Origin of the sequence: Microbacterium sp. UCD-TDU, assembly GCF_000340625.1 — a bacterium.
Lineage (GTDB): Bacteria > Actinomycetota > Actinomycetes > Actinomycetales > Microbacteriaceae > Microbacterium > Microbacterium maritypicum.
In genome coordinates, this window is the sequence record NZ_KB454446.1 from 525,152 (window position 1) to 581,711 (window position 56,560).

A 56,560-nucleotide genomic window follows, 5' to 3' on the forward strand; every position below is an offset into this window, starting at 1 on the left:
AGTACGGGATGAAAATGTGTTCGAAAAGGCGGGAGCGAGCCGATCCACTGGAAGAAAATTGTCGCGTTCACGGATTCCCCTTCATCACGCGGAGCGGATCGACGACCGCACATCGACGTGCGGCGTCATGAGAGAAGAAGGGCCGCCCCCCAGAGGGCGGCCCTCCTCATCTCTCAGCTGGCGGGCCAGCCCGTCTGGATCTGCGTGAGGACGTCGTCCGTGGGGGTGCCGTTGACCCACGCCACCATGCCCTTCCAGAACGTGCCGGCGCCGACGGCACCCGGCATCAGGTCGGACGCGTCGAAGCGGAACGTCGTGTTCGGGTCCTGGAGGATCTTGATGGTCTCCTGCAGGATCGGGTCCTTCGCGTTCGCGGGGTCGAGCCCGTTGTTCGCGGAGGTGACACCGCCCAGGCTGACGCGGCTGTTCGCCCACTCGGGGCTCGACAGGTACGCGAGCACCTTCTGGGTGGCCTCGGAGTCGCTGAACGCTCCGACGATCTCGCCGGCACCGGTGACGGCGGAGTCATCCGCCGACTCACCCGGGAGCATGAACGCCCAGACGTCGCCGTCCTCGGCGACCTTCGTGCCGTCGGGGAAGAAGCCCGAGAGGAACGACGCCTGGTGGGTCAGCGCGCACTCGCCGCCGGCGAGCTTCGGAGCGACATCACCGAACGCGGTGGAGTTGATCGAGCGCACGTCACCGAAGCCGGCGTTGACGTTGGCCGGGTTCAGCAGGACCTCGCCGACCGAGTCGAACGCCTGCTTGATCTGCGGGTCGGTGAACTTGACCTCGTTGGTGACCCACTGGTCGTAGACGTCCGGACCGGACTGACGCAGCACGTAGTCCTCGACCCAGTCCGTTCCCGGCCATCCGGTCGCGGTGCCCGACTCGAAACCGGCGCACCAGGCGGGAGTGCCGGTCGTCGCCTGGATCTTCTCGGTGAGGGCGCCCATCTCGTCGAGCGTCGTGGGAACCTCGACGCCCCATTCGGCGAACTTGGCCGGCGAGTACCAGATCCAGCCCTTGACGTTGGCCATCAGCGGCGCACCGTAGAACGTGCCGTCGACCGTGCCGTAGTTGACCCAGTCCTTGGTCCAGTACTCGTTGGCGTTCTTCTCGACCTCTTCGGGCGCGGGCTTCAGGTAGTCGCGGTTGGCGAAGTCGGCGAACAGACCCGGCTGCGGGAAGATCGCGATGTCCGGCGGGTTGCCGCCCTGCGCACGCGTGCCGAGCTGGGTCTCGAAGTCCTGGCTGCCCTCGTACTTGATCGTGATGCCGTTCTCGTCGGCCCAGTCCTTCCAGGACTCCTGGAGGAGCTTCGCCTCATCATCCACGATCGTGCCGTAGATCGTGACGGTGGCGTCGCCTCCGTCACCCCCGTCGGTGCCGGGTGCCCCACCCGGAGCCCCACAACCGGCGAGCGCGATGCCCGCGACCCCCAGCAGGGCGATCGGCGCGTATCGCCGGGAACGCTGTGACAGAGCCATGTGAATTCTCCTCTTCGAGTACAGGTTCCCGGCTGCGCGATGCCACCCCGGGGCATCGTTAGGGAACCGATTCCAGGCCAACCTACTGGCCATCCGCATCCCTGCACAACACGCTAGGGTCACAAGCTCGCAACCATTCGATGCACCGACTCCCGACGATATGGGAGCGCTCCCTCGCCGCACGCCTGGAACCGGTTCCCTTTTTCGGCGCTGACGACTACGCTGTGACGCGGCGCGCACCCCGCGTCGGGCCACGCAGGCCGCGTGATCAGGTCGAGGAGGACCGATGAGCACGATCGCGGATGTCGCGTCACGTGCAGGCGTATCGAAGGCCACCGCCAGTCGTGCCCTGAGCGGCCGTGGATACGTGTCGGAGGCGACCCGGCAGCGCGTCGAGAGCGCAGCTCGCGATCTCTCCTATGTCGCGCACTCCTCCGCCACGAGCCTGGCGACAGGACGCACCCAGACCGTGGGCATCGTCATGCCGCCCGTGGACCGGTGGTTCTTCGCCGAGCTGCTCGCCGGAGTGCAGGAGTCGCTGTTCGCTCTCGACTACGACCTTTCGCTGTACGGCGTCCCCGAGGGGTCGAAGACCCGGGAGCGGCTGTTCGAGAGCGTGCTTCCCGGGAGGCGCTTCGACGGGATCATCGCCGTCGGCATCCAGCCGAGCGCTCACGAGCTCGAGCGGCTGCAGCGAACCGGAAGACCGCTCGTCAGCGTCGGTCCGTACAGCGACGGCTCGAGTGCCGTATCGATCGATGACACGGCTGCCGCGCGCATCGCCACCGAGCACCTCATCGAACTCGGACACACCGATATCGCCTTCGTCGGCGGCTCGACGGACACCGCGGAGCTGAGCTTCGGCGACGCCCAGCGTCTCGAGGGGTACCGCGGCGCACTGCAGGCCGCGGGACTCGCGGCGCATGCGCGCGTGGCCGGCGCCGCGCCCACCATGCCGGGCGGCTACACGGCTGCGGCGGGGCTCCTCGGCGACCGGCGACGGCGTCCGACGGCCATCGTCGGGGTGTGCGACGAAGCCGCGATCGGCGCGATCATCGCCGCCCGGCGACTGGGAATCGCTGTGCCGACCGAGCTGAGCGTCGTCGGCATCGATGACCACGAGCACGCGGACATGTTCGCCCTGACCACGATCGGGCAGTCGCCACGCGACCAGGGGCACGAGGCGGTGCGCCTGCTGACGCGGCGGATGGAGCACCCCGATGCTCCGCTCGAACTCGTCGACGCGGCCTCCGCCCTCGTGGTGCGCAGCTCCACGGCTCCCCCGCGCTGACCTCGCGGCATGCCGGCATGCGGGGCGGCCGCGAGACCGGCGGGAAACGCACGAAGGCCCCGGGGCGAACCCGGGGCCTTCGTTGAGAAACGCGTGAGCGTCGCGATTACTTGAGGGTAACCGTTGCGCCTGCCTCTTCGAGAGCAGCCTTGGCCTTCTCGGCGGTCTCCTTGTTGGCGCCCTCAAGGACAGCCTTCGGGGCACCGTCGACGACAGCCTTGGCCTCGCCGAGACCCAGCGAGGTGAGCTCGCGGACGGTCTTGATGACCTGGATCTTCTTGTCGCCAGCAGCCTCGAGGATGACGTCGAAGGAGTCCTTCTCTTCCTCAGCCTCAGCAGCGCCTGCGCCACCCGCAGCACCGGCGACGGCGACGGGAGCAGCAGCGGTGACCTCGAACTTCTCCTCGAACGCCTTCACGAACTCGTTGAGCTCGATGAGGGTCAGGCCGGCGAACTGCTCGAGCAGTTCCTCGGTGGAAAGCTTCGCCATGATGTATCTCCTAGATAGATGGGGTTTGTAGACGAGATCGCAGGTCGCTTACGCGGCCTCTGCGGTCTCCAGCTTTTCGCGAAGAGCATCGATGGTGGCGGCAGCCTTGCCCATCGTCGCCTTCATCATGCCCGCAGCCTTCGCCAGCAGAACCTCACGGCTCTCGAGCGCGGCGTACTTGTTGACCTCGTCCGCGGTGAGGGCGTTGCCCTCGAAGATGCCGGACTTGATCACGAGAAGCGGGTTGGCCTTGGCGAAGTCACGCAGAGCCTTGGCGGTGGCGACGAAGTCACCGTGCACGAACGCGACAGCCGACGGACCCTTGAGGTCGTCGTCCAGCGCGGAGATGCCAGCCTTGTTGGCGGCGATCTTGGTCAGCGTGTTCTTCACCACGGCGTACTCAGCGTCCTGACGGATGCTGTTGCGCAGCTCCTTGAGCTGGGCAACCGTCAGACCGCGGTACTCGGTCAGCAGAACGGCAGTCGAGTTCTCGAATGACTTCGTGAGCTCGGCGACCGATGCATCCTTCTGCGCCATGGTCACTCCTTGGTGTGTACGAGGCGCCGCACGGTGGTGAGGCGCCGACCTGGACCACCTGCAAAGAGAAAAGCTCCGGCGCAAGCGCACGGAGCTTTGGAAAGTTCGTGTCCTGCGCGGGCCCCTGCTGTGCAGAGCTTCGATCGCTGCATGCTTTCGCACACGACGATGACCAGCGGTCTTCGGTTCGTGATAACTGTACCCCACCCGTCCCGCTCCCCCCAAATCCAATCGCCCCCGTCCCTCTCCCTCTCCCCCTCCCCTGACGAGACCCACGCGCCCTGATGAGACCCACGTTCCCCGCCGAGGCCCACACTTGGATACGCATCCGAGCGTGGGCCTCGACGGCACACATGGGTCTCGGGGACGTGGCGCACAGGAGCGCGCGGCGCGGGCCAGCGCACGAGAGGTCTCGAAGCCCGGGATCAGGGGCGGAGGCCGAACGCACCGAGCCGCGCGCCGAGAGCATCTGACGTGACGAGGTGCTCGGATCCCCAGCGGACGATCCGCCACCCGGTGACACCGCGAATCGCATCCTCCCGATGCTTCTCCGCGAGCACCACGGCCTCCGCCGACATCCCTGTACGCAACGTCGGATCGAGGTACTTTCCTCGCCCGTCGAACTCGCCGAACGTCTGCGCTCCCCGAAAGGCGAAGTCGAGCCGATAGTCCTCGCCATGCGGTCCGGTGACGCGCGACTGCAGATCGACCTCGGTGAACCCGAGTCGGTGAAGGTGCAGACGACTCACGCTCTCTCCAGGAAGCTGGGCGCGGCCATCCGAGAACGCGATCACTTCTCGGGCCTGACGGATGCCCCGGTTCGAGAGGGCTTGCGCCCGCCTCCCGAGTTCGTCCCTCCACTCTGCGGCGGCGATATGGTCCTGCTCGTGTCTGCGCACGGCGATGCGCCGCAGCGCCGCGTCGGCGACGGCGATCGCCGCTTCAGGCGTGAGCCGGGACGCCAGATCGAGCACGGTCCTCTCGAGCGAGGTGCATCCGATGCCCTCGACTTCCACGAGGTCGCTCTCACGAAGTGTGAGGTCGTGCCTCGCGACGCCCCACTTCACCCTGCTTCGACTCGTCGGGCCGAGAACCGCGTGAACGTACGTCGTCGAAGTCCGGTAGAGCGGGAGTCCGTGGATCACGGCCGCCGAGGCGAAGCAGAATGCGGCACCACCGCCGGCGGATTCCCGATGCACGGCGAGCACCTTCATCAGATGGCGACCTTCGGTCCAGAGCTGCTCCCACTCCGCAGAATCCACATACCAGCCGCGACGCACTCGCACGATCGAGCCGTTGTCGACCATGGCGCGGAGTTCGCGCTCAGATACCCCTCGAGCGAGCACATCGCTTCTGGCGAGAAGGAGCCGGCGCGCTTCTTCGATGGTGACGGACTTGCGCATGAACTCGATCCTCACTCGTCGCGCGCGCCACCCGCATCGCGAAGACTCGAACTTCCGAGAGGTGCGGACAAGTCGCTTCACATCGCCGCCGTGCAGAACGACAGGCAGAGGAGCTCCTGACCGCCTGGCGGCACCCGGACCCATGCTTATCGCCGAGACCCATGCCCCCACGCGACTGCGGGCGTGGGTTTCGGCGACCACCGTGGGTTTCGGCGACCACCTTGGGATGCGGGAGGGGTACGCGGATGCGGCGGGGACGGTCGCGCGAGGGCGGCGTGTACGGGAGGGAGGGTCGGCGGGCGGGGTTAGGGTCGAAGGGTGACACCGGAACTCTCTGCACGCATCGTCGCGGACTCCCGCGACCGCGTGGCATGGTTGAGGGCGCGCTCGCGGGGCATCACGGCCACCGATGTGGCAGGACTGACCTCGGAGAAGTCGATCGCCAGGGCGGCCGACTCCAAACTGGGCGGAGGGCCCCGCTTCGGCGGCAACGCCTACACCGATCACGGTCGTCGGCGCGAGCCGGAGATCGCCGCATGGGTCGCGGCGACCCACGGCATCCTCCCCTCCTCGGCGCTGTTCCGCGCCGAGGTCGAGCACCGCCACCTCGCCACCCCCGATGGCATCGCGGTCGACGCCGACGGGCGCGTGAAGCTCGCCGAGATCAAGACCACGAACAAGGCTTTCCGCGGCATCCCCCGCACCTACCTGCGCCAGGTCTGGTGGCAGCAGCACGTGCTCGGAGCCGAACGGACCCTGTTCGTGTGGGAGGAGCACGTCGATTTCGCTCCCATCCACGATGAGCCGCGCTGCGTCTGGATCGACCGCGACGACCGCGAGATCGCGAAGCTCGTCGGCCTCGCCACCGACCTCATCGATGAGCTCTACCGACGCACCACCGGCCAGCAGGTGCCGAGCCGGATGACGGATGCCGCCGCCAGCCGTCGCGAACAGCTCCGCGAACGCGACGCCTTCCGCGCGCTGGCACTCGCCGACTGACGAGGCATCCGGCCGGAGCGGCGCACCGCTCAGGTGCAGGTGTTGTTGCCGCCGAACCCCAGGAGACCGCCGACCGAGAGCGAACGCGTCGCCGGCGTCGAGGCCCACGACGTTCCGGTGTAGGTCGCCTCGACCTTGACCGCATTGGTCGATCCGAGCAGACTCCCCAGCAACGTGTTCAGCAGGCCCGAGCTGATCGTGGACGAGAACGTGTAGGGCCCTGATCCGGTTTGCGTGACGTTGGCGTTGTTGTCCACGACGACGTTGTTGATGGAGAAGCGCTGCTGCGCCTTCGGATAGGGCGACGTCCACGTGATCGTGAAGCCCGTGAAGGTGCCCAAGAAGCTCGTCACCGTGCACGAAGTCACCACGGGCGTCGCCAGCGTCGCGGCCGTGAACGACCCGGTGGCATACTCGCTGTCGGTGAAGGCGGCGTCGGTCATCTGCACGGCGGGTGATGACCCGACCCCGACCAGCAGGGCGAGGCCGACGACGCCGGCGAGGATGCGCGCACGCGCGTTGCGCCTCATATCCTCCTCCCCACCTCGGGCGCCGCGCCTCTGCGACGGCGAACCGCGAGCACCGTCCCCGACACCGCGAGTGCCGCTCCGACCACGACGGCACTCGCGGCTCCGGGTGGCAGTCCCGTCGTCGCGAGCCCGCCACCGGACCCCGCGACCACGGTCTCGCCTGCCCCCTGCGCGTGCACGCGGACAGCGGTGCTGCCGGCACCGGAGCCCCCTGCGGGATCGAGGAGGATCGAGAGACGGAGGTGAGCCGTCTCGGTGTCGGCGATCTGCGTGAGCGGAATCTCGACCCCGTCGCGCGGGATGCTCCAGCCCGCGCGCAGTGCGGTCGCACCACCGGGGCATCCTGTCTCGGTCCAGGCCTCGGGGCACGTCCAGACGTCGAGGAGCAGCCGCGCCTCACCCGTCGCACTGACGGCGATCCGCACGACTCCCGGATCCGGGGCATCGGCGCTCACGGCGATGTCCCATTCCACCGGCTGTCCCGGCAGCAGTCTGCCGGCCGCCGCCCAGTCGGCAACCGAGACCAGGCGGAGGATCGAGCCCTGGATGACCTGCGTCGTCGGCGCCGCCCATGCGGCGGTCGGCATCGCGATCGCGAGGGCCGCGAGCAGCACGACGGCGACCGCGCGCCTCATGGTCCGCTCCCGTGCGGATCGTGAGCGGACCGACGCTGCCCACGCGGCCAGAACGCCCACACCACCAGGGAGGTCGCGGCGACCGTCAGCGCGCCCAACACGATCGGGTCGCCCATCCCCGCGACCACCAGCGCGATCCCGGGAACGGAGAACAGCACCTTCCGCACCGACGACACCGTGTAGGGGAACGGATCATCTGCGGCATTCGCGTCGCCGCGCATCGTGATCACCCGCTCCTGAGCGCTCGGTCCCGGCGTGATCGTGGTGATGCGATGCGTCACCGGCAGCTCGCCAGGACGATCGACCGTCACCACGTCCCCGACTCCGATCTCGGCCGCGGGGATGCGCTGCACCACGGCCACGGACCCTGCCGGGATGGTCGGCGACATCGAACCGGTGCGGAACATGATGAGCGTGATCTGTGCGGTGAATGCGAGCACGACGAGCAGGATGCACACCGTACCGGCCGCTGCGGCGATCCAGAGCAGCGCATCGCCGATCAGCCGCCCGGGGCGGAGCCGAGTGCGGCCGTGTTCGACCGTCTGGTGCGCATCCGCCGGGGCGGGGAACGGGGCCGCCTCCCGCAGGCTCCGCCGTGTCGTCGGGGTCGTCATCTCGTCCTCCTCTCCGTGCGCCTGCTCTCGCTGCTGCTCCTAAGACGACGTCCCGAGGAACTGCCAGGTCTGCGTCATCGTCAGCCCCTGCGCCGCGTTGGGAGCGGCGAGCGGAAGCGTCACCGCGAAGCAGTAGTTGACCGGGGTGGCCCCGTTCGCCGTCACGGCCTGGGCCGTAGCGCCTCCTGCGGTGAGGGCCGAACCATCCGCCACGACCGCGGTCCCGGCCGCATACGTGGTCGAGTTGCAGGTGGTTCCGGCGATCGTGCGCACGCCGTAGGTGAGATGCGCCGCGAGCCCTGTACCTGTCGGGGTTCCCGCGATCAGTTGCACGGTTCCCGCCACCGACGGATTCGCCGTCTTCACGCTGAACAGCGCATAGGTGGAGTTCCCCGGTGCCATCGCGGTCGGAGCGAGCTGGAAGTTCAGCGTCGCGGCCGTTCCCGCGGTCGCGTGGTTCGAGAATGTGGTTCCGTCGACCGCGCCGACGATGTCGAACTTCCCGGCCGTGAAGCTGGCCGAGCCGTATTCGGAGTCGTTCCAGGCAGCGAGCGTGGCGGCGACGCCGATGCCGAGCACGAGCCCTCCCGCCAGGACCGCTCGCAGTCGACGGGAGCGCAGTCGCCGCCTCTCCCGCACTTCTCTGCGGGTGATCATCACATGCTCAGTTCGTCGACGTGGCCGTGAACTTCCAGGTGGCATTGGTCACCAGGCTCGGTTCGAGCACGGCGTCCGCCGTCACTTTGAAGCACAGCTGCACGGCCGTCCCCGGATCCGTGGAGGTCGCCCCCGCGGTGAGCGGCACGGTGGTGACGCCGGTCTGGAGGTCGAGTGTCGTCCCGGTCGCCACCGGTGTGCCTGTCGCGGATGCCGCATCACAGGTCGCGCCCGGCGCCAGCTGATAGATCGAGTACGACAGGTGGTCGGAGTTCGACGTGGCCGCGGCATCGGCCGTGGTGCCATCGGCGACGAGATTGGCGCCGCTGGTGGTGCCGGCTGCGAGGCGCACCCAGAACCCGGCATAGACCGAGCTGGTCGGCGACATGTTGCCCACGAGTCCGGCCGGCAGGGTGAACACGAGCGTGGCCGCGCTACCGGCCGAGTTGTGGTCGGCATACGCGGTGCCGTCGGTCGAGCCCTGCAGATTGAACGCGCCGGCGGTGAACGTGCCGTTCGCGAACTCGGAATCGTTCCAGGCTGCGAGCGTCACGGCGGTGCCGACGCCGAGAACGAGCCCGCCCGCCAGTACCGCCAGCACCTTGCGCTGGGTTGCCTTGGTTGCCATGTCGCTTCCCCCTCAGGAATTCGTGAGCCGCGCGAATGCCTGTGTTCCGGTCGCCCCTCAACGACCCCGCATCTGCGCGTTTGCGCCATCCTCTCGTTGCCTCATCCGCAGAACAAGGCGATTTCGCGCACGAGATTCGCTCATCCCGCGCAGAATCGACTCCTTGCCCGCCGTGCCCTATCGCGATCGGCGGGCCGGAACGCCGCCGAGAACCCGTCGCGCCTCGGCGGCGATCTCCGCGGCGATGGTGTCGAGCAGGTCCGAGCGCAGGTTCCACTGCTGCCAGAACAGTTGCACGCGAAGGGTCGGTCCGCCCAGAGGAACGAGCCCGCTCGATTCCTGCAGCAGAGGGACCATCCCCCAGCCGAGGCCGAGCGTGACGGCGAGGGCGTAGTCGTGGGATGCGGGGACGTAGTGCCGGGGCACCCCCTCCTGTGCGACCGACATCTCCCTGAGCCATTCGTGTTGCAGGGTGTCCCTGCGATCGAAGTCGACGAACGGCGCCGCGGACAGGGCGCTCTCGGTCGCTCCCTCGGGGAACCAGCGCGCGGCGAATGCCGGCTCGGCCATCGCCCGGTACTCGAGCACGCCGAGAGGCGACACCGAGCACCCGGAGACGGCGCTCTCCTCACTCGTGACGGCCGCCATCACGGTGCCCGATTCCAGCAGGCGGGCTGTGAAGTTCTGATCGTCGCGATGCAGGTCGAAGTCGATGTCGTGTCGGGCGGAGAGTCGTGCCAGCGGGGCGAGGAACCACGTGGCCATCGAGTCGGCGTTCACCGCGAGAGGTATCGTGATCCGCCGATTGCCACCGGCTTCGTCGATACCGACGCCGACGAGCGCGTCGTGCTCCAGGAGCGCGACCTGTCGGGCGAGACGCACGATGGCCTCCCCCGCCTCGGTGAGCCGTGCGGGTTTGGTGCGCACCACCAGGATGCGACCGAGCTGCTGCTCGAGAGACTTCAACCGCTGGCTCACTGCCGAAGGGGTGATCTGCAGCCGCTTCGACGCGGCATCCAGCGTCCCCTCGTCGACGATCGCGGCGAGGGTGGTCGCGAGTTCCGGATCGATGCGCACATTAGAGATGCTAATGGGGCGATAGGAATCTTCGCTTCACTTCATGTACTCCGATTCCTAGGCTGAACCCATGCTCACCGCTCTCGCCGGCCTCGGACTCGGCCTCTCCCTCATCGTCGCGATCGGCGCGCAGAACGTCTTCGTGCTTCGTCAGGGGATCCGGCGCGAGCACGTCCTCGCCGTCGTGATCATCTGCGCCCTCTCCGATGCGGCACTGATCGCCGCGGGAGTCGCCGGACTCGGCTTCGTCCTCTCGGCCGCGCCCTGGCTGGTCGTGGTCGCGCGTTGGGCGGGAGCCCTGTTCCTGCTGACATACGGAGTGCTGGCCGCCCGTCGCGCCTGGCGAGGGGGCGAGGAACTCGACGTCGACGCGACGGATGCCGTGTCCGCCGGTTCCCGCGCGACCGGCGGCGCGACCGCGACCCTCACCCGCAGCCGGCTGGCCCCCGTGATCCTGACCACCCTCGCCCTCACCTGGCTCAACCCGCACGTGTACCTCGACACCGTGCTGATGCTCGGGTCCATCGCGGCCACGCACGGCGACGAGCGCTGGCTGTTCGCGGCCGGAGCGATGGCCGCCAGCCTCCTGTGGTTCACCGCGCTGGGATTCGGGGCACGCTACCTCGGGCGCTGGCTGCGCACGCCGCGGTCGTGGCGCATCCTCGACGCCGTGATCGCAGTGGTCATGATCACGATCGCGATCAGCCTCGTGCTGCCCGTCCTGGGGGGCTGAGCCGCATCAGGCGCGGTCGATCTGGGCGAGCCTGGCACGGACGAGGCTTTCGAGGACCTCGCTCGGAATCGGGTGCTCGGGCTGGAACCGGATGGTCCCCTTGTTGACGCTGACCCCCGGAAACCCGTCGAGAGCGTCTGCGACAGCGGCGACGGCATCAGGGCTGAACGGGTAGATCCCGATGTGCTTCTTGGCGCGCATCACCGAGAGCAGCGGCTTGCCGTCGTGCACGAGCGCGGGCATGCCGTACCCCTTGCCCTGCTCCGCATCCGGCGCCTCCCGACGCGCGACGGCATAGACCCGATCGATCGCGTCACGATCGGCGGCGGCGAGGTCTGCGAGGTAGTCGTCGATGGTTCCCACGAGGGCATCCTGCCACCGATCCGACCGCGGGGCGAGGGTCAGCGGGGTTCACGCACCATCGAGCGGACGCATGATGCGGGTGAGGAACCGCTGCGTGCGCTCATGCTGCGGGGCGCTGAAGAGCGCGGCCGGCGGCCCCTGCTCGACCACCACGCCGCCGTCCATGAACAGCACGTGGTCGGCGGCTTCTCGGGCGAAGCTCAGCTCGTGGGTGACGACGGCCATGGTCCAGTTCTCGTCGGCGAGCTCCTTGATGACGAGCAGCACCTCCCCCACCAGCTCGGGGTCGAGGGCACTGGTCGGCTCGTCGAACAGCAGCAGATCGGGCTTGAGGGCGAGCGCGCGCACGATGCCGACACGCTGCTGCTGCCCGCCGGAGAGCTGGTGCGGGCGAGCATCCGCCTTGTCGGCCAGCCCGACGCGATCGAGCAGCGTGAGTGCCTCGGCCACGACCTCGGCCTTCGGTCGACCCTGAACCCGCCACGGGCCTTCGATGACGTTCTCGAGGACGGTGAGGTGCGGGAAGAGGTTGTGGTGCTGGAACACCATCGCCGAGCGGTCGCGCAGCGCGAGCCGCTTCTGCTTCTGCACGCGGGGCGAGGGCTTCGCCTCCGGGGAGAAGTCGATCTCGGGACCGCCGTCGACGACGATGGTGCCGGCATCCGGTGTCTCGAGGCCGTTGAGAGCACGCAGCACCGTGGTCTTGCCCGAACCGCTGGGCCCGATGAGCACGACGACCTCGCCGCGGTGCAGCGTCAGGTCGATGCCGCGGAGCACCTCGTTGTCGCCGAAGCTCTTGCGCAGGCCACGGGCGGTGAGCAGAGCCTCTGGAGTGTTGTCAGTGCGCGACACGGCTGTCGAGCCTCCTCTCGAGGGCGCTCTGGCCGAACGACAGCACCAGGCAGAACACCCAGTAGACCAGCGCGGCGGCGAGGTAGAGCACCATGAACTCGTAGGTGGTCGAGGCGATCTGCTGCGCCACCTTGAACAGCTCGGTCACGAGGATCAGCGACGTGAGCGAGGTGTCCTTCACCAGCGAGATGAACGTGTTCGACAACGGGGGAACCGATACGCGCGCCGCCTGCGGCAGGATGATGCGGGTGAGCGTGCGAGTGCGGTTCATGCCCACCGTGTACGCGGCTTCCCACTGCCCCTGCGGGACCGAGAGGATGGCGGCGCGGACGACCTCGGCACCGTAACCGCCGACGTTGAGCGACAGCGCGATGATGGCACTCGGCCACGGGTCGATCGTGATCCCGATCGACGGCATGCCGTAGAAGATCACGAACAGCTGCACCAGCAGCGGCGTCCCGCGGATCACGGAGATGTAGAACCGAGCGACGCCCGAGAGGATCGAGTTCACCGAGATCCGCATCAGAGCGATGCCGATGGCGATGAGCAGCCCCAGGGCGAACGACGCCAGCGCGAGCGGCACCGTCGCCGTCAGACCTGCCCAGGCGATCGGCCCGAGCGCGTCCAGGAACAGCTGCCAGGGATTCTCCATCGGCTACTGGGAGACGTCTTCGCCGAAGTACTTCTTGCTGATCTCGGCCAGCGTGCCATCCGCACGCAACTCGTCGAGCGCGGCGTCGACGGCCGTGACGAGGGCTTCCTTGTCCTTCGCGAAGGCGAATGCCTGCTCGCCCGCCTCATCGGTCTCCGCCGCGATCTTGAGACCGGTCGGACTGTTGGTCGTCTCGTAGTCGAGGAACGTGAGCTTGTCGTTGATGGTGGCATCGACCCGTCCCTGGCGCAGGAGCTCGACGGCCTGCGCCCAGCCCTCGACACCCTCGACCGTGGCGCCCGACTCGGCGGCGAGGTCGTTCCAGTTGCTCGTGAGCGACTGCGCGGTGGTCTTGCCGTCGAGGTCGGCGAACGACGAGATCGTGTCGTCATCCTCGGCCACGACGATCACGCCGGGAGAGACGGTGTACGGCGTGCTGAAGAGGTACTTCGCCTCGCGCTCGTCGTTGATCGTGACCTGATTGGCGATCACGTCGAACCGACCGGCGTCGAGGCCCGCGAAGATCGCGTCCCACTGGGTCTCTTCGAACTTCACCTCGAGGCCGAGCTTGTCGGCGACGGCTTCGATGATCTCCACGTCGTATCCGGTCAGCTCGCCGGCGCCGTTGTCGTCGTGGAAGCTGAAGGGACGGTAGGTGCCCTCGGTCCCGACCGTGAGGGTGCCGTCCTTCGCGAGCCCGAACTCCGAGCTCGCGGAGCTCTCGCCGCTGCCCGCAGTGCTCTCAGGTGTGCTCGACCCGCTGCAGGCGGTCAGGGCCGCGGCGGCGACGACGAGTGCGGTGACGGCGATGAGACGACGGGACATGAACCCTCCTGGGGTGTGAAGCGCGGTGCGAGTTTACGCGACCGTCGCGGGAACTCCCCCACAGTACGTGGCACGGGGCGGTTCGCCGCATCCGATGACGTTTCGTTTCGCCGGAGCTCGGAAGACGCAGAAACGCCCCCGGGAGAACCCGGGGGCGTTTCTGCGAGTCAGACTCAGATGGAGTTGACGTCCAGCGGGATGCCGGGGCCGAACGTGGTCGACACCGCACCCTTCTGGATGTAACGGCCCTTCGAGCTCGACGGCTTGAGGCGGACGATCTCCTCGAGCGCTGCGCCGATGTTCTCGTTCAGCTGCTCGGCGGTGAAGGAGGCCTTGCCGACGACGAAGTGCACGTTGGCGTGCTTGTCGACGCGGAACTCGATCTTTCCGCCCTTGATCTCCTCGACGGCCTTGGCCGGGTTCGGGGTCACGGTGCCGGTCTTCGGGTTCGGCATCAGACCACGCGGTCCGAGCACCTTTCCGAGACGACCGACCTGGCCCATGAGCTCCGGGGTGGAGACGGCGGCGTCGAAGTTGGTCCAGCCATCGGCGACCTTCTGGATGAGCTCGGCGCCGCCGACCTCATCTGCACCTGCGGCGATCGCGGCCTCGGCCGCGGGGCCGGTGGCGAAGACGATGACGCGGGCGGTCTTACCGGTGCCGTGGGGCAGGATGACGGTGCCGCGCACCATCTGGTCTGCCTTGCGGGGGTCGACGGCGAGCTTCAGCGCGACCTCGACGGTCGAGTCGAACTTCGACGATCCGGTCTCCTTCGCGAGGGCGACGGCCTCGGTCGGGGTGTAGAAACGGTCTGCCTCGATCTTCTCGGCGGCAGCCTTGTAAGCCTTGGACTTGGTAGCCATGATTATTCTCCTCAGCCCTCGACCGTGATGCCCATGGAACGGGCGGTGCCGGCGATGATCGAGATCGCAGCCTCGATGTCGTTGGCGTTCAGGTCAGCCTGCTTGGTCTCGGCGATCTGGCGGACCTGGTCCTTGGTGATCTTCGCGACCTTGACGGTGTGCGGGGTCGCGGAGCCCTTGGGGACGCCGGCGGCCTTCTTGATGAGCTCCGCGGCAGGCGGGGTCTTCAGGACGAACGTGAAGCTGCGGTCCTCGTAGACGGTGATCTCCACGGGGATGACGTTGCCGCGCTGCGACTCGGTCGCGGCGTTGTACGCCTTGCAGAACTCCATGATGTTGACGCCATGCTGACCGAGCGCGGGGCCGATCGGCGGCGCCGGGTTGGCTGCACCGGCGTTGATCTGAAGCTTGATCAGGCCGGTCACCTTCTTCTTCGGTGCCATTCTCTTTCCTTTCATCGAATCGGATGCCGGAGCACCCGCTTCTCCCACAGATCCGGCGTTTCCGGACCGTGGTCGTCTGTGCGCACGCCGAAGCGCCGCACAAACCACACAAGTCTACCCGATCAGGAGACCTCTCGTCACCGGAGGCCCCGACCATGGAGCGATGATGCCGGTGGGGATGCGAGAACGGCCGCCCCGAAAGGGACGGCCGTCCTCGTGAAGAGGGGTGTCAGATCATCTTGGTGACCTGGTCGAACGACAGCTCGACCGGGGTCTCGCGCTCGAAGAGGGAGACGAGCACCGTGAGCTTGCCGCTCTCGGGCTTGATCTCGCTGATCGAACCGGGAAGACCCGCGAACGAGCCCTCCTTGATCGTGATGGTCTCGCCGACCTCGAAGTCGACCTCGGCCGGAAGCGGACGAGCGACGGCGACGCCGCCCTTCGACGCGATGTTCTTGGCGGTGGGGACGTCCTTGACCTCGACGAGCGACTTCAGCATGTTGAAGGCCTCTTCGAAGCGCAGCGGCGTCGGGTTGTGGGCGTTGCCCACGAAGCCGGTGACGCCCGGGGTGTGGCGGACGACCGACCAGGTGTCTTCCGTGAGCTCCATGCGCACCAGCACGTAGCCGGGGATGCGCACGCGGGTGACCATCTTGCGCTGGCCGTTCTTGATCTCGACCACGTCTTCCATCGGGACCTCGATCTGGTAGATCTCGTCCTCGACCTCGAGCGTCGACTTGCGCTGCTCGATGTTGGCCTTCACCTTGCGCTCGAAACCGGCGTAGGAGTGGATGACGTACCACTTGCCCGGGAGCATGCGGAGGTCCATGCGGAAGGCCTCGTAGGGGTCTTCCTCGGCGTCCTCGTCGTCTTCGTCCGTCGAGGAGTCCTCGTCGCCCTGCACGTCATCGGCACCGAGCTCGGGGCCGTCGTACGGGGTGACCTCATCGGCCGCCGCAGCATCCAGCTCGGCGACTTCTTCGGCCACAGATTCGTTGAGGACCTCAGCGGCTGCCTCAGACTCAGCCGCTTCGTCCAGGTTGAGAGCGTCGTTCACGATCGCGTCCGCCTCCGGGTCGTCGATGTCGATGTCGGTGTCAACCGTGTCATCCTCTTCGCCGTCCTCGTCTTCGACGTGGACCGCGACGTGCTCAGCCGGGGTGACCGAGAGCTCTTCCTCAGCGAGCACGTTGCCCTCCTGGGCTTCGTCTTCCTCGCTGGACTGCTCTGCGGCGGTCGCCCAGTCGGCGTCGTCGGAATATCGTTCAGACACGTTGTTTCTTCTCCATAGCTGCGGGGTGAGCCGCGGGGGTCATCAGCCAGGGATTCCGAACACCCAGTGCGTCACGAACGCGAACAGCGTGTCCAAGCCGTAGACGATGCCCATGACGATCAGAACGAAGACGAGCACCACCCCGGTGAACTTGAACAGCTCCTTGCGAGTCGGGGTGACGACCTTGCGGAGCTCGGCGATGACCTGGCGGATGAACAGGGCGATGCTCCCGAAGAACCGGGAGAAGGGGTTGCCCGTCTTCTCGCGGGTGGCGCCGGCCGCGACGACCTCGCCGCGCGGTTCGTCCTGATCCATCCTGAATGTACCTTTCGTGTGTCAGCGTTGCGCTGACGCGCAGGGCGGACAGGAATCGAACCTGCAACCTGCGGTTTTGGAGACCGCTGCTCTGCCAATTGAGCTACCGCCCTAGAGACCGGGAGGTCTCGGGGTGTTCCCTCCACTCTGCCACCGTGACCGTGATCGGAAGACCCCAGGCATGGCGAAAGAATGCAGACAACAACTGCCCCACAAGCATACGGCATCGATCCGGTGGTGCCGAACCGGGATCGCGTTGGCGTGTTCTTGTTAGGCTCAGCGAGCGTATGCAGGAGGAGGGAGCGCCGGTGAGCGCTGAAGTGCAGCAGTTCCAGGTGGATCTGCGCGGAGTCGTCGATCTGCTCAGCCGGCACATCTACTCCAGCCCTCGGGTGTACCTGCGGGAGCTGCTGCAGAACGCCCGCGATGCGATCACCGCCCGCCGCGAGGTCGACGGCGGCGGGGGACGCATCCGCATCACCCCGTTGACCGCGGAGAGCGGCGAGTTCGTGCTGCGCGACGACGGCGTGGGGTTGACCCTCACGGAGGTCGCCGATCTGCTGGCGACCGTCGGCCGCAGCTCCAAGCGCGATATCTTCGATCTCCCGCGCAGCGACTACCTCGGCCAGTTCGGCATCGGCCTGCTGAGCTGCTTCATGGTCGCCGACACGATCGTCATCCGCTCCCGCAGTGCCCGCGGCGGCGCCTCGGTGGAGTGGACGGGCAGCGCGGACGGCACGTTCCAGGTGGCCGAGATCGACGAGGAGCTGCCGATCGGCACCAGCGTGCACCTCGTCCCGCGTTTCGACGCCGACGAGCTGCTGCGCCCCGCGGCGGTGCACGAGCTGGCGACGACGTTCGGGGAGTTCCTCCCGGTGCGCGTGACGATCGACACCGCAGCCGGAGACATCGACATCACCAGGGATGCGCCGTTCCTCGAGGCGGCAGAGGATCCCGAAGCGGCCGTGGGCTACGGGCGGGACCTCCTCGGTGCGAGTCCGCTCGACGTGATCGAGCTGAGCGAGCCGGCCACGGGCACCCGCGGCCTGGCGTACGTGCTGCCCTTCGCGCCGCCTCCCGGCGCGCGCCAGGCCACGCGCATGTACCTGGGGCGGATGCTGCTCTCCGAGCGCGTGGACGATGTGCTCCCCGACTGGGCGTTCTTCGTGCGCGCCGTGATCGACTCCACCGGCCTCGCCCCGACCGCGAGCCGGGAATCGCTCGTCGAGGACGCGGCGCTCGAACGCGTGCGGGAGCAGCTGGGCGCCGGCATCCGCCGCTGGGTGCTCGAGCTGGGACTGCGCGAACCGCACCGCCTCGCACAGTTCGTCGCCGTGCACGAGGTGGGGCTCAAGTCGTTGGTGCGCCACGACGAGGAGCTCGCCCGCTTCATCTCCCGCTGGCTGACCGTCGAGACCACGCACGGCACCCTGCGCATCGGCGACCTCGTCGAGCGGTACCCGCACATCCGGTACGCGCAGACGGTGGACGAGTTCCGTCAGGTGGCCGGCATCTCCCCCTCCGACGAGGTGCTCGTCAACGGCGGCTACCTCTACGACGCCGACCTGATCCGGATGCTGCCCGACCTGTACCCGCAGGTCACGGTCGAGCAGGTCGACGTCACGGGCGAACTCGACCGGCTCGACCCGCCTCCCCTCGATGACCGCGACGCCGCCGTCGCCCTCGAGGCGCGTGCCGGTGCCGTGCTCGCCGCATCCGACTGCTCCGTCGTCGTGCGCTCCATCGACCGCCCCGACCTGGCCGGGCTCTACGTGGCCGACCCCGAGGTGCTGCGGGCGATCGATCGCGGACGCACCAAGGGCATCACCGGCGCCCTGTGGGGCGGTGTGCTGGATCGCATCGACCAGACCCTGTCCTCCGCGCGCGAGGACGACCTGCGGGCACGGCTGTGCCTGAACTGGTCGAACCGCGTCGTGCGCGCCCTGGTGCGCGTGCAGGACGACGCGGTGTTCGCCCGCACGGTGCAGCTGCTCTACATCCAGGCGCTGCTCGCCGGACACCACCCGCTCGCCGATGCCGACAGGGCGCTGATGACCAGCGCCCTCGCCGACCTCGTCTCCCTCTCGGCCGGCCTGGAGGGGGACACCATCCCCTTCGGCGACGCCCGCTGAATCCTCCCCGAAAGGTTCCGTCCATGGCACGTCCGAAGAAGCGCTTCCAGCAGCTGATCGAGGAGATCGACCGCACCCCCTGGGGGCCCGCTGAGCAGGCCCTGGTCGCCGAAGCCGTCGCCCTCGCCGTGGAGATCGGCGACGAGCGTCTCGAGTACGAGGCACGGATGCGTCAGACGGCGTCGGCGAACATGAACGGCGCGACCGACGTCATGCTCAATTCGTTCGCATGGTGCCTCGCCCACCACGACGCCGACCCGCAGCGCTTCCCCGCCGACCTCGACAACGGCGGCGCCGACCTGATGTGGCAGTTCAAGTGGATGGCATCGTCGCTGCGGTCCTCCCCCGCGTTCTCGCAGGAGCAGATCGCCGCCGTGCTCGACGACATGGAGTCGCACTACCGTGCGGCGGGCCTCGGCGTCAGCGGCGTGCTCACCGCCCGCTTCGAAGATGCCTGGGATGCGGGCCGGATGGAGGAGGCCGAGGCGCTGCGGGTGCAGCTGGAGGCCACGCCGCGCGACGAGCACAGCCACTGCGACGCGTGCGGGCGCAGCCAGATCGCCGGCTTCTTCGCCGACACCGATCGCGACGCGGAGGCGATCGTGCTCGTCGAGGAGATGATCGAGGGCGGCTTCTCCTGCGGTGAGGAGCCGGAGCACGCCCTCTCGCGCGTGCTGCTGCCCTACCTTCGCGCCGGGCGCTTGGATGAGGCGAAGACCGCGCACCTGCGCAGTTACCGGCTGGCCAAGGACAACCCCGACAACCTGCGCATCGTCGCCAACAACATCGTGTTCGCAGCCGTCACCGGCAACGAGGCCCGCGCTCTGGCTCTGGTCGAGAAGCACATCGCGTGGCTCGCGCACGACGGGCTGAACGTCGACGCGCACTTCGCCGCCCTCGCCGCCCTCGCCGTGGCGCTGGACCGGGTCACCGCCGTCGGGCACGGCGACACCCCGGTGCGCGGTGCGGAGTCAGCCGCCCTCGTCCCCTTCTTCGGAGAACGCGATGGCGCCTGGAGCGCCGCCGACCTCGCGGCCGCGGCGTGGGCCGCCGCCGAGAGGATCGGAGCGGGCTTCGACGGACGGGACGGGACGGACGGCCACGCGCGCAGCCTCGAGCGGATGCGCGCGCTCGCGAACGAGCAGTACGACGTGCCGATCCGTTCGGATGCCTTCGTGGCCCCGGCCCCCACCACCACCCCGGTCGACGCGGACGGCTGGTTCGAGCGGGCGATGCAGCTCGCGCAGTTCGGTGCGGAGCACGAGACCCTCGAGGCCCTGCCCCACGCCCTCGCGGTCGAAGACCCCGCCAAGCGCGCGCAGCTGCTCTCGATGCGCCTGGGGATCCTGATCGCCCTCGATCGCGCAGAAGAGGCCCTGCAGCTGCTGCCGGAGCGTATCGCCGCGCTGCGGGCGGCCGGCCGTGACGCGCAGGCCGATCTGGAGGAGCGCATCGGCCTTGCCACCTTCGGCCTGAACACCCCCGAGACGACCGCCGCGTTGGAGGAGGAGATCGGCGCATCAGACGACCTCCCCGCCTGGACGCGTGGCGACCTCGCCATCAGCCGTGCCGCCCTGCACCTGCAGTCCGGCGAACCCGACGCCGCGCTGGATCACGCCGAGGTGGCCGCACGGTCCTTCGCCGAGGCCGAAGACACCCGGCTGACGAACACCACGACGCTGCTGGCGATCTCCGCCGTGCTGAGCAAGGGCGACCTCGAAGCGGGAAGCGCACTGCTGGACCGTCTCCTCGCGCAGGACGACCTCAGCACCGGCCATCGGGCCCAGGCGCTGCAGACCCGCGCACGTGTGCGCGGCGGCGGCAGCGCCTACGTCGAGGGCGCGGTCGACGCCGATGAGGCCTGTCGGCTGCTCGCCGAGCTGGGGGCGACCCGCGCTCTCGGCGACGCGCACCTGCTCGCCGGCGCTCTCTGGGAGGACGCGGACGAGCCGGAGAAGGCCGTCTCGCGCTACCGCCTCGCCGCCCGCCTCGGAGGCGAATCGGGAGGCGACACGACCGGCCTCGACTTCCGTCTGGCGCGCGCCATGCTGCGTGTCGGCGATGCCGAGGAGGCCGCTGAGCTCTTCGGAGACGTGCTGCAGCGCGAGGAAGAGGCAGAGGTGCCAGCGGGCTCCCGCGCCATGACCGCATCGATGCTCGCACGGGCTCTGAGCGCTGCCGGTGAATTCGGACAGTCCGTCGGCGCGCACGGCTACGCCTCCGAGCTGTTCGGACAGGCCGAGGAGCACGCGGATCAGGCGATGTCGATGACGGAGCAGGCCAAGATCCTCGCGCGCTTCGACGAGCACGACGACGCGATCGCCCTGCTCGAGTCCGCGACCGAGATCGTGCGGCGCGCGCCCGATGCCGTCGGTGCCCTCACCGAGGTCTTGCACAGCCTCGGTCAGGCCTACGGCGGGCGCGGCGACGAGCGGGCGTTCGGCCTCTTCGACGAGGTCGCCGCCCTCGCGCAGCAGCACGAGGCCGGGTGGCTGCTCGCCGATGTGACCGATTCGCGGGCGCGTGCCCTGGCCGAGCTCGGCCGTGTCGACGAGGCGGTCTCGGCCGCCCTCACCGCGGCCGACGGCTTCGCGGCACTCGGCGACGTCGGATCCGCCGGAGGGTCAGAGCTGTTCGCGGCTCGTGTGCTCGCCGGCAACGACCGCGCAGCCGATGCCGTGCCGGTCTACCGCAGCACCATCGAGCATGCGGCCGACCACCCGCCGCTGATGCAGGTGGCCGCCCTCGAGCTCGGCAACGTGTTCGAGGCGCTCGGTCGGCACGGCGAGGCCGCCGAGATCCGCGCGCAGCTGGAGAGCTGAGCGCCGGCTCAGAACAGCTGGCGCCAGTTCGCCTTCGCGAGGTCGAGGAGCTCGTCGCCGCGCCCGGACATGACCGTGCGGATCGCGTAGAGCGCGAAGCCCTTGACCTGGGCGGCCTCGATCGCGGGCGGCATGGAGAGCTCCTGGCGCTCGGTCACCACATCCAGCAGCGCGGGGCCGTCGTGGGCGAGCACCTCCCGCACGGCGTCGGGGAGGTCCTCGCTGCGCTCGACGCGGCGCGCGAAGATCCCCATCGCCTCGGCGATCGCGGCGAAGCTGGGGTTCTCCAGCCCCGTCCCGTAGGTGACGAATCCGGCCGCCTTCATCTCGAGTTCGACGAAGTTCAGCGACGAGTTGTTGACCACGATCGTCTTCACGGGCAGCCGGTTCTGCGTCAGGGTGAGCAGTTCACCCAGCATCATCGAGAGACCTCCGTCTCCGGCCAGTGCGACCACCTGACGGTCGGGATGCGCGGCCTGCGCCCCGATGCCGTGCATGAGCGCGTTGGCCATGGAGCCGTGGGTGAAGGAGCCGATCAGGCGACGGTTCTCGGTCATCGACAGGTAGCGGGCGGCCCACACGGTGGGCGAGCCCACGTCAGCGGTGAAGATCGCGTCATCGGCCGCGTGCTCGTCCAGCAGACGCGCGAGGTACTGCGGGTGGATGGGGCGATCGCCCTTGGTGGGCACCGCCAGTTCGTCGAGCTTCTTGCGGGTCTTGCGGTAGTGGGCCGTGGCGTCGTCGAGGTGCGTGCGGTCTTCCTTCCGCGCCACCCTCGGCAGCAGCGCCTCGGAGGTGGCGCGCACGTCGCCGACCAGCCCCAGATCGAGCGGATGCCGCTTGCCGAGCTGAGCGCCGCGGATGTCGACCTGGATGGTCGTGGCGTTGTCCGGGTAGAACTGCTCGTACGGGAAGTCGCTGCCCAGCACCAGGAGCGCATCGGCCGCTTCCATCGCCCGGAAACCCGAGGCGAAACCGAGCAACCCCGTCATCCCGACGTCGAAGGGGTTGTCGTACTCGATGAACTCCTTGCCGCGCAGCGCGTGCACGATCGGCGCGCCCAGCTTGTCGGCGAGCGCGATCACCTCGTCATGCGCGCCTTCGACGCCCGCCCCGGCGAGGATCGTGACGTTCTTCGCGGCATTCAGCAGCGTCGCCGCCTTCTCGAGCTCGGGCGCGCTCGGCACGACCACCGGGCGAGCGCGCTCGATCACGACGGCCCGGTCGTCGGCGATGTCGGCGAGGGCGACATCACCGGGGATCACCAGCACGGCGACGCCGCGCTCCTCGATCGCGGCGCGCATCGCGATCTCCATCAGTCGCGGCATCTGCTTCGGGTCGGCGACGTACTCGACGTAGACGCTGCACTCGCGGAAGAGCTCCTGCGGATGCGTCTCCTGGAAATACCCGGTGCCGATCTCGGTGGTGGGGATGTGCGCGGCGATCGCGAGCACGGGAACGCGCGAGCGGTTGGCGTCGTACAGGCCGTTGATCAGGTGCAGGTTGCCGGGTCCGCAGGATCCGGCGACGACGGCGAGCTCCCCGGTCGTGGCGGCATCGGCTGCGGCGGCGAAGGCCGCGGACTCCTCATGCCGCACATGCACCCATCGGATCGTGCCGTCCTTGCGCAACGCGTCCGTGAAGCCGTTCAGCGAATCCCCCGGGATGCCGTAGACACGGTCGATCCCGTTGGCGTGCAGAGTCTTGACGATGTTCTCAGCGACGTTTGCCATGCTTCGACCCTACGCCCGGGTCCGGGGGGCGAGGCTCGTCCGGACCCGCCGTGGAGGGTCGGTCAGTATTCCTGGGGACCGTCGAGCTCCGGCTCGGCGCTGCGACGGAATGCCCGTCCCGAGACCGACGTGGGAGCGATGCGCACATACACCCGCTTGACGGTGGGGATCCAGGGTCGAAGACCCGCGGCCTCCGCCCGCTGCACGTCGGCATCCGCCTCCAGCGCCGTGGCGTACCCGCGGATGATCACGCTCCAGGCATCGGTGTCGGTGTGGTCGTCGACCTCGAACAGCACATCGGTGTTGACGGTCAGCTCGAACAGCTTGCTGCCGGGCGCTGTGCGGAACAGGATGCCTTCGCCGTCGACCACGTAGTTCACGGGGAAGATGTCGATCGTCTCGCCCACATGCGTGACGAGTCTTCCCAATTCCTGCGTGCCGAGCAGCTCCCAGCTCCGGTCGGAGGTCAGCATCTCGATGGGGTCGGTGTGCGCGCTCATGTCGCCATTGTCTCCCACTCGGTGTCCTCACCGACAGGGCATCCGTCACGCGAAACGAGGCGGGCACGCGAACGGCCCCTCGCGCTCGGCGAGGGGCCGTTCGTCGTACGCTCAGCCGATGCGGATGAGCTTCTTGTTCACGAACTCGTCGGCGGCCAGGTGGCCCAGCTCACGGGCGGTTCCACTGCGCTTCACGCCGCCGAACGGCAGCTCCGGGCTGTCGGCCAGCACGAGGTTGACGTAGACCATGCCCGCCTCGATCTTGTCGGCGACGCGCGCGGCCTGCTCGGCATCCGTGGTGAAGACGTAGGAGCCGAGACCGAAGGTGGTGTCGTTCGCGAGTTCGACCGCCGCATCCTCGTCCGCCACACGGTAGACGACAGCCGCGGGGCCGAACAGCTCCTCGCTGTACACGTTCATCTCGGGCGTCACATCGGCCAGCACGGTCGGCGCGAAGAACGCGCCGTCGCGGGTGCCGCCGGTGAGCAGCGTGGCTCCCTGCTCGACAGCCTGATCGATCTGCTTCTGCAGGTTGACCGCGGCCGTCTCGGAAGCGACCGGCCCGAGGACAGTGTCATCGAGCATGGGGTCGGTCGCCGTGACCGCCGCCATCGCGGCCGTGAACTTCTCGACGAAGGCGTCGTAGAGCTCGTCGACGACGATGAAGCGCTTGGCCCCGTTGCACGCCTGCCCGTTGTTGTCGAGACGGGCGTCGACGCCGGCCTGCACGGTCGCGTCGAGGTCGTCGGTGGACAGCACGATGAACGGATCGGACCCGCCCAGCTCCAGCGCGACCTTCTTGAGATTGCGGCCGGCGATCTCGGCGACCGCCGCCCCGGCGCGCTCGGAACCGGTCAGCGAGACGCCCTGCACGCGCGGGTCCGCGATCATCGTCGCGATCTGCTCGTTCGTGGCGAGCACGTTCTGGTACGCGCCCTTCGGGAAGCCGGCGTCGTGATAGATCTTCTCGATCGCGCTCGACGACTCCGGGCACTGCGGCGCGGGCTTGAGCAGGATCGTGTTGCCCACGATCAGGTTGGGCGCGGCGAAGCGCACGATCTGGTACGCGGGGAAGTTCCAGGGCATGATGCCCACGAGCGGTCCGAGCGAGGAGCGGCGGATGATGGCCGACCCCTCCCCCAGGATCGCGATCGGCTGGTCGGCCATGATCGACTCCGCCTGGTCGGCGTAGTACTCGGCGATGTCGGCCGCGAAGTCGACCTCGCCGAGGGCGGCCTCGCGGGGCTTGCCCATCTCGCGCACGAAGATGTCGGCGAGCTCCTCACGGCGCTCGCGGTGCAGTTCTGCGGCACGACGGACGAGAGCCGCGCGTTCGGCGACCGTCGACGAGCGCGACCATTCGCGGTGGGCCTCGTCGGCCGCAGCGAGCGCCTCATCGATCTGGGCGTCCGTGAAGGTGTCGAAGGACGCCAGCGTCTCTCCGGTGGCGGGGTTGATGACGGCGTAGTCGGTCATGACTTGTCCTCTCTTTGGTGGTGCGGGGCCCGACGACGCGGGCCCCGCATCGGAATTCAGGAGACCGGGATCAGCGTGTACTTGGTGGACAGGTACTCGTGGATGCCCTCGAAGCCGCCCTCGCGGCCGACGCCGGACTGCTTGACGCCACCGAAGGGTGCGGCCGCGTTGGAGACCACGCCCACGTTCAGACCCATCATGCCCGTCTCGAGCCCGTCGATCATCCGCTGACCGCGCTGCAGGTTCTCGGTGAAGACGTAGGACACCAGTCCGTACTCGGTGTCGTTCGCGAGACGCACGGCTTCTTCCTCGGTCTCGAAGGTCGCGATCGCGAGCACCGGTCCGAAGATCTCCTCGCGGAGGATCGCGCTTCCGGCCACGACGTCGGTGAGCACGGTGGGCTCGTAGAACGTGCCCGTGCCCTCGAGGGCCTTGCCACCGGCGAGCAGCGTCGCACCGCGACCGACCGCATCGTCGACGAGCTCGCCGGCCTTGGCGACGGCGTCCGCATCGATGAGCGGTCCGATCGCCACGCCGTCCTCGGTGCCACGGCCGATCTTCATGCCGTTGACGCGCTCGGTCACGCGCTTGGCGAACTCACCCGCGACGTCCTTGTGCACGATGAAGCGGTTGGCCGCCGTGCAGGCCTGGCCGATGTTGCGGAACTTCGCGGCGAGCGCGCCCTCCACGGCCTTGTCGAGGTCGGCGTCGTCGAACACCACGAACGGGGCGTTGCCGCCGAGCTCCATCGACACGCGCAGCACGCCCTGCGCCGCCTGGGCGATGAGCTTGCGGCCGACCTCGGTCGAGCCCGTGAAGGAGAGCTTGCGCAGACGCGGGTCGGCGATGATCGGCGCCGAAAGGGCGCTCGACTTCGAGGTCTGCACGACGTTGACGACGCCGGCGGGGAGGCCGGCCTCTTCGAGCAGCTTCGTGAAGTACATCGTGGTCAACGGCGTGAGTGCCGGGGGCTTGATCACGACGGTGCATCCTGCCGCGAGCGCGGGGGCGATCTTGCGCGTCGCCATCGCGAACGGGAAGTTCCACGGCGTCACGAAGAACGACGGTCCCACCGGGCGCTGCGAGACGACCATGTGGCCGGTGCCTTCCGGGTTGATCCCGTAGCGCCCGCTGATGCGCACGGCCTCCTCGCTGAACCAGCGCAGGAACTCGCCGCCGTAGCCGACCTCGCCACGCGCCTCGGCGAGCGGCTTGCCCATCTCGAGCGTCATGAGCAGTGCCAGGTCTTCCTTGTGCTCCTGCACGAGGTCGAACGCACGACGGAGGATCTCGCTGCGCACGCGCGGAGCCGTGGCCGCCCAGCCGTCCTGAGCGGCGACCGCGGCGTCGAGGGCACGGATGCCGTCGGCGGGCGTCGCATCGGCGATGGTGCGGATGACGGCACCGGTCGCGGGATCCTGGACGTCGAAGGTGCCGCCGGTCTCGCCGTCGATCCACTGACCGCCGATGAAGAGGCCGGTGGGGATGCTGTCCAGGAGCGCCTGTTCGGTCTGAGTGCTCATGATTCTCTTTCTATGGGGAGGGCTAGGAGCGCTTGCGTCGGCTGGGCGGTGCGTCGATGCCCAGTGTCTGTCCGCGGAAGAACGCGGGCCGTCTGACCGCGTTCCAGATCATGACGACGATGCCGACGACGATGATCAGCATGCCGAGGATGAAGACGATGCCGACCCCGCCGATCTGCGAGCCCGAGCCGTAGGCCGGGTCCATCGAGTCGATCAGCGTGGTGAAGAACAGCACCGCGAGGATAGAGCCGCCGATGAGCGGGAACAGGAACGTGAAGAAGACGTTCCGCGCCGAGTCGAACCACTGCTTGCGGAAGTACCAGACGCACGCGAAGGCGGTGATCCCGTAGTAGAAGCAGATCATCATGCCGAGCGTGAGGATGGTGTCCCACAGCGTGTCCTCGCTCACGATGCGCATCACGGCGTAGAACGCCGAGGCCACCACGGCCGAGACGATGGTCGCGTACCCCGGGGTGAAGAAGCGGGGGCTGACCTTCGCGAACGACTTGGGCAGTGCACCGTAGTGCCCCATCGCCAGCAGGGTGCGCGCCGGTCCCACGAAGGTGGACTGCAGCGACGACGCCGAGCTGGTGAGCACCGCGAGCGACACGAGGAACGCGAGCGGGCCGAGGATCGGGCCGGAGAGGTGGAAGAACACGTTCTCCTGGATGTCCTCGTTGCCGAGCCCCAGCGCGCCGGTGCCGACGCCGGCGAACATGATCATCGCGACGGCGAGCAGCAGGTAGAGCGAGACGATCATCAGCACCGTGACGGTGGCCGCGCGACCCGGGGTCTTCTCCGGATCCTTGGTCTCCTCGTTCATGGTGAGGGTGACATCCCAGCCCCAGAAGATGAAGATCGACAGCGACAGACCCGCAGCGACCGCGCTGAAGGAGGAGATCGCGAACGGGTTGAACCAGTTCAGATCGAACGGCTGGTAGTCGAAGCCGTTGCCGCTCACGGCCTGCACGATCGCTGCGCCTGCGAAGAAGAGCAGCACGAGGATCTGGAAGCTGACGAGCCAGTACTGCAGCTTCTGGGTCGTCTGCATGTCGCGGTACGAGATCCACGTCGCGCCGAGCATGAACAGCAGGCACACCCCGATGTTGATCCAGGTGACGCTCGCGAGGCCGGCGATGTCCGGATTGCCGGTGATCTGGGAGATCAGCAGGAACAGGAAGTCGACCGCGATGCCGGCAAGGTTGGACAGGACCAGGATCGTGGCGACCACCAGGCCCCAGCCGGCCATCCAGCCGACCCACGGACCGAAGGCACGTGCTGCCCAGGTGAACGAGGTGCCGGAGTCGGGCATCCGGTTGTTGAGCTCACGGTATCCGAAGGCGACCAGGAGCATGGGGATGAAGCCCACCAGGATGATCGCGGGAATCTGCGACCCGACCGTGGAGGCCACGGGCCCCACGGCGGCGGTGAACGTGTAGGCGGGCGCGATGCACGAGATGCCGATCACGACCGCGCCGATGAGGCCGACCGTTCCGGCGCTCAGGCCCTTGGTGGAGATCCCGGTCGTGACACCGGATTCGGGCTCCGTCGCCCGGTTGGTGCTGCTCATCAGCGTTCTCCTGCTTCGTTGCGGGTGCGCGGGACGACGATCATGGGGACGGGCAGCTCGTGCAGCATCTTCGCCGCCGTGGAGCCCAGGAACAGACGACGAGGCTGTGCCAGCCGGCTGGAGCCGACCAGGACGACCTCACCGGGAAGCCACGAGAGGTTCGCGACCGCGTCTTCGACGCTGTCCCCCGGAGCCTTCTCGACGGCGGCGGTGCGTCCATCCGGAAGCTTCTCGGTCGCCATCGCGAGGACTTCCTGCCCGTGCGTGTCACCGACCGTGCGGATCGCGCCGGTGTCGAGACCGGGCGGCACATCGAACGGCACGAGCGAGACGAGTCGGAGATCGACTCCGCTGTCACCTGCGAGGGCGACCGCCTCGTCGAGCAGCGCGTCGGCTCCCGGCCGGGAGCCGACGGCGACCGTGACGCGCGGGAGGACGTGATCGTCCTGCAGAGCGGTGCCGGCGGGAGCCAGCGCCACCGGGATGGTGGACGAGTGCAGCAGCTCCGACGCGACGCTTCCGAGTCGGTGCCGACCGAAGATGCCGCCGCCCGCGGCGCCGATCACGATCACGCGGGCTCCGAACTCCTCACCGGCGGCGATGAGGCCCTCGGCGAACGATTCGGAGAAGCGGACGTGACCGCTGCGCGTCAGCTCCTGCGGCAGCCGGACGACGGCGTCGGCGAGCCACTTCTTCGCCTGCGACCTGATGTGCTCCTCGTAGGCGCGCTCCGGTGGGACCGCGGCGTTGCGCGTGCCCTCGTTCGGCAGCACGATCACCAGGTGCACGGTGGCCCCGAGGCTTCGGGCGATACGCGCGCCCAGCGCTGCGGCATCCGCTCCCGCATCCGTCGCCGTGTAGCCCACGACGACCGAGCCGGTCATCAGCTGCCGCTCTCGACAGCGCCGGCGTCGCGACTGGCGTCGACGATGTTGGAGGCGACGAGGTGTCCCATGCGGATCGCGCCGTCGACGTGCTGGTATCCGGCACCGGCCATGTCGCTGCAGGCGAAGTGGATCGGACCGACCGCTGTGCGAAGGTCGGCGCCGTAGCGGTGCAGGCCACCCATGTCGAAGCTCGCGGCGTAGGCGCCGCGCGTCCACTCCTCGCTGCCCCAGTCGCTCTCGTAGTAGACGACGGGGTTCTTGGCCTCGGGGCCGTAGTAGTGCGACAGCGACTCGAGGATGCGCTCCTTGCGCTCCTCGGCCGACAGCTCGAACACGCCGTCGGCGTTGGCGTCGGAGACGAAGCCCACCAGGGTGCCGCGCTCGTCGCCGTGGTTGGTGTTGTCGTAGGCCTCGTGCGAGAGCTCGTACGGGCTGAACGCCGTGCCGCTGAGGCCCTGCTCGCGCCAGAACGGACGGTCGTAGACGGCGTGCACCTTGATGACGAAACCCATCGAGAGGTGCTGGTGCAGCTGATGCTGGCGACGCGGCAGCGGCGGGTCGAACGAGATACGGCTGTACAGCACGGGAGCGTGCGCGAGGATCGCGTGACGAGCGCGCACGGTGAGCTCGTCGGTGGTGGCCACGACGCCCGCGTCCGACCACTCGAGGCTGCGCACCGGCTGGTTCAGCAGCACGTCCTGTCCCAGGCGCTCGGCCAGGCGCAGCGGAACCTGCTGCAGACCCCCGACCACGCGCTTGTCGAGGATGAAGTCGGCGTCGACGAGGTTCGAGTAGGAGCCGGCGGATGCGGCCATCAGCAGCGACTGCAGCAGCGAGAACGAGTGCGTGGGCTTGGTGAGCATCGCGGAGCCCGTGGCGAAGGCCAGGTTTCGCACGGCCTCGTCGTCGTCGGTCTGCGAGCGCAGCCAGGCATCCCAGGTGATGGAGTCCCACTCCGCGGCGTTCGGGTGCTCCCACGGCCGGTCGGGGTCGATCTCGGCGACCAGCGCGTCGAGGATCCCGGTGATCCGTGCGATCACGGCCTCGGTCTCGGCGGAGACAGGGAACATCTCGCCGGTGAAGCGGTGCGTCTTCCCGTCGGGGCCGACGTAGACGCTGTCGCCCTCGCGGTAGCGGCTGTAGGTCTCGAGCCCGAGCTCTTCGATCGTCTCCTTGAGAGCGTCCTGATCGGGCGAGACCCACTGGCCGCCGATCTCGAGCATGGCGCCGTCGATGACGTCGGTCCACAGACGCCCGCCGACGCGGTCGCGGGCCTCCAGCACGGCGACCGACAGGCCGGCCTTGCGCAGGTCGTTCGCCGCCGTGAGCCCTGCGGCTCCGGCACCGATGATGAGTACGTCGCGGGTGATCTCAGACATCTGCAACTCCTTCGTTGGGTGAAGTAGTGCCGGTCGCGACCCGAAATCCCCCGATTGGGGTCGCGACCGGACAGGGGGTCAGGCCGCGCGGGAGCGCGGCCTGCATGCTATTCGGCGGCGGCCAGGGCGGCGGCCACGATGTCGAGTCCCTCGTTCAGCAGGTCGTCGCCGATCGAGAGCGGAGGAAGGAAGCGGATGACGTTGCCGTACGTTCCGCAGGTGAGGACGATGACGCCCTGTGCGATGCACGCCTTCGCGACGGCAGCGGTGAGAGCGGCGTTCGGCGCCTTGGTCTCGGGGTCGACGAACTCGGCCGCGATCATCGCACCGTGCCCGCGGACATCGCCGACGCGGGGGTCGTTCTTCTGCATCGTGGTGAGACGGTCGATGAGGATCGTGCCGATCTCGCGGGCCCGCTCGATTACACCGTCGTTCTCGAACACGTCGATCGCGGCGAGAGCTGCCGCGCAGGCGATCGGGTTGCCGCCGTACGTGCCACCGAGGCCTCCGGAGTGCGAGGCGTCCATGATCTCGGCGCGGCCGGTCACCGCGGCCAGCGGAAGACCGCCGGCGATGCCCTTGGCGGTGGTGATCAGGTCGGGCTCGATGCCGAAGATCTCGCTCGCGAACATGTGACCGGTGCGGGCGAAGCCCGTCTGCACCTCGTCGGCGATGAAGACGACGCCGTTCGCGCGGCACCAGTCGACGATCGCGGGAAGGAAGCCGTCGGCCGGGACGATGAAGCCGCCCTCGCCCTGGATGGGCTCGATGATGACCGCGGCCAGGTTGTCGGCGCCGATCTGCTTCTCGAGCTGCAGGATGACACGGGCGGCTGCCTCGCGTCCGTCGAGGCCGTCGCGGAACGGGTACGACATCGGGGCGCGGTACACCTCGGGAGCGAACGGACCGAAGCCGCTCTTGTACGGCATCGACTTGGCGGTCAGAGCCATGGTCAGGTTCGTGCGGCCGTGGTAGCCGTGGTCGAAGGCGACGACCGCCTGGCGACCGGTGTGCTTGCGCGCGATCTTGATCGCGTTTTCGACCGCTTCGGCGCCCGAGTTGAACAGTGCGCTCTTCTTGGCGAAGTCACCGGGGGTGACCCGGTTGAGCGCCTCGGCCACCTCGATGTACGACTCGTACGGCGAGATCATGAAGCAGGTGTGCGTGAACTGCGCGGCCTGTGCGGCGACGGCGGCGGCGACCTTAGGGTGCGCGTTGCCCACCGTGGTCACGGCGATGCCCGATCCGAGGTCGATGAGCGAGTTCCCGTCCGCGTCGACGACGACTCCGCCACCGGCGGCGACGGTCGCGACGGGCACGGTGTGGCCGACACCGGCGGCGACGGCATCCGCCTTGCGTGCCAGGATCTCGGCCGAGCGGGGCCCGGGGAGTTCGGTGACCAGACGACGCTCCTGAGGGAGCTCGGGTCCGCCGAGGGGAACTGCAACAGCTGCGGTGTCGAGGAGTGCCATGCTCGCGAGCGTACGGCTGCGAGAGAGGCGGCTGCACTCACCGCTCTGTACAATCTGGAATAGGTATTCGCCGAGGTGTACAAGAGACGAGGGTGCCGTGGCCGTCATCACCCAACCCACGCTGCGCGCGCTGTTGCAGCGCCGCGATCTCGGTCTCTCCCTGATCCCCCGCGAAGCCGACGTCCCCGAAGGCGCGCTCGACCGCCCCCTGCGCTGGGTGCACAGCTCGGACCTCGCTGATCCGACCCCGTTCCTCTCCGAGGATCTGGCGCTGCTGACCACGGGAACCCAGTTCGACGACGCCGTGAGCATCGACACCTATGTCGGACGGCTCGCCGACCGCGGGGTGATCGGCCTCGGATTCGGCACGGAAGTGCATCGCTCCGGCATCCCCGAAGAGCTGGTCGACGCGTGCGCCACCCACGGCATGCCGCTGTTCGCGGTCCCCTACCGCACACCGTTCATCGCCGTCGCCCGCGCGCACTCCGAAGCCATCGCGGCCCAGGCCTACGCCCGACGCTCCTGGGCTCTGGACACCCAGCGCGCCCTCGCCCTCGCGGCCCTGCGCCCGCACGGCCTCGACGCGACCATCGCCGAGCTCGGACGCCGGCTCGGCGTATGGGCCGGGATGTTCGACGCCGCAGGCGCCCTGACCTTCTCGCACCCGCGCGAGGGCATGGATGCCGGCGTGCTCGACGAGCTCGGAGACCGCGTGGTGGAGATCCTGACCCGCGGACTCGAGGCGGGGCAGTCGCTCAGCATCGAGGAGCACTCGTTCATGCTGTTCACCGTCGGCCGCGGCGGGCATCTGCGCGGTGTGATCGCCCTGGCCATCGACAGCCTCGACTCCGAAGCACGGTCGGTAGTGACCTCGGTGATCGCCATGGCAGGGCTCGCGCTGGAGCAGAGCGAGCAGCTCGCCCGCAGCCGCAGACGCCTGCATGCCCAGCTGCTCGGATCGCTCCTCACCGACGACCCCGCCCTCGCCAGGAGGGTTCTGGGCAGTCTCCCTCCGGCTCCCGTGCTGGTGGCCGTCGCCGCCGATGCACCGGCGGGCCCGCTCGCGGACTGGTGGGAGCGCCACCGCGCCGAGCACGGCACCTCGATCTTCCTCGCCGAGTCCGAGGACGGCGTCACGATGTGCGTGTCTGCCGGCGATGAGGGCCTGCTCGACGAGGTCGCCGCACGCTTCGGCATCCGCATCGGCGTCTCCGATTCCGAGGCCTACGACTCCTTCGCCCGCGCCCACGCGCAGGCGCTCACGGCCCTTCGTCAGCAGGGCACGCACGGAGTCGCCCGCTACGCCGACACTGTGGGATCGAGCATCCTCACCGCACTCGCGACCGACGAGGCCCGGCTGGTCGCCGAGTCCCGCCTCGCTCCGGTGCGCGAGCATGATGCCCGCACGGGAGCCGATCTCGAGCGGTCATTGCGCACCTGGCTGGAGCACGATGCGAAGGCGGAGTCCGCCGCGGTCGCTCTCGGGGTGCACCGGCACACGCTGCGCTCACGCATCGCCCACGCCGGCGCGCTGCTCGACATCGACCTGTCGACCTTCCCCGCCCGTGCCGAGCTCTGGACGATCCTGCAGACGGCCCGCGACTGAGGCGGGCACGAGTGGCCCGGACACGGCGTTCCGGTCGCACTTCCTGTCGCCTCGGCACCGTGGGAGCGACGCGAAGTGCGACCGGAACACGGGTGTCGGCGGCGGCGCAGGGTCAGGGTGAGGTCGGCGAGAAGGCAAGGAAGGCGCGGCAACGGGCGATGTCGTCCGCGGTCTGCGCGATCAACGCATCGACGCCGTCGAAGCGCAGGGTCGGGCGGAGTCGCACGACGAGGGTCACGAACAGGCGGTGGCCGTACAGATCGAGATCCGCATCATGCAGGTGCACCTCGACACGTCGCTCGCGGTCGCCGGCGAACGTCGGGTTCGTCCCGACGCTGACACTCGCCGCCCACGGCTGCGGATCATCGTCGATCCGCGTCCAGGCCGCGTAGATGCCGTCGCCGGGCGCCTCCGCGCCGTCGAGCGCCAGATTCGCCGTGGGGAAACCGAGGCCTCGGCCGCGACCGTCGCCCGGGACGACCACTCCGGCGATCGTCCCGAGAGGCGCAGTGCTCACGCGCTCTCGGCGGCGGCGATGGCGCGATAGCGGCTCTGATGGAAGACCAGCGGCTCGACGTCGTCGAACAGGGTGATGTCGGCGATCTCGTACAGGGCGATCTCGTGATCGCCGCCGTCGAAGGTGCTGTGCAGACGACAGGTGAGCCAGAGCGCCGCCTCGGAGATCAGCACCGCACCGCCGTCGGTGCGCTTCCACTCGTGACCACCGAAGCGGTCGCCCTCTCGCGCTGAGAGCGAGCGGCTGAGCGGCTCATGGTGCGCGGCGAGCACGCTCATGCCGAGTTCCGGAACCGTGCGCAGCACCGGCCAGGTCTTCGACGTGCGCGCCGCGCTGATCGCCACGAGCGCGGGTTCGAGCGAGATCGAGGTGAAGGAGTTGACCGCCATCCCGACGGCGCGGTCATCGACGTGCGCGGCGAGGGCCACGACGCCGGTCGGGTACACCGAGAAGGCCCGGCGGAGGGCGAGGTCGCGCGGCAGGGCGTCGGTCACGGCAGTCGTCATTTCGGCTTCCTTTCGTTAGTCAACTTTGACTAGTTTTGATAATAGGCAATTTTGATCATGCAAACAACAGGAATCTGTGATGCCAGCCGTTAGCATGAGGGGCATGTCGACCACCCGCCTCGTCGTCCTCGGCGCCGTGAAGCAGTTCCAGCCCGTGCACGGGTACTTCCTCCGCCGAGAGCTCATGACCTGGCACGTCGACGAATGGGCGCACATCCAGCCCGGATCGATCTACAACGCGCTGCGCGCCCTCGAGGTCGACGGCTACATCGCCGAGAGCGGCACCGAGGCCGAAGGGAAGCGCCCCGCTCGTACGACCTACCGCATCACGCCAGCCGGCGAGGTGGAACTGCAGAGGATGCTGCGCGAGAACCTCTGGAACGTGGCGGCGTTCGACACCCAGGCCATCATGACCGTGGCCTCGTTCATGTTCGTCCTCAGCAGGCAGGAGGTGATCGCCGGCCTCGAGCATCGTCTCATCAAGAGCGACGCGATCATCACGCAGAACGGCTTCGACGTGCAGGACACTCTGCGCTCCGAGACGACGCCCAAGTACGTGCGGGAGATCTTCGACCTCTCCACCGCGCGCCTCACGGCCGAGAAGCAGTGGCTGCTCGATCTGCTGGAGCGCCTGCGCGGCGGTGAGTACACCTTCGCTGGTGAGACGGTCGAGGGCGCAGAGCCGGCCGAAGCCGCACCCTCGAGCTGACCTCAGCGCGACAGGACGAGCGCTGCGATCGACGCGGGCGAAAGCTCCGACGTCGTCGCCCCGCGATGCTGAGCCACGACGGCTCCGGCGGCGCAGGCTCGGACCAGCGCCTGCTCGATCCTCTCCCCCTGGGAGAGCGCTGCGGCCAGCGCACCGCAGAAGGCATCGCCGGCACCTGTCGTGTCCACCGGATCGATCTGGAACGCATCGATGTGCAAGGGCCGTTCGTCCGTGCGGTGCAGGGTCACTCCCCCGGCGCCCTGCGTGAGCACGATGATCCGCGCGCCGGCTGCATGCAACCGGTCGATGCCGCCGAGTTCAGCGCATTCCGTCTCGTTCACGACCAGCACATCGACGTCGCCGAGCATCTCGATCGTCGCGGCGTGTGCGGGAGCAGCATTGAGGATCGTCAGCGCGCCCGCCGCTCGCCCCGCGCGCAGTGCGGCGGCCACGCTCGCGACGGGTACCTCCAGCTGAGCGAGCACGACCGCGGCTCCTCCGATCCCGGCGACGGCGTCGTCTGCGTCGAGCTCGGCGTTCGCGCCGGCCGCGACGATGATGCTGTTGTCGCCATCCTCGAACGCGAGCACGTGGGCGACGCCGGTCGGGGCGACGGCACTGCGGCGCACGACCGTCACCACTCCGGCGTCGGCCAAGGTCTGCTGCAGCACATCGGCGGCCTCATCGGCTCCGACGACGGCGCAGAACCGGGTCGGCGCCCCGCTGCGTGCGCAGGCGACGGCCTGATTCAGGCCCTTGCCTCCGGAGAAGCGACCACCGGCCCGGCCCAACAGGGTCTCGCCGACGAGCGGGGGGCGCGAGACCTCGACCACGAGATCGAGGTTCGCGCTCCCCACCACGGCGACACCGGTGAGGGTGTCAGACACGCGACATCGTCCGCCGGTACTGCGAGCCCGTGTGCGAGTCGGCGAGCGCCGGCGTCGGCGTGCCGATCAGGCGCTCGCGCAGCGACTGCGGCTCCGATGAGGGCTCCACGATCGCCCCGCGCTCCTTGAGGATCGGCAGCACGTGCTCGATGAAGTCGACGGTCGATGCCGGCGGGATGACGGGGGCGAACAGGAAGCCGTCGAGGTCGGCGCCGTCGGCGAGCTCGATCATCCGGTCCGCCACCTGCTCCGGGGTCCCCACGATCGGACGGGCGCCGACACCGTGCGCATGCCAGTCGCCGAGCACGTCGCCGACGGTCTTGTCGGCGAAGCGGGCGACCTGCGTCTGCGAGAGCTCGGTGCTGAGCTCCGACATCGGGGTGTGGGGCGCGTACGCCGAGAGGTCGAGCCCGGTGAACCAGGCGTAGGAGGCCACCGTGACGTCGGGGTTCTGCGCGTCGGCGACCTCGGCGTACTTGCGCCGCGCCTCCTCCTCCGTGCTGCCGACGATCGCGGCGAAGGCCGACATGATCTTCACCTCGTCGGCCGCGCGGCCGTTCTTGACCGCCTCCTCGCGGATCGCGGAGGAGTGCGCGCGCAGCTGCTCGACCGAGCCGCTGCCGACGAAGATCGCCTCGCCGTGCTTGCCGCCGAACTCGCGGCCTGCGGGCGACGCGCCGGCCTGGAACAGCACCGGCGTGCCCTGCGGCGAGCGCGAGGTGTTCCCGTAGCCGTGCGAGCGGAAGTACGGGCCGTCGTGTGCGATGCGGTGCACTTTGGAGGGGTCGGCGAAGCGGCCGGACTTGTCCCGCTCCAGGGCTCCTTCCTCCCACGCCTGCTCCCACAGCTTGTAGACGACCTGCATGAAGTCGTCGGCCATGAGGTAGCGCTCGTCGTGTCCGACCATGGGCACGCCGAAGCCCTGCACGGCGGTGTCGGCGGTTCCGGTGGTGACCACGTTCCAGCCGATGCGACCGCCGGAGAGGATGTCCAGCGTCGCCATGCGACGGGCGAAGGAGTAGGGCGGCTCGAGCAGCGTCGATCCGGTGGCGACGAGTCCCAGCCGCGTGGTCTCGGGGATGAGGGCCGCGAGGATGATCGCCGGGTCGAGCCGCGGCAGGTCGAGCCCCTCGACCGAGCAGATGTCGGGACGTTCGCCTGCGACGTCGGCCCAGCCCCAGGCATCCGCGAGGAACAGGAAGTCGAACCCGGCGTCCTCGACCATGCGCGCGGTGTCGCGCCAGTACTCGAGCTTGTCGAACAGGTAGCGCCCGTTGTCGGGGTGCCGCCAGGTCGCGGTGCCGGAGTCGTTCGCCTGCGCGTTCTCGAAGAGGCCGAGACGCAGCGGCTTGACGGAGTTCTGATCGGTCATGTGCGGGTGCCTTCCTTGTGGGTGGTTCTGGGTGTTCTGGGTGGTTCCGGGCACGCCGGAGGAACCCCGGGACGGGTGGGGGCGCCCGTCCCGGGATGAGGGTGCCGCGTCAGCCCTTGGCCGTGACCTCGCCGTCGCTCCACCAGAGCACGCGCTTGCGCACCAGGGCGAGGACGATGATCAGGAGCACGCCGAGCAGGCAGAGCAGGGCGATGCTGGCCCAGGTGACGGCGAGGTTCGCCTGCGCCGCGGAGGTGGTGACGAGCGAGCCGAGCCCGGCCTGCTGTCCCGCCGCGACGAACTCGGCGACCGCCGCGCCGACCACCGCGAGCGGCAGGGCGATGCGGAGCCCTGCGAACACGTAGGGCATGCTGCCGGGGAAGCGCAGCTCGCGGAAGATCTCCCACCGCGAGGCGTGCAGCGTCTTGAAGACGTCGAGCGCCTTCTGGTCGACATCGCGCAGACCCGCGAGCGAGTTCACGAGCATCGGGAAGAAGACCACGAGCCCGGTCACGATGAACTTCGGCACCATGCCGAAGCCGAAGGCGACCACCAGCGCCGGGGCGATAGCCACGATCGGGGTCACCATCACGATGATCACGAGCGGCATCACGGCCCGCTCGATGATCTGGAACTCGGCCATGACCACGGCCAGCAGGAAGCCGGCCAGGATGCCGGCGGAAGCACCGACCACGACCTCGAGCAGGGTGACGAGGAAGTTCGACCAGTACATGCCGGCATCGTCGACGAGGCTCGTGCCGATCGCCTCCAGCGTCGGGAGCACGTAGGGGTTGGTCCAGGCCACGACCTGCCACAGCAGCGCGGCGATCACGAAGGTGATGAGGGTGGGTCCCCAGGATCCCCAGCGCAGCCACGGCGGGATGCCACGGCGCGGCTGGGCCTTCAGGCGGGCGGTCGCGAGGGTCGCGGTGGTGTCTCTCATCGTCAGCTCAGACATGGGCCTTCTCCGTCTGCGCGCGCAGCGCACCGCGCACGACTGCTTCCAGTTCACGGAACTCGTCCGTCGCGTAGGCCTCCTCGGTGCGCGGCCGCGGCAGGTTCACGTCGATCACCTGAGCGATGCGCCCAGGGTGGGCTGCCATCACCACGATGCGGTCGGAGAGCATGATCGCCTCCGGCACCGAGTGCGTGACGAACATGACGGCCTTGCGATTGGACTGCCAGAACTCCAGCAGGGCGATGCGCTGCAGGTCGCGGTTCATCTCGTCGAGGGCCGAGAACGGCTCGTCCATCAGCATGATGGCCGGGTCGAACACGAATGCCCTGGCGATCGCGGCACGCTGCTGCATGCCGCCGGAGAGCTGGCCGGGGTACTTCTTCATCGCCTGTCCGAGTCCGAAGGTCGCCAAGAGCTCGGCGGGATCGCGCAGTGCGCGTCCGGAGTTCGCCTTGGCGTTGATGCGCACCGGCAGCTCGACGTTCTCGCGCACGGTCTTCCACGGCAGCAGCGCGGGCGACTGCGGCACGAGGCCGATCTTCTTGTCGCGCGAGGCGGCGGTGACGCTCTCGCCGTCGATCGTGACGGTGCCGGAGTCGGCGTCGAGAAGACCGGCGACCACCTTGAGCAGCGTGGACTTGCCGCAGCCGCTGGGGCCGATCACCGACACGAACTCGCCCATGCCGATCGTGAGGCTCACATCGTCGAGCACCGTGACCTTGGCGCCGTCCGCCCCGAAGGACTTCGAGACGTTCCTGACCTCGACGCCTGCTCCCTGTGCGACTGACATCACTTCGCCGGCCATGTGAGGGTGTCACCGTCGTAGAGGTCGGCGACCAGGTCGGCGTCCATCATGTCCGCGATCGCCGGCAGGTTCTTGACGTCGCCGTACTTCTTCACGAGGGCGTACTCCGGCTCCCACATGGATTCGTTCTGCACGCCGGGGTTGCCGCCGGCGCTCTCACGCACCCACGCGGACTCGACCTCCCACGTGCGGGCCAGCTGGTCGCGCGGGAAAGCGGCGCCCTGGTTGTTGTCCTCGGCCAGCTTCGCGAGCTTGTCGATGCAGGCATCCGACTCGTCCAGGCAGTACTGCAGCGCCTTGAGGCTCGCGCGCATGAAATCGGCGGCGACCTCACGGTGCTCGTCGAGGAAGCGGGAGTTGACCTCCATCACGTTGTAGGTGCCCTCGACGCCGAGGTCGGAGGGGAGGAATTCGCTGAACGGCAGTCCCTGCGCCTTGAGCGACTGCGGCTGGTTGGAGGCGTAGCCGACGATCGCATCGACCTGCTCGCGGACCACGACGGTCGGGTCGTAGTTGGTCATCTTGACCATCTCGACCTTCGAGACGTCGACACCGGCCTCATCGAGCATGGCCGAGGCGATCGGGGTCAGGTTGATGAAGTAGCCGAGCGATCCGCCCTCGAGGTCCTTGAGGCTCTCGAGCCTCTCGTTGCCGAAGATCGAGAACGGCGGCGTGGTGCCGTAGGTGGCGACCGCCGTGAGGTTCTTGCTGTTCGCCGCGGCCAGCATCACATCGGATGCGGAGCCGAGGGCGGTGAACTGCGCCTGACCGGAGGCGACGAGCTGCTGCCCGTTCGCCCCGGAGGCGTTGATCTCCACATCCAGGCAGAGATCGTCGAAGTAGCCCAGCTCCTCGGCGAGGAACACGTCGAGCTGACCGGCGCTGGCGGAGTAGCCGTAGCCGGAGATGTAGGTGATGGTGCCGGCATCCTGATTCCGCTTGCAGGCGTCGGTGTCGCTCGCACTCGTGGGGGCGGTATCGCCGCCTGGCGTCTGCGCGGAGCATGCTCCGAGCGTCAGCGTGGCGGCGAGAACGCACGTCAGGGTGGCAGTGATGCGGAATCGGGTTTCCGCAGAGGAAGTAGCCATGAGGGTCCCTTCTCGGCCGTTCGTCATTGATGGCTCGATGAAAGTAACATAGTCAAGATTGACTAAGCAAGATCGAACTAACTTTTGACGAACGGTGGGAGTGGGTCCCGCACTCAACGAGGGGCGTGCGCCTCCAGGAACTCGTACACGTCGGTCGTGTCGACGCCGGGGAAGGCCCCGGTCGGCAGTGTCGCCAGCAGCGTGCGCGGCGTCTTCACATTGGGCCAGGAGTTCTCGCGCCAGCGGTCCTCCAGGTCGGCGGGAGCCCGCCGGCAGCACACCTCGACCGAGTGCTTGGAGACGCCGCGGTGCGGGGTGTCGCGCCCCACGAACCACTTCGTGTCGTCGAAGCGCACCCCGACGCTCACCGAGTGCAGCCCCTCGCTCGAGGACTCGACCCGCGCCGTGCACCAGTACGTGCCGTTACCGGTGTCGGTGTACTGGTAGTACGGGTTGAAGCGGTCATCCTCGTCGAACACCACGCGCGAGGTCCACCGGCGGCAGCACATCTGGCCCTCGATGGCCCCGAGGCGGTCGGTCGGGAAGTTCACGTCGTCGTTCTCGTAGGCCTTGGTGATCGTGCCCGACTCGTGCACCTTGAGGAAGTGCACCGGGATGTCGAGGTGTCGTGTGGCGAGGTTCGTGAAGCGGTGCGCCGCCGTCTCGTACGACACCGAGTACGCATCACGTAGGTCCTCGATCGAGATCGCCTTGCGCTGCTTGGCGTCCATCAGGGCGGGGACGACATGCGCCTCCGGGATGAGGAGGGCACCGGTGAGGTAGTTGGTCTCCACGCGCTGGCGCAGGAACTCGGCATAGCTGCGCGGTTCGGAGTGCCCGAGGATGCGGCTCGAGAGCGCCTGCAGCACCGCGGTGCGGGCATCGCCCTTCGCGGGCACGCTGCTCGACAGGTAGAGCCGGCCGTTCGCGAGGTCCGCGACACTGCGCGTTGTCTGCGGCAGGTCGGGGGCGTAGTGCAGCGTGAAGCCCAGATGCGCCGCGATCTCAGACGCCGTGCGCTGCGTCAGAGGACCGCCCGGATGGCCGACCGCGGCCAGGATCTCGGCGGCCTTCGCCTCGAGATCGGCGAAATGGTTGTCCTGTCGCCGCATGAGGTGCCGCAGCTCGACGTTGGCCCGCCTGGCCTCCTCCGGCGTCGCAGCCCGCTCATCCTTGAGCCGATCGATCTCGCCGTGCAGCGCGAGCAGGGCCTTCAGCGCATCCGTCGGCAGGCTCTTCGCGATACGGAACGGCTCGATGCCCAGCGCCTGGAACGTCTGGCCCTTCATCGCCCGCTCGAGGGCGATCTCGACCGCGCTGCGCTCATCGAGCGGCTCACCCTCCAGCAGCGCATCGATCGTGACCCCGAGCACGCGGGCGATCGCCTGCAGCTGCGTGAGCTTGGGCTCGCGCTTGCCGGTCTCGATCATCGACATCTGGCTCGGCGCCCGATCGACGGCGGAGGCCAGGTCGTCGAGGGTCATGCCCTTCGCCGTACGGAGCTGGCGGATGCGCCGGCCGATCGTGAGGGCGTCGGTCTCTTCTGCAGCATCGATGGTGCTCATGCGGCCGATTCTGTCACAGAAACAGAATTTTGCCCGATCTTCTCTCCCAGATCGGTCGTTGGGGCTTCCGAACTTCACGCACAGTGGAACCACGCCACACCGGCACAGCCGCCGGATCCACCGAGGAGACACCATGACGAACACCGCCCACACCCCGACGCCCCGCCCCGCCGGTCTGCGAGCCGGCGACCAGGTTCAGACGGCCGCCGAGCTCCAGGAGATCTGGGACACCGACCCGCGCTGGGACGGCGTCGAGCGCACCTACTCGGCAGAAGACGTCATCCGCATCCGCGGCTCGGTCCGCGAAGAGGCCACGCTCGCCCACCGCGGCGCCGACAACCTCTGGAACCTCCTGCACACCGAGGACTACGTCCGGGCGCTCGGTGCGTACACCGGGGGCCAGGCCGTGCAGCAGGTGCGGGCGGGGCTGAAGGCCATCTACCTCTCCGGATGGCAGGTCGCCGCCGACGGCAACCTGGCCGGTCAGACGTACCCTGACCAGTCGCTGTACCCCGCCAACTCCGTGCCGGCGGTCGTGCGCCGCATCAACAACGCCCTCATCCGCCAGGACCAGCTGGAGCACGCCGAAGGCGAGACCACACAGGACTGGCTCGCCCCGATCGTCGCCGACGCGGAGGCCGGGTTCGGCGGCCCGCTGAACGCCTACGAGCTCGCACAGTCGCTCATCCAGTCCGGTGCCGCGGGCATCCACTGGGAAGACCAGCTGGCCAGCGAGAAGAAGTGCGGCCACCTCGGCGGCAAGGTGCTCGTGCCCACCCAGCAGCACATCCGCACCCTGAACGCCGCTCGCCTGGCGGCCGACGTGGCGGGAGTGCCGACCGTCATCATCGCCCGCACGGATGCCCTCGCCGCCGACCTGCTCACCAGCGACGTCGACGAGCGGGACCAGCAGTTCACCACCGGCGAGCGCACCACGGAAGGGTTCTACCGGATCCGCCCCGGCATCGAGTCGGTCATCAGCCGCGGACTCGCCTTCGCCCCGTACGCCGACCTGCTGTGGGTGGAGACGGGTGAGCCGGACATCGAGCTCGCCCGCAACTTCGCCGCGGCGATCCACGCCGAGTTCCCCGGCAAGCTCCTGGCCTACAACTGCTCGCCGAGCTTCAACTGGAAGAAGCACCTGTCGGACGCCGAGATCGCGACGTTCCAGCAGGAGCTGGCCGACCTGGGCTACAAGTTCCAGTTCATCACGCTGGCCGGCTTCCACGCCCTGAACTACTCGATGTTCGACCTCGCCCGCGGCTACGCCGATCGCGCCATGAGCGCCTATGTCGAGCTGCAGGAAGCCGAGTTCGCCGCGGAAGCAGACGGGTACACCGCCACCAAGCACCAGCGCGAGGCGGGCACCGGCTACTTCGACGTCATCTCCACCGCGCTCAACCCCGACAGCGCGACACTCGCCCTCGCCGGCTCCACCGAAGCCGCGCAGTTCCACTGATCCCCACGCCCCTTTCGCGCGTGACCCCCTCTTGTCGCATCATTCGACACCGATCGAAGGACTCACGATCATGACCATTCCCACCGCTCCCCCGACCACTGCTCCGATCCAGACGACCCAGCAGGGTCCCGCGATCGAGGTCACCGGCCCCCTCCGCGACCGCTACGAGGAGATCCTGACCCCGTCGGCGATCGCCTTCCTCACCGAGCTGCACCACCGATTCGCCGCGCGGCGCCACGACCGTCTGGCCGACCGGATGCGTCGCCGCTTCGAGATCGGCAACGGGCACGACCCCCAGTTCCGCGACGACACGGCACACATCCGTGAGGATCGGGACTGGCGGGTGGCCGGTGCCGGCCCCGGACTCGAGGACCGTCGCGTCGAGATCACCGGGCCGACCGACCCGAAGATGACGATCAACGCGCTGAACTCCGGCGCGCGGGTGTGGCTCGCCGACCAGGAGGATGCCACGAGCCCCACCTGGAAGAACGTGATCGAGGGGCAGCTGTCCCTCCGTGACGCCATCCGCGGCGAGCTGTCGTTCACCTCGCCGGAAGGCAAGGAGTACCGGGTCACGGCGGAGCGCACCCCCACGATCGTGATGCGTCCTCGCGGATGGCACCTGCCCGAGAAGCACATCGCCTTCATCGACCGCGCCGGTCGTCGCACGTCGGCATCGGGATCGCTGGTCGACTTCGGCCTCTACTTCCTGCACAACGCACAGGCGCTGATCGACAGCGGGCGCGGGCCGTACTTCTACATCGCCAAGATCGAGTCGAGCGAGGAGGCGAAGCTGTGGGACGACGTCTTCTCGTTCAGCGAGGAGTACATCGGCATCCCGCACGGCACGATCCGCGCGACCGTGCTGATCGAGACCCTGCCGGCCGCCTTCGAGATGGACGAGATCCTCTACGAGCTGCGCGACCACTGCGCGGGACTGAACGCCGGCCGCTGGGACTACATCTTCTCGATCATCAAGAACTACCGCGGCCGCGGGGCGCGCTTCGTGCTCCCCGACCGCAGCGAGGTCACGATGACGGTGCCGTTCATGCGGGCGTACACCGACCTGCTCGTGCAGACCTGCCACAAGCGGGGCGCCTTCGCGATCGGCGGCATGAGCGCGTTCATCCCGAACCGCCGCGACCCCGAGGCGACGGCGCGCGCGATCGAGAAGGTCACCGCCGACAAGAAGCGCGAGGCCGGCGACGGCTTCGACGGCACCTGGGTCGCGCACCCCGACCTGATCCCCACCGCCCAGGCGGAGTTCGACGCCGTGTTGGGCGACCGTCCCAACCAGGTCGACCGACAGCGCGACGATGTCCACGTCGAGGCCCGCGACCTGCTGGACCTGCACATCGGTCGGCCGATCACCGCGCAGGGCGTGCGGGACAACGTGTCCGTCGCCATCCGCTACCTGGAGGCCTGGCTGCGCGGGCTCGGCGCCGTGGCGATCGACAACCTGATGGAGGACGCCGCGACGGCCGAGATCAGCCGCTCGCAGGTGTGGCAGTGGATCCACCAGGACCGCACCACGCAGGACGGCACCCCCATCACGGCCGAGTATGTCGAGGATCTGATCGCCCAGGTGCTCGCACAGGCGACGCGCAGCCACGGCGACCGCTACGACGACGCCGCGGAGATCTTCCGTGAGGTCGCCCTGCGGGAGGAGTTCCCCACGTTCCTCACGCTGGGCGCCTACAGCCGGTTCCTGGTCGACGAGGACTGAGCGCGCGAAGGAGCCCTCGGGCCGCGGCCGATGCCGCGACCGAGGGCTCCTTCGTGTGCGGAGCCGGTGCCACCGCACGGGCGTAGCCTGGGGGTATGACCGACGTCTGGGCGGACATCGCCTCCGAGTTCCTGCACTTCTACCCGCGCGGCCGGCGCCTGCTCGCGGTGGCCGGGGCAGACGCCGAGCGCTCGCGGCAGGCGGCAGAGGATCTCCTGTCCGCGCTGACGGCATCGGGGCAGCAGGTCATCCGCGAGCACTCGCCGGACGGTGACGAGGCCGAGCTCCGCGCCGCGGTCACCGCTTTCCGCGAGGGTCCGAAGAGCGACGACGTCCTGCTCGTCTCGGGGCCGTCCGCTCTGCTCGGCGAGCGCACCAGAGGCATGTGGAACTACGCGGTGTGGCAGCTGGCGGGCGACGAGCCACCGCACACCGTCGCGGGTTCGATCGTCGATGTGACCGACCCCGCGCATCCGGCCCGTCGGTTCGCCGACTACTGCGCACTGCCCTCCTCCTACGGCGCCTGACGCGTGAGACCGTTCAGTACCAGGTAACCAACGAGCCGACGACCTCCGCAACTTACGTCAACGAGCACTGATGGCTTAGCAGATACTCTGATTGACGTGGCTTTCGCGGGAGGTGCCGCCGACAAAGTCGGCAACGAGTATGAAACCTGGTGGACGTTGCGCCGGGTTACTCAGTTGTTGCGCGGCGAAATTGACGCGATTGCGCTCGAACCCTTGCACGGCGACGGTGCGGAACTCTGGGTCGAGACACGTGGGCGGCGCACATTCGACCAAGTGAAGTACCGATCCTCGGGGCAGTGGACGCCGGCACGATTGCGGTCGGATGGGGTGCTTTCTAAGCTCGGTCGGCATTACGCGGCCGGTCACGAGGTGCTGCTTGTCCTCTCCCAGCCTTCGGAGGACCTCGAGAAGCTGATAGATCTGGCGCTTGCCACGACGTCAGGCTCCGAGTTGTGGGAGGAAGCGACGGAAACCAATAATCTAAACCTTCTGTCCGATGCCTGGGGCGTCGGACGAGATGAGACACGCTCGTATCTGACTCAGACGACCGTTCGACACGATGGGCTGCCACACCTCAAAGAATTTGTCTCCCTCACCCTCGAGACCCTCGTACTCGGCAACCCTGCGCTCGCCTCCGGAACCCTTCGCGCCTTTTTGGACGCTCGAATCGCTCGGGCGTTCACTGCGTCAGATGTTTGGGAGGCGCTTACTTCTGACGGATTCTCTCCCCGCCCGCGCGCCGAACCGGGGCCGACCATCGCGAGACTTCGAGATGCCCTTGATCGACACTCGAGGGCAGTCCGACGCTCGGCACCCAATGCCGGCATCATCTTGCGCCGCGAAGTTGATGACATCGTCGAGGCCGTCACCGATTCAAGATCACCGGTCGTTATAGTCGCTGGGAAGGCCGGCGCAGGAAAGTCGGTTGTCGTAGCGGAGGCTGCCGAACGGCTTGTGCAGTCGGGACGACACGTCGCGGCCCTGCGCCTCGACCGGCTTGATCCGAGTACATCTACTGCCGCGCAACTCGGGAGGGGCCTGGATCTCGATCAGTCGCCGGTAGTTGCCCTATCCGAGGTGTCGCCTGAGGGAATCGATGGCGTCCTAGTTATCGATCAACTCGACGCCGTGAGCAACTACAGCGGTCGCATGCCGGCCGTCTACGATGCCGTCGACGAAGCCCTGAACCAGGCGCGATTACTAGGGAATGTGCGAGTCATCCTGGCCGTCAGGTCAGTCGACCTCGCTGAAGACCCGAGGCTTCGAAGGCTCGCCGGCGAGAGCGCACCTACCATTCAGGTTGGCGACCTCGAACTCGAGAGTATTCGGTCGTACTTGTTGGACCTGGGCACCGATGTCGAGAACGTAAGCGCTACGACTCTTCAACTACTTCGGTTGCCGATACACCTCTACATCTTCAGCGAACTCGAACCCGCGATGCGCGCGGCTTCGTATGGGACTCTCACATCCCTGTACAGCGCCTTCACGCGCGCGTTTCGCGTCCGGTTGGAACGATCAGGGCATCCAGACGAGTGGCCTGCCGTATCGCGGTTGCTCGTCGAACGTATGAACAGCCATGAGACTCTCTCGCTTCCCACCAGCTACTTGGACGAGATTCGCCCCCTCTACGTGGAAGCCTTGTTGTCTGCGAACGTGCTCGTGGAACAGGACGGACGAATCGCGCTGTTCCACGAAACCTATTTCGATTACCTCTTCGCGAAGTCGTTCGATCTACGGGGCAAAGCGCTCGTGAGATGGTTCGCGCGAACGGGTCAAGGCCTTTTCCGCCGTTCCCAACTACGTCAGCTGCTTGCGTTCATTTCTACGGCCGAACCCGAAATTTTCGTTGAACAGGTTCTGGCTGTAGCAACCAGCTCACTGCGACCCCACCTTGTTTCGATCGCTTACAGCGCTCTCGCCGACATGGATCCTCGGAGCGAGGATTGGATCTCGGTTCGCCATTTGGCCGTAGCGGAGAATCCGTTCGGAGCACGCATTGTCTCCCTTATCGGCGCACCAAAGTGGTTCGATGCCGCGGACGCGACTGGCGATCTGGAGATCCTTCTCGACGACCCCGAGTGGTCTGAGACCGTCGCTGGCATGGTCGCGCGACTTGCTTCCGAGCGTCCAAGTCGGGTACTCGAGTTGCTCAGTACGCGCCAGCACACCGGGGAGATGTGGATCCGTGCGATCCGCATTGCCATTGACGTGGCTGATTCTCCTATCTGGACAGACTTCGCCCTCACTCAACTCCTCAACGGCGGATCGGACCTCGCCAATGAGCCGTTTAGTGTGATTCATAGCCGGATGTTTCATCGCACGCTCAGCAGCAGACCGGACGAAGCCCTGAGGCTCTTCGTAGCCGTCATATCCCGCGATCTTGACCACGCCATCGCCGGCCACTCACCCGAGAACGACGGCATTCTACGCGGGAGAGACAGATCCTCAATTCTCGAGAAAGACCTGAACGATCTCGCGATGGCTCTTGGCGCAAGATACGTGGAGACGTTGTGGCCGCTGATATCAAGGATCGCTACCTTCTACCCACCCTCGGGCGCACAATTCTGGCGATACCGCGTGCGAGACACGCATCGCGAACTCGGCGATTCACTGTTTTATACATTCGGTGACGCCCTTACGCGATTGACTCGCGAGAGTCCTGCGGTTGCGATCCCAATCCTGGAATCCCTCACGCATATCCACTCTGGCGCACTGGATTTCCTCGTTTGCCGGGCCCTTCACGAAGCCTCTCCGAACTCGGCAATCGACTGGATACTCGATTCCGAAGAGCACCTTTCGGTCGGATGGCTATCTGGTCCACGGTGGGAAACACGCCGTCTAATCGAGCATGCAAGCGCCGCATGCTCTGACGACCACTTCGCGGCCTTGGAAGCAGCCATACTGTTCTGGGCGCCTGACTACAACCGAGCGGAAGCGAAGCTGCGATGGCGCGGACTCGCAGAACTCGAATTGTTGAGTGCTCTCGCCCCTCACCGGCTCAGCCCTCGAGCAGCTGGGCGCCTCGCAGAATTGCGCCGAAAGTTCCCGACGTGGAAACCCACAGAACCCGAAGGTATGTCTGGCGGCATGGTTCAACCGCCTATTGCACGCAGCGCGGCAGAGAAAATGACCGATGCTCAGTGGCGCCAAGCGATAACGAATTACGCGAATCGAGACCGTCTGTCTTTTCGAGACGGAGGTGCCTACGGAGGTAGTGAAGAACTAGCAAGCCTGATGGGAACGCTCGCCCGAGAAGATTCCGAAAGGTTCCTGAAATTCGGTCTAGAACTCCCTCCGGAGACGCCGTCAACCTATGCAGATCATCTCGTCCGCAGCTTAGCCGGAGAAGTCCCGCAGGACCGGCTGCTCCCGCTGATACGCAAGTTCCGGCGCGACCACCCATTGGATTCAGGGCGTGCGGCGGCGGCAGTCCTTGATGAATACTCGCAAGACCTCTCAGAAGAGTGCTTCCAAGAGTTGCTTTCTCTAGCCGGTGATGTCGACCCATCTCGCGAGTATGCACGTGAGAGAACAAACTCAGGGTTCTACTTCGGGGGAGACTTCGTTTCTGCGGGAGTCAACAGCACTCGCGGGCGCGTCGCGAGCACACTGGCCAAAGTCATCTTCGCTGACGAGTCTCGGTTGGCAGCGGCTCTGCCAGCGCTTCACGCGCTCGCTAACGACCCCATAGTCGCCGTCCGCGTGCTCGCCGCCGAGGCGATCCTCGCGTATGCCGCTTCTGCCCGTGACGAAGGTCTCGATCTTCTCGAGCGCTTACTCGATGACGACCACGTACTGTCTGCATCTACGGGGCTCCGAGCGCTCAGGTGGGCGATGCTTTGGGACGCCGATCGATTCAGCCCATTGCTTATCCGGGCGCTATCGGGTCAAGACGCGAAACTCGCAGGTGCTCATTGGGCGAACTGTCTGATCAATGATGCTCTGGGCTCGGCTCCCACAGATGTAACACTCCTTTCTGAGAGCGCACGCGTTGGTGCTGCAGACGCAGTCTCAACGAACCCGGGGTTGGCCGCGACCCTGGTCGCGCAATTATTTAATGACCCCAGCCCTGAAGTTCGGCGAACCGTCGCGCGAAGTGTCAGCTCCATCTCCGACATGAGTGATGCCGCTCGCAATGACCTGGTCGAGCATTTCTTAAAGAGCCGCTCTTTTGAGAATGAATACGGCCAGCTTCTCGACGCTCTCGAGGATCTTCCGGGGGAGCTTCCCGCCACGACGTGGGAGGCGTGCCGCCGCATCCTGAGTTCTTTGGCCAGTTCGCCGCGACGCAGATTCGTACCCCATGGGGATGACCTCGTCACGATCCTCATACGCCTTTATCGTTCATCCGACGCCGCAGGTCGTGAAGCCGCTCTCGATCTCATCGACCAAACGGTTTTGTTGGAGCTTTGGCTTATCGATGAGGCCCTGGACGCCGCCCGGTAGCTCTGACGACGGCGCGTCACCTGCGACCCGCACTCAGCGGAACGAAGCGGCCACCGAGTTGCGGTGGTAGTCGAACACGATGCTCGTGCGGGTGGAGGCGACGCTGCTCTGCGCCGAGAGGTGCTCGAGCACGAACTCGCGCATCTCGGATGAGTCGGCGACCGCGATGTGCAGCAGGAAGTCGTCGTCGCCGCCGAGGAAGAAGAGCTGGATCACCGGAGGCAGCACGCGCACGCGATCCGCGAACTCGACGATGCTCTCCCGCCGTCCGCTCGGACGCAGCGTGACGCCGATGATCGCCTGGAGCCCTGCGCCCAGCATCCGCTCGTCCACACTCGCGTGGAAACCCGTGATCACGCCGCGGTCCACGAGGGCGCGCAGCCGGGTGTGCGCCGTCGAGGGCGCGACGCCGAGACGTGCGGCGAGCTCGGCATTCGTCATGCGCCCGTCGGCCGTGAGCAGCTGCACGATCCTGGCATCGATCGCATCCAGGGCCGGTGCCCGAACGGTGTTCGGCTCCGGGGCCTGTGAGGTCGTCTCCATGCGAAGCATTATTCAGGATTTCTGCTTCATGCGAATCATCTTCACCGATTCTGTTGTTCTGTCGATGTTTCTGCGATCCTGGGTGCCGCACCGCATCACACCTGGAGGATCAATGAAGATCGGCGTCCCCACCGAGGTCAAGAACAACGAGAACCGCGTCTCCCTCACCCCCGCCGGCGCCGACCGCCTGGTGCGCGAGGGCCACCGCGTGCTCGTGCAGTCCGGCGCCGGACTCGGCTCGCGCATCACGGACGACGACTACCGCGCGGCCGGCGCCGAGATCGTGGCGACCGCCGCCGAAGCGTGGGGCGAGGCCGACCTGGTCATCAAGGTCAAGGAGCCGATCGCCCAGGAGTACGGCTTCCTGCGCGACGACCTCACCCTCTTCACCTACCTGCACCTCGCCGCCGACCGTGCGCTCACCACCGCGCTCGTCGAGGCGGGAACCACCGCCGTCGCCTACGAGACGGTGCAGCTGCCCGACCGCAGCCTGCCGCTGCTCGTGCCGATGAGCGAGATCGCCGGGCGCCTCTCGGTCACCATGGGCTCGTACTCGCTGCTGCGCTCGCAGGGCGGTCGCGGCATGCTGCTCGGCGGCATCGCCGGCACGCCGCGCGCCAAGACCGTCGTGATCGGCGGCGGTGTCGCAGGAGAGCACGCCGCGGCGAACGCGCTCGGGCTCGGCTCGAAGGTGACGGTGATCGACGTCGCCCTGCCGCGCCTGCGCGAGCTCGAGCACCGCTACGGCGGCGCCCTCGAGACCCGCGCGTCGAGCCGCTACGACATCGCCGAGGAGCTCAAGACCGCCGACCTCGTGATCGGCTCCGTGCTGATCCCGGGAGCTGCGGCCCCCAAGCTCGTGACCGACGACATGGTCGCGGCGATGAAGCCCGGCTCCGTGCTCGTCGACATCGCCATCGACCAGGGCGGATGCTTCGAGGGCTCGCGCCCCACGACCCACGACGACCCCACGTTCGCGGTGCACGACTCCATCTACTACTGCGTCGCGAACATGCCGGGCGCGGTTCCCGAGACGGCGACCCGTGCGCTGACCAACGCGACCCTCCCCTATGTCTCGGCGATCGCCGGGAAGGGCTGGGAGCGCGCGGCGTCCGAAGACGCGGCACTGGCTGCGGGTCTGAACGTGCAGGGCGGGCGCATCACGCTCGCGGCCGTCGCGCAGGCTCACGGTCTCGACGCGGGCTGACCTTCCGAACCCGAAAGAACCTCGGATCTTGGCGGCATCCCACACCTCACCTGCCGCATCGACCCGAGTACGCTCGTAATCGTGACCGAACGCGCTCCTCTCTCCCGCAAGCTGTCCGCCATCGCCGAGTCCGCGACCCTCAAGGTCGACGCCAAGGCCAAGGCCCTCAAGGCCGAAGGCAAGGACGTCATCTCGTATGCCGCCGGCGAGCCCGACTTCGCGACGCCGCAGTTCATCGTGGATGCGGCGGCCGAGGCTCTGGCCGATCCCGCCAGCTACCGGTACACGCCGGCCCCGGGTCTTCCGGCGCTGCGTGAGGCGATCGCCGCGAAGACGCTGCGCGACTCCGGCCTCGAGGTCTCCCCCAGCCAGGTCATCGTCACCAACGGCGGCAAGCAGTCCGTCTACCAGGCCTTCCAGGCGGTGGTGAACCCCGGCGACGAGGTGCTGCTGCCCGCGCCGTACTGGACCACCTACCCCGAGGCCATCCGACTCGCCGACGGCACCCCCGTCGAGGTCTTCGCCGGCGCCGACCAGGAGTACAAGGTCACGGTCGAGCAGCTCGAGGCCGCCCGCACCGCCCGCACCACCGCCCTCGTGTTCGTCTCGCCGTCGAACCCCACCGGCTCCGTCTACACCGCCGAGGAGACCGCCGCGATCGGCGAGTGGGCGCTGGAGCACGGCATCTGGATCATCAGCGACGAGATCTACCAGAACCTCACGTACGAGGGCGTCAAGGCCACCTCGATCGTCGAGGCCGTCCCCGAGGTCGCCGGTCAGACGATCCTGGTCAACGGCGTCGCGAAGACCTACGCCATGACCGGGTGGCGCGTGGGCTGGATGGTCGGCCCCGCCGACGCCATCAAGATCGCCGGCAACCTGCAGTCGCACCTCACCAGCAACGTGAACAACGTCGCCCAGAAGGCGGCGATCGCCGCCCTCACCGGCCCGCAGGACGAGGCCGAGAAGATGCGCCAGGCATTCGACCGCCGCCGCCAGCTCATCGTCTCAGAGCTGTCGAAGATCGACGGTCTCGTGGTCCCGAACCCGCTCGGCGCGTTCTACGTGTACCCCGACGTGCAGGGTCTGCTCGGCCGCACCTGGGGCGGCGTGACGCCGACCACCTCGCTCGAGCTCGCCGACCTCATCCTCGACCAGGCCGAGGTCGCGGTCGTCCCCGGTGAGGCCTTCGGCCCGTCCGGCTACATCCGCATGTCGTACGCGCTCGGCGACGAGCAGCTGCTCGAGGGCGTCCAGCGCCTGCAGCGCCTGTTCGCCTGACCCTCGGAACCGACGAAGGCCCCTCCCGTCCGCAGCTGGGAGGGGCCTTCGTCACGACGTCTCCTCCCCTCAGGCGAGGGTCAGCGATACTGGAAGCATGACGAACGGCGAGCAGGAGTATGAGCGGATGCCGGTGACTCTGCGGGTGGCATTCCCCGTCCTGATCACGGTGACCGCGCTGGTCTTCTTCCTCGCCCTCGCGGTCGCTCCCTTCCTCTGGTACTGGGGAGGAGAGTCGCGTCAGTGGCTCAGTGTGCTCCCCTTCGTACCGGTGGTCGTCTACGCGACCATCACGGTGCTGGTGATACGACGGAAGTCGTGGGCCCGATATGCGACTCTGCTGTTCCCGCTCCCGCTCGCGCTCTACGTTCCGGCGGCAGCGGCCCCGATCTGGGAGTTCTGGGTCGGCCTCGCGGCCCTCGCCCTCACCACCGCGGCGGTCGTGTTGATCTTCCTGCCGTCGTCTCGTCCCTACTTCGGCAGCGGGACACCTCAGTCCTCGGGGTGGAAGCCGATCAGCCAGCGGATGCCGTAGCGGTCGATGAGCGTGCCGTCGTAGTCACCCCACGGACGCTTCTGCAGTGCGTCGATCACGCGGCCGCCGGCGGCGAGCTCGTCGTACCAGTCGGTCAGAGTGAGGGCGTCGGCCGTGCCGAGCAGCGAGAGGAACATGCCGCCCATCTGCACGGCATCGTCATCGGCTCCGGCATCCGCTCCGGCGATCTCGACCAGTCCGCTCAGCTGCCCGTGCGCGATCGCATCGCCGGGGCCGTCATGCCGCCCCGCGGTGGCGTAGTCGAGCAGCTGGAGCTCGCCGCCGAACACCGATTGATAATGACGCAACGCCTCCGCGGCGTTGCCGGGGAACAGCAGGTACGGGATCAGTCCGCTCATGCCGCGAGTGTAGCCGCGACCACGGACCTGACCCGCAGATCGACGACCTACAGATCGACGCCGACGAGCACCGGCTCCGGCTGCAGCACGAGACCGAACTCGGCGTGCACCCTGCTCTGGATGAACCGTGCCAGCTCGGCGACCTCGCCGGCGGTCGCGCCACCGCGGTTGGTCAGTGCGAGCGCGTGCTTGGTCGACACGGATGCGCGGGAGCGCGGGAGCTTGANGGCTCCGGCTGCAGCACGAGACCGAACTCGGCGTGCACCCTGCTCTGGATGAACCGTGCCAGCTCGGCGACCTCGCCGGCGGTCGCGCCACCGCGGTTGGTCAGTGCGAGCGCGTGCTTGGTCGACACGGATGCGCGGGAGCGCGGGAGCTTGAACCCCTTACGGATGCCCGCCTGCTCGATGAGCCAGGCCGCGCTCACCTTGACATCGGAGACCGCTGCGGGCTTCGAGGTCGGAACCATTCCGTCGTACGAGGCGAGCGGGATCACGGTCACCGCATCGAGGTCGGGGGCGACCGGCCAGCGCGGGCATTCCGTGGGCAGCGCCCTGGCGACCGCCGCCGTCACGATCGCGTTCTGGAAGAAGGAGCCGACGCCGTGGGTGTCGGGGTCATCCGCGTCGAGCAGCATGCCCTTCGACGCGCGGGTCGCGAGGATGCGCTCACGCACCCACCCCAGCGGAACGGGTGTCTCATCGGTGAGCCCCAGCGCCCGACGCAGCTGCTCGCCGCGCACCACACGCTCGCCCGCGATCAGCAGGTCGACGGTCACGGAGAGGATCACGGCACGGCGCAGCGGCACACTCCCGTGGTGGTGCTTGAGCACCGACGTGCGGAACCCCAGCCCGAGCTCGGCAGCGGCAACCGTCGAGATCTCGCCGGTCGACTCGTCGATCAGCTCGACCTCGACCAGCGTCTCCTGGATCTCCTGCCCGTACGCCCCGATGTTCTGCACGGGAGCGGCGCCGACCGTGCCGGGGATCCCGCTCATGGCCTCGAGGCCCGCATACCCGTGGGCGACGGCATAGGCGACGAGGTCGTCCCACCCGTGTCCGGCCTGCGCCCGCAGACGGATGCGTCCCTGATGCGGTGACGGCAGCTCGTCGATGCCCTCGGTGCGCACGCGGATGACCGTGCCTTCGAACGGCTCGTCGCCCACGAAGAGGTTGGAACCGCCGCCGAGGACGAACCACTCGTCGCCGCGCGCCCAGGTCTCACGCAGAGCATCGACGAGACCCGCCGTCGTCGTCGCCTCGAACATCCGCTCCGGTGCTGCTCCTGTGCGCAGCGTGGTCAGCTCCGCCAGACGGACCGGCTCGATCTCCCGCATCAGCTCGCCCTCATCAGACGGCGACGCGCAGCTGCGCCTTGACGAGCACGGTGGTCTCGCCGAACGTGACCTTGAGGTCGATGCGCGCGGACTCGTCGTCGACGGCGCCGACCGTGGCGACGACGGTGACGTCAGCGCCCTCGTCGGGGTCGACCACGACCGGCTTGGTGAAGCGCACGCCGTAGTCGAGGATGCGCGTGGCCGGGTCGAGAGCCGCGACGACCACCGACGAGGCGATGCCCATCGTGAGCATGCCGTGCGCGAGCACGCCGGGAAGCCCGACGGACGCTGCCACGTCATCGCGGTAGTGGATCGGGTTGAAGTCTCCGGATGCCCCTGCGTAACGAACGAGCGATTCGCGGGTGAGGTGAACCGTGCGCTCGGCGAGCACGTCTCCGACGGTGTAGCCCATCAGGCGGCCTCTCCTTCATCCGCACTCGGCTCGGCACCGACCAGCAGCACGCTGGTGGCGGTGACGACGTGGGCGCCCGCGGGGTCGGTGATCTCGGCCTCGCTGGTGATCATCGCGTTGCCGCCCATCATCCGGATGCCGGTGACGCGCAGCTGCGCGGTGAGCTCGTCGCCCGCGACGATGGGGCGCGTGTAGGTGAAGCGCTGCTCGGCGTGGATGGTGCGCGCCAGCACGATGCCGGAGTCCTCCTGCCCCAGCAACTGCTGGAGCGTGAGGTCCTGGATGACCATCGCGAAGGTCGGCGGCGCGACGACGTCGGAGAAGCCCGCCGCGCGGGCCGCCTTCAGGTCGGTGTGCTGCGGGGCGTCGGCGAAGACGGCACGAGCGAACTCGCGCACCTTCTCGCGGCCGACGAGGTACGGGGCCGTCGGCGGGAACTCCCGGCCGACCAGATCTTGGTTCACTGCCACCCCTCGATCCTACCGAGGCAGGCGGAGCTCAGGCCCGCTTGCGCCCTCTGACAGCCTTGATCGCCATCTGCACCGCGATCAC

54 protein-coding genes, 1 tRNA gene and 1 pseudogene (1 of these 56 only partly in view) are annotated in these 56,560 nt (G+C 68.0%); 14 read left to right on the top strand and 42 right to left on the bottom strand.

All coding sequences use genetic code 11. The annotated features are described in order from the left end of the window. Positions 1-173 precede the first annotated feature (173 nt). Complete coding sequence (locus tag D514_RS25385) at positions 174-1,490, bottom strand: ABC transporter substrate-binding protein (RefSeq protein WP_017829126.1); 1,317 nt, start codon at positions 1,488-1,490, stop codon at positions 174-176. Between the two features lie 286 nt (positions 1,491-1,776). Here D514_RS25385 and D514_RS25390 point away from each other — a divergent pair, with 286 nt between their 5' ends. After that, positions 1,777-2,781 (top strand): LacI family DNA-binding transcriptional regulator, encoded by a 1,005-nt coding sequence (locus D514_RS25390; RefSeq protein ID WP_017829127.1) that lies wholly within the window; start codon positions 1,777-1,779, stop codon positions 2,779-2,781. 106 nt (positions 2,782-2,887) lie between these two features. Here D514_RS25390 and rplL read toward each other — a convergent pair whose 3' ends face one another. The 3 genes from rplL to D514_RS25405 form a co-directional block, all read right to left on the bottom strand. After that, positions 2,888-3,271 carry a 50S ribosomal protein L7/L12 gene (rplL, locus tag D514_RS25395; RefSeq protein ID WP_017829128.1) on the bottom strand — a complete coding sequence of 128 codons (384 nt, stop codon included), beginning with the start codon at positions 3,269-3,271 and terminating at the stop codon, positions 2,888-2,890. Between the two features lie 48 nt (positions 3,272-3,319). Beyond that, positions 3,320-3,808, bottom strand: coding sequence for a 50S ribosomal protein L10 (gene rplJ, locus D514_RS25400; RefSeq protein ID WP_017829129.1), 489 nt, complete (start codon positions 3,806-3,808; stop codon positions 3,320-3,322). Between the two features lie 425 nt (positions 3,809-4,233). Beyond that, complete coding sequence (locus tag D514_RS25405; RefSeq protein WP_017829130.1) at positions 4,234-5,211, bottom strand: hypothetical protein; 978 nt, start codon at positions 5,209-5,211, stop codon at positions 4,234-4,236. Positions 5,212-5,529: 318 nt separating this feature from the next. On the opposite strand from D514_RS25405, the gene D514_RS25415 reads away from it, so the two are divergent. Then, a complete protein-coding gene (locus tag D514_RS25415; RefSeq protein WP_017829132.1) occupies positions 5,530-6,210 on the top strand; it encodes a YqaJ viral recombinase family protein in 681 nt (226 codons plus the stop codon). Between the two features lie 29 nt (positions 6,211-6,239). Here the strand turns inward: D514_RS25415 and D514_RS25420 are convergent, their stop codons facing one another. The 6 genes from D514_RS25420 to D514_RS25445 all read right to left on the bottom strand — a co-directional run bounded on the left by D514_RS25420 (position 6,240) and on the right by D514_RS25445 (position 10,351). Further along, complete coding sequence (locus tag D514_RS25420) at positions 6,240-6,740, bottom strand: hypothetical protein (protein WP_017829133.1); 501 nt, start codon at positions 6,738-6,740, stop codon at positions 6,240-6,242. After that, positions 6,737-7,375 (bottom strand): hypothetical protein, encoded by a 639-nt coding sequence (locus D514_RS25425; RefSeq protein WP_017829134.1) that lies wholly within the window; start codon positions 7,373-7,375, stop codon positions 6,737-6,739. Before D514_RS25425 ends, D514_RS25420 begins: the two co-directional genes overlap by 4 nt. Continuing rightward, positions 7,372-7,989, bottom strand: coding sequence for a signal peptidase I (locus tag D514_RS25430; protein WP_017829135.1), 618 nt, complete (start codon positions 7,987-7,989; stop codon positions 7,372-7,374). Before D514_RS25430 ends, D514_RS25425 begins: the two co-directional genes overlap by 4 nt. Positions 7,990-8,028: 39 nt before the next feature. Continuing rightward, the gene (locus D514_RS25435; protein WP_017829136.1) at positions 8,029-8,646 is read right to left on the bottom strand and encodes a SipW-dependent-type signal peptide-containing protein; all 618 of its coding nucleotides are present in this window, start codon (positions 8,644-8,646) and stop codon (positions 8,029-8,031) included. A 7-nt stretch (positions 8,647-8,653) separates the two neighbouring features. Then, entirely contained in the window at positions 8,654-9,274 is a 621-nt protein-coding gene (locus D514_RS25440; protein WP_017829137.1) for a SipW-dependent-type signal peptide-containing protein, read from the bottom strand. 177 nt (positions 9,275-9,451) lie between these two features. Next, positions 9,452-10,351: a LysR family transcriptional regulator ArgP gene (locus D514_RS25445; RefSeq protein ID WP_017829138.1), complete on the bottom strand. Its 900-nt coding sequence runs from the start codon at positions 10,349-10,351 to the stop codon at positions 9,452-9,454. A gap of 70 nt (positions 10,352-10,421) precedes the next feature. On the opposite strand from D514_RS25445, the gene lysE reads away from it, so the two are divergent. Then, a complete protein-coding gene (gene lysE, locus D514_RS25450) occupies positions 10,422-11,084 on the top strand; it encodes an L-lysine exporter (RefSeq protein ID WP_017829139.1) in 663 nt (220 codons plus the stop codon). Positions 11,085-11,090: 6 nt separating this feature from the next. On the opposite strand, the gene D514_RS25455 is transcribed toward lysE, so the two are convergent. The 9 genes from D514_RS25455 to D514_RS25495 form a co-directional block, all read right to left on the bottom strand. Further along, complete coding sequence (locus tag D514_RS25455) at positions 11,091-11,447, bottom strand: iron chaperone (protein WP_017829140.1); 357 nt, start codon at positions 11,445-11,447, stop codon at positions 11,091-11,093. Between the two features lie 48 nt (positions 11,448-11,495). After that, a complete protein-coding gene (locus tag D514_RS25460; RefSeq protein ID WP_017829141.1) occupies positions 11,496-12,299 on the bottom strand; it encodes an amino acid ABC transporter ATP-binding protein in 804 nt (267 codons plus the stop codon). Continuing rightward, positions 12,286-12,951 (bottom strand): amino acid ABC transporter permease, encoded by a 666-nt coding sequence (locus D514_RS25465; protein ID WP_017829142.1) that lies wholly within the window; start codon positions 12,949-12,951, stop codon positions 12,286-12,288. Before D514_RS25465 ends, D514_RS25460 begins: the two co-directional genes overlap by 14 nt. Before the next feature lie 3 nt (positions 12,952-12,954). Beyond that, positions 12,955-13,776 carry an amino acid ABC transporter substrate-binding protein gene (locus D514_RS25470; RefSeq protein WP_017829143.1) on the bottom strand — a complete coding sequence of 274 codons (822 nt, stop codon included), beginning with the start codon at positions 13,774-13,776 and terminating at the stop codon, positions 12,955-12,957. Positions 13,777-13,949: 173 nt separating this feature from the next. Beyond that, the gene (rplA, locus tag D514_RS25475; RefSeq protein ID WP_017829144.1) at positions 13,950-14,639 is read right to left on the bottom strand and encodes a 50S ribosomal protein L1; all 690 of its coding nucleotides are present in this window, start codon (positions 14,637-14,639) and stop codon (positions 13,950-13,952) included. Positions 14,640-14,650: 11 nt separating this feature from the next. Next, a complete protein-coding gene (rplK, locus tag D514_RS25480; RefSeq protein WP_017829145.1) occupies positions 14,651-15,082 on the bottom strand; it encodes a 50S ribosomal protein L11 in 432 nt (143 codons plus the stop codon). A 229-nt stretch (positions 15,083-15,311) separates the two neighbouring features. Then, positions 15,312-16,355, bottom strand: a complete 1,044-nt coding sequence (gene nusG, locus D514_RS25485) for a transcription termination/antitermination protein NusG (RefSeq protein WP_017829146.1) — start codon at positions 16,353-16,355, stop codon at positions 15,312-15,314. Positions 16,356-16,397: 42 nt separating this feature from the next. Further along, positions 16,398-16,670: a preprotein translocase subunit SecE gene (gene secE, locus D514_RS25490; protein ID WP_017829147.1), complete on the bottom strand. Its 273-nt coding sequence runs from the start codon at positions 16,668-16,670 to the stop codon at positions 16,398-16,400. Positions 16,671-16,710: 40 nt separating this feature from the next. Then, positions 16,711-16,783 (bottom strand) — tRNA-Trp (locus D514_RS25495). Positions 16,784-16,978: 195 nt separating this feature from the next. Between D514_RS25495 and D514_RS25500 the strand changes: the two genes are divergently transcribed. Continuing rightward, positions 16,979-18,802, top strand: coding sequence for an HSP90 family protein (locus D514_RS25500; protein WP_036323090.1), 1,824 nt, complete (start codon positions 16,979-16,981; stop codon positions 18,800-18,802). 23 nt (positions 18,803-18,825) lie between these two features. Next, positions 18,826-21,624, top strand: a complete 2,799-nt coding sequence (locus D514_RS25505; RefSeq protein WP_017829149.1) for a hypothetical protein — start codon at positions 18,826-18,828, stop codon at positions 21,622-21,624. Positions 21,625-21,632: 8 nt separating this feature from the next. On the opposite strand, the gene poxB is transcribed toward D514_RS25505, so the two are convergent. From poxB to gabT, 8 genes are all read right to left on the bottom strand, one after another. After that, entirely contained in the window at positions 21,633-23,357 is a 1,725-nt protein-coding gene (gene poxB / locus D514_RS25510) for a ubiquinone-dependent pyruvate dehydrogenase (RefSeq protein ID WP_017829150.1), read from the bottom strand. Positions 23,358-23,419: 62 nt separating this feature from the next. After that, positions 23,420-23,857 (bottom strand): pyridoxamine 5'-phosphate oxidase family protein, encoded by a 438-nt coding sequence (locus D514_RS25515; protein WP_031205616.1) that lies wholly within the window; start codon positions 23,855-23,857, stop codon positions 23,420-23,422. Positions 23,858-23,968: 111 nt separating this feature from the next. Beyond that, the gene (locus D514_RS25520) at positions 23,969-25,333 is read right to left on the bottom strand and encodes an NAD-dependent succinate-semialdehyde dehydrogenase (protein ID WP_017829152.1); all 1,365 of its coding nucleotides are present in this window, start codon (positions 25,331-25,333) and stop codon (positions 23,969-23,971) included. Between the two features lie 56 nt (positions 25,334-25,389). After that, positions 25,390-26,856: an NAD-dependent succinate-semialdehyde dehydrogenase gene (locus D514_RS25525; RefSeq protein ID WP_017829153.1), complete on the bottom strand. Its 1,467-nt coding sequence runs from the start codon at positions 26,854-26,856 to the stop codon at positions 25,390-25,392. 22 nt (positions 26,857-26,878) lie between these two features. Continuing rightward, positions 26,879-28,426: an APC family permease gene (locus tag D514_RS25530; protein WP_017829154.1), complete on the bottom strand. Its 1,548-nt coding sequence runs from the start codon at positions 28,424-28,426 to the stop codon at positions 26,879-26,881. Next, complete coding sequence (locus D514_RS25535) at positions 28,426-29,310, bottom strand: universal stress protein (RefSeq protein WP_017829155.1); 885 nt, start codon at positions 29,308-29,310, stop codon at positions 28,426-28,428. The genes D514_RS25530 and D514_RS25535 overlap by 1 nt, the downstream gene beginning before the upstream one ends. Then, complete coding sequence (locus D514_RS25540; RefSeq protein ID WP_017829156.1) at positions 29,310-30,692, bottom strand: NAD(P)/FAD-dependent oxidoreductase; 1,383 nt, start codon at positions 30,690-30,692, stop codon at positions 29,310-29,312. The genes D514_RS25535 and D514_RS25540 overlap by 1 nt, the downstream gene beginning before the upstream one ends. A gap of 107 nt (positions 30,693-30,799) precedes the next feature. After that, a complete protein-coding gene (gene gabT, locus D514_RS25545; protein WP_017829157.1) occupies positions 30,800-32,164 on the bottom strand; it encodes a 4-aminobutyrate--2-oxoglutarate transaminase in 1,365 nt (454 codons plus the stop codon). 97 nt (positions 32,165-32,261) lie between these two features. Between gabT and D514_RS25550 the strand changes: the two genes are divergently transcribed. Next, positions 32,262-33,770, top strand: a complete 1,509-nt coding sequence (locus tag D514_RS25550; protein WP_017829158.1) for a PucR family transcriptional regulator — start codon at positions 32,262-32,264, stop codon at positions 33,768-33,770. A 112-nt stretch (positions 33,771-33,882) separates the two neighbouring features. On the opposite strand, the gene D514_RS25555 is transcribed toward D514_RS25550, so the two are convergent. After that, positions 33,883-34,287, bottom strand: a complete 405-nt coding sequence (locus tag D514_RS25555) for a riboflavin kinase (protein ID WP_017829159.1) — start codon at positions 34,285-34,287, stop codon at positions 33,883-33,885. Continuing rightward, entirely contained in the window at positions 34,284-34,793 is a 510-nt protein-coding gene (locus D514_RS25560) for a flavin reductase family protein (protein ID WP_017829160.1), read from the bottom strand. The genes D514_RS25555 and D514_RS25560 overlap by 4 nt, the downstream gene beginning before the upstream one ends. Before the next feature lie 103 nt (positions 34,794-34,896). On the opposite strand from D514_RS25560, the gene D514_RS0119195 reads away from it, so the two are divergent. Next, positions 34,897-35,502, top strand: a complete 606-nt coding sequence (locus tag D514_RS0119195; protein WP_017829161.1) for a PadR family transcriptional regulator — start codon at positions 34,897-34,899, stop codon at positions 35,500-35,502. Positions 35,503-35,504: 2 nt separating this feature from the next. Here the strand turns inward: D514_RS0119195 and D514_RS25565 are convergent, their stop codons facing one another. From D514_RS25565 to D514_RS25590, 6 genes are all read right to left on the bottom strand, one after another. Further along, positions 35,505-36,389 (bottom strand): ribokinase, encoded by an 885-nt coding sequence (locus tag D514_RS25565; protein WP_017829162.1) that lies wholly within the window; start codon positions 36,387-36,389, stop codon positions 35,505-35,507. Then, positions 36,382-37,761 carry an NtaA/DmoA family FMN-dependent monooxygenase gene (locus D514_RS25570; protein ID WP_017829163.1) on the bottom strand — a complete coding sequence of 460 codons (1,380 nt, stop codon included), beginning with the start codon at positions 37,759-37,761 and terminating at the stop codon, positions 36,382-36,384. The genes D514_RS25565 and D514_RS25570 overlap by 8 nt, the downstream gene beginning before the upstream one ends. Before the next feature lie 109 nt (positions 37,762-37,870). Further along, complete coding sequence (locus tag D514_RS25575) at positions 37,871-38,719, bottom strand: ABC transporter permease (protein WP_017829164.1); 849 nt, start codon at positions 38,717-38,719, stop codon at positions 37,871-37,873. Further along, positions 38,712-39,509 (bottom strand): ABC transporter ATP-binding protein, encoded by a 798-nt coding sequence (locus D514_RS25580; protein ID WP_031205619.1) that lies wholly within the window; start codon positions 39,507-39,509, stop codon positions 38,712-38,714. The genes D514_RS25575 and D514_RS25580 overlap by 8 nt, the downstream gene beginning before the upstream one ends. Then, complete coding sequence (locus D514_RS25585; protein WP_235562452.1) at positions 39,509-40,612, bottom strand: ABC transporter substrate-binding protein; 1,104 nt, start codon at positions 40,610-40,612, stop codon at positions 39,509-39,511. Before D514_RS25585 ends, D514_RS25580 begins: the two co-directional genes overlap by 1 nt. A 113-nt stretch (positions 40,613-40,725) precedes the next feature. Further along, positions 40,726-42,177, bottom strand: a complete 1,452-nt coding sequence (locus tag D514_RS25590) for a helix-turn-helix domain-containing protein (RefSeq protein ID WP_017829167.1) — start codon at positions 42,175-42,177, stop codon at positions 40,726-40,728. Positions 42,178-42,310: 133 nt separating this feature from the next. Between D514_RS25590 and aceA the strand changes: the two genes are divergently transcribed. From aceA to D514_RS25610, 4 genes are all read left to right on the top strand, one after another. Beyond that, positions 42,311-43,636: an isocitrate lyase gene (gene aceA / locus D514_RS25595; protein ID WP_017829168.1), complete on the top strand. Its 1,326-nt coding sequence runs from the start codon at positions 42,311-42,313 to the stop codon at positions 43,634-43,636. 70 nt (positions 43,637-43,706) lie between these two features. Next, positions 43,707-45,362 carry a malate synthase A gene (aceB, locus tag D514_RS25600; RefSeq protein WP_031205622.1) on the top strand — a complete coding sequence of 552 codons (1,656 nt, stop codon included), beginning with the start codon at positions 43,707-43,709 and terminating at the stop codon, positions 45,360-45,362. A gap of 95 nt (positions 45,363-45,457) precedes the next feature. Continuing rightward, on the top strand, positions 45,458-45,889 hold the full coding sequence (locus tag D514_RS25605; protein WP_017829170.1) for a hypothetical protein: 432 nt from the start codon (positions 45,458-45,460) through the stop codon (positions 45,887-45,889). Between the two features lie 96 nt (positions 45,890-45,985). Continuing rightward, entirely contained in the window at positions 45,986-50,335 is a 4,350-nt protein-coding gene (locus tag D514_RS25610) for an ATP-binding protein (RefSeq protein ID WP_017829171.1), read from the top strand. A gap of 33 nt (positions 50,336-50,368) precedes the next feature. Here D514_RS25610 and D514_RS25615 read toward each other — a convergent pair whose 3' ends face one another. After that, positions 50,369-50,878: an Lrp/AsnC family transcriptional regulator gene (locus D514_RS25615; protein ID WP_051056579.1), complete on the bottom strand. Its 510-nt coding sequence runs from the start codon at positions 50,876-50,878 to the stop codon at positions 50,369-50,371. 112 nt (positions 50,879-50,990) lie between these two features. Here D514_RS25615 and ald point away from each other — a divergent pair, with 112 nt between their 5' ends. The 3 genes from ald to D514_RS25630 all read left to right on the top strand — a co-directional run bounded on the left by ald (position 50,991) and on the right by D514_RS25630 (position 53,901). Beyond that, positions 50,991-52,085 carry an alanine dehydrogenase gene (gene ald / locus D514_RS25620; RefSeq protein WP_017829173.1) on the top strand — a complete coding sequence of 365 codons (1,095 nt, stop codon included), beginning with the start codon at positions 50,991-50,993 and terminating at the stop codon, positions 52,083-52,085. 81 nt (positions 52,086-52,166) lie between these two features. Continuing rightward, positions 52,167-53,366, top strand: a complete 1,200-nt coding sequence (locus D514_RS25625; protein ID WP_017829174.1) for a pyridoxal phosphate-dependent aminotransferase — start codon at positions 52,167-52,169, stop codon at positions 53,364-53,366. Between the two features lie 97 nt (positions 53,367-53,463). Beyond that, positions 53,464-53,901: a hypothetical protein gene (locus D514_RS25630; RefSeq protein WP_017829175.1), complete on the top strand. Its 438-nt coding sequence runs from the start codon at positions 53,464-53,466 to the stop codon at positions 53,899-53,901. Here D514_RS25630 and D514_RS25635 read toward each other — a convergent pair. From D514_RS25635 to D514_RS25655, 6 genes and pseudogenes are all read right to left on the bottom strand, one after another. Then, positions 53,859-54,260 (bottom strand): glyoxalase/bleomycin resistance/extradiol dioxygenase family protein, encoded by a 402-nt coding sequence (locus D514_RS25635; RefSeq protein WP_017829176.1) that lies wholly within the window; start codon positions 54,258-54,260, stop codon positions 53,859-53,861. The genes D514_RS25630 and D514_RS25635 overlap by 43 nt on opposite strands. 47 nt (positions 54,261-54,307) lie before the next feature. Further along, a pseudogene (locus D514_RS38440) lies at positions 54,308-54,484 on the bottom strand (UDP-N-acetylenolpyruvoylglucosamine reductase); the annotation flags it as partial. Next, positions 54,433-55,596, bottom strand: coding sequence for a UDP-N-acetylmuramate dehydrogenase (locus D514_RS25640; protein WP_017829178.1), 1,164 nt, complete (start codon positions 55,594-55,596; stop codon positions 54,433-54,435). The gene D514_RS25640 and the pseudogene D514_RS38440, both read right to left, overlap by 52 nt. Positions 55,597-55,609: 13 nt before the next feature. Continuing rightward, on the bottom strand, positions 55,610-56,008 hold the full coding sequence (locus D514_RS25645) for a MaoC/PaaZ C-terminal domain-containing protein (RefSeq protein ID WP_017829179.1): 399 nt from the start codon (positions 56,006-56,008) through the stop codon (positions 55,610-55,612). After that, entirely contained in the window at positions 56,008-56,478 is a 471-nt protein-coding gene (locus D514_RS25650) for a MaoC family dehydratase N-terminal domain-containing protein (RefSeq protein ID WP_017829180.1), read from the bottom strand. The genes D514_RS25645 and D514_RS25650 overlap by 1 nt, the downstream gene beginning before the upstream one ends. A 28-nt stretch (positions 56,479-56,506) precedes the next feature. Beyond that, a protein-coding gene (locus D514_RS25655) for a sulfite exporter TauE/SafE family protein (protein WP_017829181.1) crosses the window boundary here: on the bottom strand, positions 56,507-56,560 show its end. Its footprint extends 744 nt past the window's final position; 54 of the gene's 798 nt are visible here — the last part of the coding sequence; its start codon lies off the right edge, out of view — the gene reads right to left on this strand; the stop codon is at positions 56,507-56,509.

What these genes read in the sequence shown, in the direction of transcription:
- D514_RS25580 (WP_031205619.1), bottom strand. Translation starts at nt 39,509, where the DNA reads ATGTCAGTCGCACAGGGAGCAGGCGTCGAGGTCAGGAACGTCTCGAAG.
- D514_RS25470 (WP_017829143.1), bottom strand. Translation starts at nt 13,776, where the DNA reads ATGTCCCGTCGTCTCATCGCCGTCACCGCACTCGTCGTCGCCGCCGCG.
- rplJ (WP_017829129.1), bottom strand. Translation starts at nt 3,808, where the DNA reads ATGGCGCAGAAGGATGCATCGGTCGCCGAGCTCACGAAGTCATTCGAG.
- rplL (WP_017829128.1), bottom strand. Translation starts at nt 3,271, where the DNA reads ATGGCGAAGCTTTCCACCGAGGAACTGCTCGAGCAGTTCGCCGGCCTG.
- D514_RS25425 (WP_017829134.1), bottom strand. Translation starts at nt 7,375, where the DNA reads ATGAGGCGCGCGGTCGCCGTCGTGCTGCTCGCGGCCCTCGCGATCGCG.
- poxB (WP_017829150.1), bottom strand. Translation starts at nt 23,357, where the DNA reads ATGGCAAACGTCGCTGAGAACATCGTCAAGACTCTGCACGCCAACGGG.
- D514_RS25515 (WP_031205616.1), bottom strand. Translation starts at nt 23,857, where the DNA reads ATGAGCGCGCACACCGACCCCATCGAGATGCTGACCTCCGACCGGAGC.
- D514_RS25465 (WP_017829142.1), bottom strand. Translation starts at nt 12,951, where the DNA reads ATGGAGAATCCCTGGCAGCTGTTCCTGGACGCGCTCGGGCCGATCGCC.
- D514_RS25590 (WP_017829167.1), bottom strand. Translation starts at nt 42,177, where the DNA reads ATGAGCACCATCGATGCTGCAGAAGAGACCGACGCCCTCACGATCGGC.
- D514_RS25535 (WP_017829155.1), bottom strand. Translation starts at nt 29,310, where the DNA reads ATGACCGGCTCGGTCGTCGTGGGCTACACGGCGACGGATGCGGGAGCG.
- secE (WP_017829147.1), bottom strand. Translation starts at nt 16,670, where the DNA reads ATGGATCAGGACGAACCGCGCGGCGAGGTCGTCGCGGCCGGCGCCACC.
- D514_RS25430 (WP_017829135.1), bottom strand. Translation starts at nt 7,989, where the DNA reads ATGACGACCCCGACGACACGGCGGAGCCTGCGGGAGGCGGCCCCGTTC.
- D514_RS25560 (WP_017829160.1), bottom strand. Translation starts at nt 34,793, where the DNA reads ATGACGACTGCCGTGACCGACGCCCTGCCGCGCGACCTCGCCCTCCGC.
- aceA (WP_017829168.1), top strand. Translation starts at nt 42,311, where the DNA reads ATGACGAACACCGCCCACACCCCGACGCCCCGCCCCGCCGGTCTGCGA.
- D514_RS25630 (WP_017829175.1), top strand. Translation starts at nt 53,464, where the DNA reads ATGACGAACGGCGAGCAGGAGTATGAGCGGATGCCGGTGACTCTGCGG.
- D514_RS0119195 (WP_017829161.1), top strand. Translation starts at nt 34,897, where the DNA reads ATGTCGACCACCCGCCTCGTCGTCCTCGGCGCCGTGAAGCAGTTCCAG.
- gabT (WP_017829157.1), bottom strand. Translation starts at nt 32,164, where the DNA reads ATGGCACTCCTCGACACCGCAGCTGTTGCAGTTCCCCTCGGCGGACCC.
- D514_RS25385 (WP_017829126.1), bottom strand. Translation starts at nt 1,490, where the DNA reads ATGGCTCTGTCACAGCGTTCCCGGCGATACGCGCCGATCGCCCTGCTG.
- D514_RS25420 (WP_017829133.1), bottom strand. Translation starts at nt 6,740, where the DNA reads ATGAGGCGCAACGCGCGTGCGCGCATCCTCGCCGGCGTCGTCGGCCTC.
- ald (WP_017829173.1), top strand. Translation starts at nt 50,991, where the DNA reads ATGAAGATCGGCGTCCCCACCGAGGTCAAGAACAACGAGAACCGCGTC.
- D514_RS25615 (WP_051056579.1), bottom strand. Translation starts at nt 50,878, where the DNA reads ATGGAGACGACCTCACAGGCCCCGGAGCCGAACACCGTTCGGGCACCG.
- D514_RS25575 (WP_017829164.1), bottom strand. Translation starts at nt 38,719, where the DNA reads ATGTCTGAGCTGACGATGAGAGACACCACCGCGACCCTCGCGACCGCC.
- D514_RS25405 (WP_017829130.1), bottom strand. Translation starts at nt 5,211, where the DNA reads ATGCGCAAGTCCGTCACCATCGAAGAAGCGCGCCGGCTCCTTCTCGCC.
- D514_RS25635 (WP_017829176.1), bottom strand. Translation starts at nt 54,260, where the DNA reads ATGAGCGGACTGATCCCGTACCTGCTGTTCCCCGGCAACGCCGCGGAG.
- rplA (WP_017829144.1), bottom strand. Translation starts at nt 14,639, where the DNA reads ATGGCTACCAAGTCCAAGGCTTACAAGGCTGCCGCCGAGAAGATCGAG.
- rplK (WP_017829145.1), bottom strand. Translation starts at nt 15,082, where the DNA reads ATGGCACCGAAGAAGAAGGTGACCGGCCTGATCAAGCTTCAGATCAAC.
- D514_RS25435 (WP_017829136.1), bottom strand. Translation starts at nt 8,646, where the DNA reads ATGATCACCCGCAGAGAAGTGCGGGAGAGGCGGCGACTGCGCTCCCGT.
- lysE (WP_017829139.1), top strand. Translation starts at nt 10,422, where the DNA reads ATGCTCACCGCTCTCGCCGGCCTCGGACTCGGCCTCTCCCTCATCGTC.
- D514_RS25645 (WP_017829179.1), bottom strand. Translation starts at nt 56,008, where the DNA reads ATGGGCTACACCGTCGGAGACGTGCTCGCCGAGCGCACGGTTCACCTC.
- D514_RS25585 (WP_235562452.1), bottom strand. Translation starts at nt 40,612, where the DNA reads ATGGCTACTTCCTCTGCGGAAACCCGATTCCGCATCACTGCCACCCTG.
- D514_RS25530 (WP_017829154.1), bottom strand. Translation starts at nt 28,426, where the DNA reads ATGAGCAGCACCAACCGGGCGACGGAGCCCGAATCCGGTGTCACGACC.
- D514_RS25525 (WP_017829153.1), bottom strand. Translation starts at nt 26,856, where the DNA reads ATGAGCACTCAGACCGAACAGGCGCTCCTGGACAGCATCCCCACCGGC.
- D514_RS25605 (WP_017829170.1), top strand. Translation starts at nt 45,458, where the DNA reads ATGACCGACGTCTGGGCGGACATCGCCTCCGAGTTCCTGCACTTCTAC.
- D514_RS25440 (WP_017829137.1), bottom strand. Translation starts at nt 9,274, where the DNA reads ATGGCAACCAAGGCAACCCAGCGCAAGGTGCTGGCGGTACTGGCGGGC.
- D514_RS25540 (WP_017829156.1), bottom strand. Translation starts at nt 30,692, where the DNA reads ATGTCTGAGATCACCCGCGACGTACTCATCATCGGTGCCGGAGCCGCA.
- D514_RS25505 (WP_017829149.1), top strand. Translation starts at nt 18,826, where the DNA reads ATGGCACGTCCGAAGAAGCGCTTCCAGCAGCTGATCGAGGAGATCGAC.
- aceB (WP_031205622.1), top strand. Translation starts at nt 43,707, where the DNA reads ATGACCATTCCCACCGCTCCCCCGACCACTGCTCCGATCCAGACGACC.
- D514_RS25520 (WP_017829152.1), bottom strand. Translation starts at nt 25,333, where the DNA reads ATGACCGACTACGCCGTCATCAACCCCGCCACCGGAGAGACGCTGGCG.
- D514_RS25570 (WP_017829163.1), bottom strand. Translation starts at nt 37,761, where the DNA reads ATGACCGATCAGAACTCCGTCAAGCCGCTGCGTCTCGGCCTCTTCGAG.
- D514_RS25390 (WP_017829127.1), top strand. Translation starts at nt 1,777, where the DNA reads ATGAGCACGATCGCGGATGTCGCGTCACGTGCAGGCGTATCGAAGGCC.